Source organism: Paenisporosarcina quisquiliarum, from assembly GCF_027563315.1.
Classification (GTDB): Bacteria; Bacillota; Bacilli; order Bacillales_A; family Planococcaceae; genus Paenisporosarcina; species Paenisporosarcina quisquiliarum.
Genome location: NZ_JAMKBJ010000006.1, coordinates 115,344 through 173,014 on the forward strand (window position 1 = coordinate 115,344; position 57,671 = coordinate 173,014).

Here is a 57,671-nt window from a genome sequence, read left to right on the forward strand (position 1 = left end):
TTCAACCTCTCGCATTTCAGAAACTGGCCGTTCGACTGGACTATGAATTTCTTCCAAAGTAGAAGTTAAACTCAAATAAATGTTTAATACATAATAACTTCCTAATATAAGCAGAAATCCTAAAATTGCAGCAATCCAGAGCCATTTCATATTTTTATTAGCTGAAAACTTCACTTGATATCCTCCAATATGTTCATGTGAAGCTTGTTAGATGGGCAGAGGAATAATTGCTGCTCCATGCTCAACCCTTGTATTTCAAAATATTCACCACTCCTTACATTTAGTACTAAGGGCATACAAAGATGAAATTGGAAAAAGGCGGCCGAATGAATTTTTCGGCTGCCTTTTATGTGTGAAGAGTATTTTATTAAAACTGGCTAATTCTTTTAATGAAGGTTTTCAAACACATATTGTCGAAAGGAGTTCCTAAGCGTTAAAAGGAGGGAACAAGATGAATGAAGAATTTATCTCTGTAAATGATCGTGAAATTATTATTAATACACTATCGCCTCAAGTTAACAGTTTAAGTGTAGATGATACATTGTTAATTGATCATCAAGGACTTTCTATTGAAAACGTTCAAAAGAGTAGCTACAACTTCCTGAGTGACATGCCGCATTCAACCAATAAGCAGTTATTTAAAGTGAAGGTTAAAGGCAGTAATTTAGAAAAATCCTTTCGATTAATAGGAAATAAAGACGAATACTTTTTTGCGATACAAGATCGTTTTCTTCAGTTGCTGGACTTGGATGAAATAGATCGCGACGTTGAGTTATTTTCTCGAATTTCTCCGAAAATAGAAGTGCTCACACACTCAGAAGGAAATAATGCTGTAGAGGCTAAAATTAATAGACGACAGATGAACTACTTAATCAATAATTCGATAGAAGATCGTGAAAAAATTTCAAATCAAGTGAACAGTTTAAGCTCTATGTCTTCTGACAAAAGTTTTTACATTGTATTAAATAAATTTAAAAGTGAACCGAGTCAGCTCGGTCTTTTCAGATTAATTGAGGATGGAGACTCGTTCAGAAAGGAAAAACTAACTGAAAAACCTTTAGAAGATGACAAACCGATTGCGATTATCGTTCATGGATTGGTTTCCAGTATAGGTGCTTCATACTTCAATTTGTTTAATACTCTGCGAAAAGACTATGACGTATTTGGTTTTGAATACCTGACCGTCAATGAAAGAGTAAGGAATAGTGGAATCTTGTTAGCTAACGAGGTCAATGTGTTAAAGAAGAAGTACCCTAAGAAGGAGATATTGATTGTAGCTCATAGCATGGGGGGCTTGGTCAGCCGTTCTGCCTATATCGAACAAAAAGCCTCGATCGATAAAATCATCCTGGCTGGAACGCCGAATAATGGTTCGATTTTGATAAGTGTCCCGATGTTAGCACGAAAATGTCTAATCCTGTATGGCATTCTGAGTAACCTAAAGGGTAAAAACACAATTAAAAGTGAAGACTTCTGGCACTTAGTCAGACCGGGAAAGTTACAAGGTTTCAATGATTTGGCCAATAACTCCGGCTTTATTAGCCAGTTAAACTCAAATGATTTAATCGATTCCAATAAAAAATACTTTGCACTAGCGGGGAAAAACCATGGTCTTCTAAATGACGGGATTGTACATACAGACAATATGGTGACCATCAACGAAATCAAAATACCCCACACGACGAGTGAATGGAATCATTTTACGTACTTTAAGGAATCGGATATAGATATTTACTTAAAACGAGCGATTAATTATTTAAAATAAAAAGTAAACAAAAGCGAAGAGAATGGTTGGTCATTTCCTTCGCTTTTTTTAGTTCTTCCATAAACATGCTTTATCAATAGATTCTAAATACCAGTAATGATTGAAGAGATGTAATTTTGTAAGAGATGTGCTTTCCATAATAGCGGATTTCCAATAATATTAAATTCTGAAAGTTATTGGGGTTTTTTGGGATGAAATCTCGATAGCAGGATCGGACGGCTAACATGTGTGTCAATCGTGCGCTAGCTTTATCTGCAAATTGCTTAATTTCTGCACAAGAGGGATGGTCTAGTGCAAAAGTAATGCGGGGGAAATAGGAGACTGCTACTGAGTAAGATATCATAATAAAAAATAATACATAAATTTTTCTAAACCTAGATAAAGTCGCATGCCGAATTATTGGCAATTTCAGAATGAAGCGAAAAAGAAAAGACTCTTCAAAGAGAGTCTTCGATGTTATTTAGGGTTAATCATTCTCAACAGGGTTCTCTAACTTGACATCAGGAGTTGTGGTCCATTTAGCTTGAAAATTATTCATCCCCATTAGCAGATGTGGCATCTGAATTTGGGTCTGGCAAAGGGTCTGTAGTAGGAGCGGGTTCAGGAACAAGGGGGGAAGGTACCGGAACTTGTACAGATTCGGTTTCTGGTTCCTGTTCATTCTCTACTGGTTCTGATGAATTTTCTCCTTCTGAGGCAGGAGGGATTTCAGGAATCGTTTCAGGAACAGTAGTAACCGCCTGGTCCATTTGAGCGATTGCTTCGTTCATGATTGCATTAATTTGTGCAGTAATTTTCTCTTGTTGTTCAGTTGTATCAATATTCAAATTCTCAATTAACTCATTTGCATACTGACGGAGAGAAGCAATTCGAGCTGACTTTTGGTTTTCCGTAAATGCATCCAGTTCTTTTTTAGCAGAATCCATTTCGTTTTTTAATTCTACTTTCAATTGAGCTATAAGTATTGTTTTTTCATCCGTAATTGCTGCGTCAATTTCTTTTATGGATTCGGATTCTTTATTTTTGAACCAATTAAGCAATAGCGTACTTACATCAGCATCAGCGAATGTCGTCTTCATTCCACTACTAATACCAAGACTCAGTACGAGCGCTGCTAACACGACAAAAATCTTTTTTCTCTTTTGAATCTTTTTATATTTTTCAAGCCTACTCAGCATTTCGTTACCTCCAGTTACAACAATAAGGACCCCGAACTACGAGGTCCTTATTGAGTATTAAATTACTAATTAAATGCCGTCAACCACAGTTTGTAATGCAGCTTTTGCAGCATTCTCTAACTCAAGTGCTTTAGCGTCAATAAGAACTTTTTGAGCAGCTACTAAATCATCACGCTTTTGTGTGATAGTGCCACGAAGTTCCACAATTTTCGCATCAATCGCATCTTTAATTGCTTGAGTAGTTGCAGTTTCATTTGCGTCTAATTGACCTTGAAGATCAGCTTTTGCTTCAGCAATTGCTGTCTGTAGCGCTGTTACTGCTTCAGTCTGTTTGTTTCCTAAATCAGTAATCAAGCTAGCACGTGCTGCATCACCTTGAGAACCAGTAAAACCAGTTAAATCGTTATTTGCATAATTTGTTGCTGCATTTCCAGCTTGTAAAATTAATGTGTCTGCCGCAGTTTCTAAAGCAGCAAATTGACCATTCATATATCCTTCAATTTCAATCTGCATTGAGTTAATTGAATCGATATGTTCTTGCGTTCTATTGTCGATATTAGTACTTGCTAATTCTTTTGCAGCATCACGATCATTGCCAATGCTTGTACCTGCAGCCGCTCTTAAACCTGCATATTCAGTTGCCCATCCATTTAAATTACTTGTTACATGACTTTCAACACCATCAACGATATCCGAACTAGCTGCTCCAAACTGGTTTTCATACCAATTTTCTAGATTATCCCCCGCTGACGAATTAGCAAATGCTACACCTGCACTAGATAGTAGAGCTACTGATACTGTTCCTGCGATTACTTTACCTTTGATTGTTTTTAACATTTGAATGTCCCCTTTGTGGTTGGTTTTTTGTATGAATTCAAGCATTTTGCTAGATTCATTTGAAAGTTATTCATTTAATACATCTTCTAAAATTTCTTCTACGCTTTGTTCGACGTCTTCTTCAATATCCTCATTTGTATTGGCTTTTTTTGCGTACACTTTGAGGTTTCCATCTTTTATTTCCAAAACTGTCTGATTCAAACGATTTTCAGTCTCGATTTGATATCGTTCAATTTCGGAGATTGCTTCACTTGCACGTTTTGTTGTGAAGCTTGTAAGCGAGCTGTCAAAAGTATGTTTGGCTTCACTTACAAAGATTTTAACGTTCGAAAACGTTTTCCATAGACCAGAGCCTGTCGCCGCCCCTAACTTGTCGCTTTCATTTTGAAATGAATGCTCATACCAATTAGAAAGGTTGGCTGCCGGATCGGATTTCGCATACATTGTTCCTGCGCCAAGTAGCACAGAGGATGCAACAATAATTCCAATAATCTTTTTCAATAATTCCTCTCCCTTCCAATTGTTTGACGACTCTTTCAAAACTTGTGAGCAACAATTGGAGCCAATAGATGATGCAAATTTTGTTACGAATAAGCTGAATTGAAAAGTAGATTCATTTTACCTCTCCCTTGGGGTCATTCGACCAGAATAATTTATAGTAAAAGTGAAGAATCACTTTATACTCATAATTAAATTTACATTTATTACTAATATTTTGGATATAAATATCTATACAAATATGAAAAAAATCAAACGATTCGTTTTTATTGATTCGTTTTTCCTACATCCTTAATTTAAATCATAAAAAGTTATTAGTACATAAGAGGTTTTGTAATCTTCTGTCGATTCCATATTTTTCTTTGTATTAAAAAGTCGAAACGAAAAATTGGAAATTAAAGATGGTCTTAAATGTTATCAAAGCAAAAAAGTCCGCTCTAAATTCCCAATAACTCCCACCTGAGACATTCTCTCCAAAAATATATGTATTTATAACCGAATTATGCAGAACTTTTTATTGTTACCCAAAGTTATTCGTTTATGTATATCTCAAGGACAAAGAGTGAGAGCTTTTAATCAATTTGCATGATTAGAACATGGTGAAATTCTGAGGAGATGATTATGCTGAGTGATAACCATAAGACATATCAACGAATTAGAAACTGGTATAGAATTAAATAAAAGAATAAGAAAGGAATGGACTAATTGAAGTTAACTTACGAAATTCTGTCTGATGAGAACATTGAATGTCTTAGAGATGCTTGTAATGAGCTGATGGTCTTTCAAAAATCGAAAGCAACTATCACTCCAGAACTGTTTGATAATATGAATTTTGATACGAGATTGAGGCCCTCAGTAAAAAAAGCAGTACATAATTACACGGTTGTTGTTAAGGACGGCGAACAAATTGTTGGGTATGTTTATTCGAACATTTCTCCAAAAGAAACCTATTCGAATGAATTTGCTACTTTCTTTGATCTCGGAAGCGTTAGTGGAAAGTGTGTAGGTTGTTTGTCGCAGTTTTATATTAAGGAAGAATATAGGCAATACAGTGTTGGGTCCACGCTTTTCAAAATGTCGATGGAGTGGTTAAAGAAGTTTGAGGAAGTGGAAGATGTTTTTATCTTTGTCTCGAATGGGAATGACAACGCACTCGAATTCTATCAACGTAAAGGGTTTACGGTTAGTCATGAGATCTTGGATGGTTTTATCACGGTTTTGAGAAATAAGTAGTGAGTATACTAATTTAATAATAATGGGTTTGGGCAAATGGAGAAAAAACTGGCTGGACTCATAAGTACTTATTTAGATCAATTGGATGAAGTCAATTCTACAAAATATGAATTGATCAAATTGGCAACTCCCAATAACATCTTGATTCAATTCCATCAATGGGCAAATGGAAAACCGGTTATCGCTGCTTATGATGTTTCAAAAATCGGGGACGAGCGCTATTATTTTTTATTCATCGATTGGCACCGCAATGACAATTACTATTTGGTTATCTATGCACATGATAAATCCACCACACTAGCCGAGCTAAATAAAATAATTGAAGAAGATGACGTGAGTTTTCTATCGTGGAAATACAACCCGTTAAAAAGAGACGGTAAAAACGACATCCGAAAATCGTATTATAAGCAAACCTTTGGATCGACGACAATGAACATTCCACTTCCGAATTCAACTAGAGAAATAGAAAATTTTTTGGATCAGGTATTCAAGCTTTGCCACAATCGGGTGAGAGCCGACCGAATTGTAGACATTTATGATTTTCAATAAAAAGGATGGAAAGGAAAGAGCCTGTTGAGATTTTTCAACAGGCTCTTTGCGTAAGTTGCTACTATACTATTCAATCATCGAGTATGAACTCTGTTGTGATTGATTTGTACTTCCGTTCTTCTGTAACACTTTCAAGCCTTGTCCCATGTCTGAAGCCAATACGTAGTTCCGATCGACGAATACTCCCCAGATATTTGATTTGCTTGGAATATAAGCGCCTGTTTCGACTGGAGAAGAAGGGTTTGAAATGTCAACAGCTCTCACTCCACCAGAATAATGCGATAGGTAAAGTGTATTTCCATGTACTTTCGGGTCATGGACTGTTGCACCGCCCGGAATTTTCTCAGTGAAATCCGTTTTGAATGTACTCAGGAGTTTCGGATTTGTTTTATCTTTAATATCATAAATCATCGTGTATCCATAAGCCGATTCAAATCCTTCTCGAACCGGACCAAACACTTCACGTGTCTCAACGAGCACAGTACCGCCTCGAGCAAGATCCATGGAATGTGCAGCTCCTTGAACGGTGTTATTAAAATCAGTTCGCCCTAGATAGACAGGATTTTTTGCATCGCTAATATCGAGGATAATTGTACCTAAATCCCAATAAGAAAGGTAAGCAGTCGTTCCATTGTCATCGGTTTTTACACTATGAGCAAAGGCAGTTCTTTTAACTCCTTCTTCATCTGTCCAGTTGTAGCCATCGTAATTGGCATCATTCACTTCTGGGATATACTCGCGTGGATCAAATTCATAAATAGTTTCAGGGTTCGTTGGATTGCTAACGTCAACGAATGACACGTCCATGTTCTTTCCGTGTGAATAATAGTCCGCATAACAATCAGCCGTCAATACGTAAATATTATTTCCTTGAACTGTTAAGTAAAGTTCATGTGTTCCTCGTGCCGGAGAAGGTGACTCCCAGAACCCAAGTTTCTTCGGATTTTCTGGATTCGTCACATCGTATAAAACGAAACCACCTTTAGTGTCATGATTAAAACGATCGAGTTGCTGAACACTGACTACAGCTAGATCGCCTTTGAAATCAGGTGTGTTGACCGACTTCACAATCACTTTTTCTTGCCAAGTACCTTTAATGCTCGCAAAAGAGGAGACCTCCACTGGGTTGGAAGGATCCTTCATATCAAATACCCTGACACCGCCAGCTCCACCGTTGGCTGAATGAGTGCCAAGATATGCGTACCCTTTATACGCATAAACATCAGCTGTGGAATTTTTGACTCCAGTTTGAATTTCTTTCAAAGGAATAGATGCCACTTCTTTCAGATTCCCTAAGTTTTTACTGCCTTCCAATAACGGTACTGATAATTCAACACCTGCTAAATTTTCTCCTTTTTCTCCAGACCCACCAAGTTCGTCATGGGCATAAACGGTTGTTCCTGTAACAGAAAAAGTCATGATGCCAGCCAACGCAGTATTCTTCCAGAATTTTTTATTCATCCATTTTCCTCCTCGTCATCTCGAATTTACAAACTATAAGTATCTATTGGTACTTGGTTGCCTCACTTTCCTTCGGATATTAAGCTACCCGAAATAGTATATGTATATATTACTGAATATTTGGAATTATTTACATCCGTCTTTTTACTTATTGTAAATATATAACAATATTCCTAACTTAAAACAAAAATAATAAGGTTAACCCGATATTTTTTAAAATAATTTTTAGATGAATCTAAACAAGTTAAATACTAGGTCAAATTACATACTTTTCATTTAACGCTGTACGATAGATTCAAAATTGTTTATATGACTTTGAAAGGGAATATAATGAGTACACAAGTTGATATTAAAGGAGGTCTTGCGATGAAAATCAGAATCGAGTGGAATTACAAAACACCTAAAGGTCTCGAGACTGTCTTCCAATCCGAAGAGTTGCCAATTGCACATGCATTACTGATTGCAGAAGATCTGGAACGGACGAAACGTACCAAAAAGGTAGTATATACTGACGAGCACGACAGTACATGGACGATAAAAGAAATGAAGCAGTATTTGAAAGGGCTTGAAACTGAACCACACAATATCACGGTTTATTTCGACGGTGGGTTTGACGTTGAAACGAGCAGCTCTGGATTAGGTTGTGTCATCTATTATGAGCAGAGTGGAAAGTCATACAGGTTGCGACGGAACGCGCCTTCTTCGGAATTGATTTCGAATAATGAAGCGGAATATGCTGCACTATATTTGTGCCTGCAGGAGCTCGAGCTTCTAAATGTCCATCATCTCCCGGTCAAAATCGTTGGGGATTCACAAGTCGTCATCAACCAGTTGAATGGCGAATGGCCAGCACTCGAATCCAACCTTTCTAGTTGGGCAGACCGGATTGACGATAAGTTGAACGAACTTGGAGTTCAACCTGAATATAAGTTAGTACCTCGTAAATCGAATGCCGAAGCGGATCGTCTGGCAACGCAAGCATTGAATGGAGTCGAGATACTGGCGACTAGTGAGTTGAAGGCGGAGTAGGTTATTGTTAATAGAGAATAAAGAAGCGGACGAAATTAATTTTTCGGCCGCTTTTACTATGAGGATTCTAGATGACAAATTTAATTTGGGTATATTTTGAAAATAACTATTTAATTAAACAAAATATGGGTATAAGATAATAAAGATTTTCTTGTATCTTCAATACCAGGAGACTAGTATGTTATTAGATATTATGACTGTGGAATAGTTTCTTCTATTAAGATAACGAATAGTAAGAAAGGGGAAGAGATATTGAATAAATTTGTTACTGGAATATCCATAACAGGACTGATTTGGTTTTACGGAATCAGCATGGTATCTGCAGAAGAACACGATGAGAAACGAATGCTCGTTGTGTTTGATGAAGAACTGACTGAACAGGAAATGCTCGAGGCGGTCTTGGATGCGGGCGGTGAAATGTCAGAGGCATATGCGGAAGTGGATATGGCGTCTGTTGAAATAACTTCGGAGGAAGTGGCTGAACTTCGAGAAGATTCTTCAGTGCAACTTGTAGAAGAGGATTTCATCATCAAGCTGAGTGCCCAGATGGAAGATTGGGGAATTGCGTCTACACGCGTTCCTTCTGCATGGAATTCTGGTTTTACCGGTAAAGGGATTAAAGTCGCCGTGATCGATTCGGGCATCTCTACTCACAGTGACTTAGAGATAGCAGGTGGCGTTTCCACTGTTAGTTACACTTCTTCCTATAATGATGATGAAGGACACGGAACACATGTCGCTGGCATCATCGGTGCGCGCAATAACAGTTTTGGTGTGAAAGGTGTCGCCTATGAAACCGAACTTTATGCGGTAAAGGCATTTAATCGAGATGGCGAAGCATATCTGTCCGATTTAATTGAGGGAATTGATTGGTCGATTGCAAACGGTATGGACATCATCAACTTAAGCTCAGGGACTCAAACTAGTACCCGTTCTTTCCTTAATGTTGTGAACAAGGCATATGCAAGTGGTCTGTTAATTGTGGCAGCTGCTGGAAATGATGGTGCTCCGGATGGTCTGGATGATACGGTTGATTTTCCCGCTCGCTATGCTTCGGTCATCGGTGTCGGTGCTGTTGACCGTTATTTTGGGCGTGCATCTTTTTCCTCGACGGGACCAGAAGTCGAAGTGGCCGCTCCTGGTGTTGATATTTTAAGTACATACTTAGACAATCAATACGCTTATATGAGCGGAACATCCATGGCGACGCCTTATGTAACGGGACAGCTTGCGTTACTGAAACAAGCTTATCCAGAACTTACTAATGATCAACTCCGTCAAGTACTGACTGACCATACCTTAGATTTGGGTAAGGCAGGTAGAGATCCATTATTCGGTTACGGTTTCATTCAAGCATCATCCTACTTGGACCCTGTTGAACTTGAAAAAGCAAACCCCTTAACGGGCATGATTTTAAGTGAAAATTCTATATCTGGATCACCAGGATTAGTTCGTAATGTCACTGCAACAGCGACTTATACGGATGGTGCAAATCAAAACGTAACAAGTGAAGCTGTATGGACGTCGAGTAACCCTGCAGTAGCTGAAGTGACGAGTGGCAAGGTGGAATTAAAAGGATATGGCACTACGACCGTGACGGTGACCTACAAGGAACAAACAGCTGTCATTGTGGTAGATGTACCGCTTCCTCAACCAGAACCAAATCCTATGGTGAAACTTGAAGCAACCAATACTTCTCTCATCGGTAAGCCAGGAGATATTTTAGATATTACCGTAAAGGCTACTTACAAAAATGGCCAAGTCCAAGATGTAACGGAATTCGCAGATTGGTCTACGGCGAACACTTCAGTGGCAACGGTGATGGGAGGAAAAGTCCAATTCAACGGCTATGGCACTACAACCATAACGGCAACCTATGAAGGGCAATCGACGATGATTGTCATCAATAGTCCGGAACCACAGTCTCAAGCTGCGCCGAAATTCCAGGATGTCACATCCTTCTATTCACCAGCCGTAACTTACTTGGTGCAAAGACAAATTACCCGTGGAGTTTCAACAACGGAATTTGGTGTAACACAGAATATTATTCGTGCGGATGCAGCTATCTGGTTGGCCATGGAACTTGGCTTGAATACAGAAACCGCAAAAGCATCCGGATTTACAGATGTACCTGAGAGAGCGATCGGAGCAGTCAATGCACTGAAGGAAGCGGGGATTGTTGGCGGTAAAACAACTACTAGATTCGGAGCTTACGATACATTGACTCGTGGAGAAGTAGCTATTATCCTGCAACGCGCGTACAAACTATCATCAGACGGAAGCAAATTACCATTTACAGATGTATCTTCGAAATATAGCATTGCCGTAGGAGCTTTAGTGGCAAATGATATCACAGACGGACTCACGCCTACGAAATTTGGTGTTTCATATCCAATAACACGTGGTCAGTTGGCAGTATTTATGTATCGGTTGTCAGAATTGGATAACTGATGTATCAAAAGGCAACACATCGATTAGATGTGTTGTCTTTTTTTGAAGAAAAGAATACTTTTTAGGACAAGGTTTGTTAGATAAAAATTTTTGAATTAAAAACACAGAAAATTCAGCTAATGTAAACTGTTTTACATAATTGAAATCATTTAGATTTTAAACTTATAAGAGAATAATAACTTATTCATCTGGAATGATTCTTTCAATGGAAGGGATGATGTAAAATCTGCCGTCTTTTGTAATAAGTCCTTTTTGCACAAATGAGTTAATCATATTGGCAACTGTGACTCTGCTTGTTCCTACAAGGTCAGCCAATTCTTGTTGAGTAAATTGCATAAAAATCCTTATAGCACCATTTCTTAAAGGTGTTCCAAACTGTTTTGCTAAGTGAAATATTGCATAGCGAATTCTGGTTTCCCCGTCGTAACAAGAAATAAGTAAATTTGATACGGCTAGTGTTTGTGATTTTTTATTTAAAAAGTCAATGCGGTGTTTTAGTAAAGTATGATCCGTATTCATAAGCTCTTCAAATCTTTTCTTTCCAAATTCCACATAGGTCGTTTCGGATGCCGTTATGGCTTCTTCAAAATAGAAACCCCCAAGTTGGGAATCTCCAATGATGGTTCCATTGCACATGATGATCAGTGCCTTTTCTTTACCTTCATGGGATGTATGGAAGAGTCGAACTCGACCCTCTTTAATGATAAAGATGTTTTCGGAACGGTCATTCACTGTATAGATTGTTTGGTCGGTACCGATTGTTTTTTCGATTCCATATTCATACATTTTGGTCCAGTCTTTACAAGGGAATTCAAACCAGGGGGATAATTCTTTAAACACTCTAACACATCCTTCCGACCACCTCATACGTTTATCTTACTTTAGAAAGGTTTGAAAATAAATATGGTAGAAACAGAACAATTTAGAAAGCAGTTCCCGATTTTGAAAAACAAGATACAACTTTCAAGTTGTTCACAAAGTGCGATGCATATTTCTGTGAAAGAAGCTCTCCAACAATATACTGATTCATTGGAACACCAGGGGATGAATTGGATGCAGTGGATGGCTGAGTGTGAAGGAGCACGAGAGCTTTTTGCTCAACAAATTAATGCCAATGTAAATGAAATCGCTATTCTATCAAGTGTGTCACACGCCGCATCTGCAATCGCTACGAGTATAAAGCCTAATGGGCGACGGAATAAAGTGGTTATCACGGATTTTGATTTTCCCACAATTGGTCACGTTTGGCGTTCTGCAGAGGATGAGTTCGAGATATCATTCTTAAGACAGAATGAAAGCGGTTTCAATACATTGAAAGATTACGAGACAGCCCTATCTGATGATTTGTTATTATTCTCTACCTCGCATGTGAATTATTACAATGGCTACAAACAAAATCTCAAGGAAATTTCTTCATGTGTACATAAGAAAGGAGGATACCTATTCGTCGATGCCTATCAATCTTTTGGACAAACTCCAATTGATGTAAAGGACATGGAAATTGATTTCTTAGCAGCAGGAATGCAAAAGTATGGTCTTGGAATACCAGGAATAGCTTTTCTCTATGTAAATGAAAAAATCGCGAATGAACTAACACCAAAAATAACAGGTTGGTTCGGGCAAGTGAATCCGTTTGCCTTTGATGTAAGAGGTAAAGAATATGCTGATGGTGCTAGACGCTTTGATTCAGGTACATTTGCCATGATTAATGGGTATGCAGCCCATGCAGCATTAAAGATTTTAAATGGTCTTGATATGAAACTAGTAGAAAAACATTTGGAAGTATTATCAGACGTTGCGAAACAAGAAATACAAAAGACTGGATTAGAAAGCCGGAGCCAGTTTCAATTAACGGAAAAAGGATCCACAACCGCCGTATTCTTTACCAATGCCAGTGAGGTAGAGCAATCGCTAGCGAAGGAAGGTATTATTCTTTCTGCTAGAAATGATGTCATTCGTATAGCACCGCATTATTACAATACCGAAGAAGACGTGAAAACAGCAATCCAGGCTTTGGCAAAACAATTGAAATAGGTTAGGGGGAAATTCAATTGAACGGAAATAATGCCTTGAAGGAACCGAAAGAATCTTTACAATTTTACGGTGGAGTACCTATGTTACTTGTTCCATTCGCAGTTATGTTTTTAGGAATTCTTTGGCTAGGTATAAGTGGAGCAGCTCTTCCAGAAGCATTCTGGCCAATGATTTTACTAGGTATTTTTGTGGGTTTATTGTTAGCTAAGAATAAAAAAATCTACGTTGAAGCCCTTATAGAAGGTGTCACTTCAAAAATGCTGGCCATTATGCTATTCGCTTGGTTTTTGGCAGGTATTATGGCGAAATTACTTGCAGTTGCGGGTCTTGTTCAAGGACTAATCTGGGGCTTTCTTGAAATGGGTATCTCAATTGCTTGGTTCCCATTAATCGTTTTCTTAATTAGTTCGCTAATCTCTATGTCAACAGGCACTGCAGTAGGTACACTCATTGCCGCTAGTCCAATTTTATTTCCGGTAGGATACCTTCTAGGAGGGGATCCAGTTCTGATAATTGGGGCAATAATTGGTGGAGCTTTCGTAGGAGACAATCTTGCGCCTATTTCAGATACGACAATCGTTTCGGCTTATTCACAAGGAACAACGATTGAAAAAGTTGTGAAAAGTAGGATTCGATATGCTGTTATTGCTGGGGTATTAACACTCATCGCCTACGCTGTTTTTGCCTTTACTGCCGGATCAGGTGAAACAGTTACGCTTACTGAAAAATTGAATCCATTGGGTCTAGTCATGATTGTAGTTCCCATTCTTCTTCTAATCCTTATGTCTAGAGGGAAAGACTTGGTGGAAGGGTTACTGTATGCAAATGTAGTCGGATTAATAATTGCTTTTGCTTTTGGACTTATTACAATATCTGATATTTTACTTATTGACCGAGCTCAATTTATGGCCGGGGGAATCATTATTGATGGTGTAATGAGCATGGTAGGAGTTGCAGTATTTACTATCTTCCTAATGGGTATGATTGGTACGCTGAACCGAGGTCATTTCCTAGACTGGCTAATGGAAAAATCAAGTCAAATTGCAACAACACCAAAACGAGCTGAAATCACTATCGTATTGGTTACACTATTTGTGAATGCCTTAACGACTGCAGGGACACCAACGATGGTTATGCTTGGAGATTTCGTTAGAAGATTAGGTCATAAATTTAAAATTACACCTTGGCGGAGAGGTAATCTATTAGACGCTTGCTCTACATCAATAATCGGGTTCCTTCCTTATTCGGTGGCTGTGTTGATTCCTTTTGCTTTCGTTGGCGGAATGGTTGATATGACAGTTCATCCTAATTTCACCCCAGTGGGAGTAGCGCCGTTCGTATTTTATTGTATTGCTATGGTACTTGTTATGCTGTTTTCGGCATTTACAGGTTACGGACGTGATTATATGACTGACCAAGAACATGCAGTGGAAACCATTGAAATATATGGAGACCAAGAGAATTATTCAGTTGAACCGAAAAGAAAGACAGTAGAAGAGTCTTCATCTTTTAATAATGATGTTAAAAAACACGTTACAGTATAAATGAAAATCAAGTTATAGTAGAAAAACAAGGTGCGAAGTGACAATTCACTTCGCACCTTGTTTTCATTTTCACCTTCAGAATATTCATCCAATGATTTGAATCATCACTAAGTCGAATGGTTGGCCACGTTCCCGAACTGTTAGAAGCATTGATAGGAAAGAATCTCGTTCGGATTCAAAAAATGATATGTCCATCCCCGCCTTCTTCTCCAACGATAGCCAACGATTACTTGTCTGCCAATAAATGTAGGGAAGAACCAAAAACTTCTGCCGTTCCTTAGCCAAACGTACGTGTTGCTAAATAGACAATTTCTGATTCCGCCAGGTCCGACCTGCCATGCGGGGATTGGTGGGGAGAAGCCAGGGGGAGGTGCCATGGGCGGCAAGCCGGCGCCGGGTGGTGGTCCAAATGGAGGTGGCTCAAAATAATCGTTTGAGAAACCTTGTGGAAAGCTTGATGAATCAAATTCATCTCCATTCCGATAATAGGGATTATTCGTCAAATCTCATACCTCATTCCGTGTAATCTACCCTTCAGCATATGTCACTTGGTTAGAATGCAATGGGGAGACACACAGAAGAGATTTTGAATTAAGTGAATTAACAATGCAACAAGCACCCGAATATGAGCATCGGGTGCTTGTTTTATGAGTCTACCATTCTCTTATTTCGGATCGATTTTCGATGCATCGCGAGACTTTAGTCCATGAGAAAGGAAATAAACAAATGCACCACCAAGCATTGCCAAGGTCAATAAAAAGCCTCCTGTTATTATTAAGAAATACGACATATGTACCCGCCTCCTTTGTGGAGTATATGCGGGGACAAGCCATTATTTGATAAACTGGGAAACTATTTTTCCTTTCATAATTGTATTGTTGAGTAGCTGAGCAGACGTTCAGTCTGACTTTTGGCGTACGACGTCTGAAAAAATGACGTTCACGTCTGACTTTTGATGATTCACGTCTGAAAAATGACCAATTTAGTCTGAAAAATACTAGAGATAACATGAACACAACAGAGGACGAGGCGTTATTGTAAAGTATGTAAGCCGTTAGAATTCCTATAAAACTAAAGAAAGCTGCCGAGATTGAATCTTCGGCAGCTTTCTTATTAGGTATGAAATTTGTTTCGAGGAATCTCGTAATCTAGCGTTTATTTTACGCGTGCGAAGCCGAAGCCTGATGCGTAGTCGTCACCAGTTGTTGCGCCGTAACCGCCTTTGATGTCATATGTTTTTGCACGGTTTTGTAAGTTGGCGCGTAATGATGCGTTTGACCAGCTTGGGTTTGATGCCCAAAGTTTTGCAGCAAGACCTGCTGCGTGTGGTGATGCCATTGATGTACCACTGATTGTGTTGTATCCACCGTTGTTCCATGTTGAGTAGATTGCAGCACCTGGAGCTGAGATTTCAACGTCACCTTGTTGAATCACATAATCACCATCAGTTGAAGCATATCCGCGAGAAGAGAAGTCTGCAACGCGGTATGTACCGTTTTGCTGAACGTTTTCTAATGCTGCGACTGCAACAGCGTTAACTAATGCGCCTGGGTAACCGATAGAGCCTTGGCTCGGACCTTCATTTCCTGCAGCTGCCACAACAAGTACACCTTTGTTGTAAGCATACGTAACTGCACTTGAGATTAAGCTGTCATTTCCTGCAGAACCAAGGGACATGTTGATCACTGTTTTTGTACCAGTTGATGTTGCTTGGTCAGCCGCATGACGGATGGCAGCAGCGATATCATCTGAGTAACCCGAGCCGTTATCGCCAAGTACTTTGTATGCCCAAAGGTCAGCTTGAGGAGCTACCCCGTAAATACCTGCACCGTCGTCTCCTCCGTCAGCAAGAGCTGATCCTGCTACGTGAGTACCATGTCCGTGTGCATCGTTACATGCGCCATTGACTAGTGAAGTTGCTTGTGTGAAGTCTTTACATTGTTCCACTGTGTTTTCTAAATCGTAGTGGGCAGTGTAAACGCCTGTATCAAGAACGGCGATGTTAATCCCTGCTCCACCAGATGTTGTTGTTTGGCTACTGTTATTATAGATGGCTTTAATGCCCCATGGTGTTTGGTGTGTTGGATATTCAGCCGCTTGTACTTGGCTTTGTGTTGCACGAACATCCGTATCCAATTTAACTTCTTGAACTTTTGTTAGTTTAAGATTTTTGTTTTTTTGCAGCGCTTCGAATTGTTGTTGTGTCATGTCTGTAGAGAAACCGTTTTCGGTCAGTTCCCAGCGTGCATCGTATTGCTTCATCAGCATATCTTTCTGGTAAAGATTGTTTGACTCTACATAGACACGAAATTTCTCAGCACCATTGTCTGTGTTTTGTGTAGCAGCACTTGCCCCTGCCGTAGGGATTGCCAGACTTGCTGTCAATAAAACGCTCATCAAGATTTTTTTCGACTTGTTCATGTTTGTTTGCTCCTTTTCGTTGGGGAATTTGTTTTTGTTGCTAACTCAAACCTATCACACTAGTTATTATTTGTTTATTGGGAAAATTTCTTCTATTATTTAATTTAAAGTAAAATACTAGTAAATAGGTGATTACATGCAAATTGGCTCATTGATCAAGTATCATCGGACAAAAAAAGAGCTGACTCAAAATCAGCTGGCAATGGGGATTTGCTCCATTCCTCATCTCAGTAAAATCGAAAACAACAGCAAGGAAGCGAACTCTGAGACGATTAGGCTGCTGTTGGAACGGTTAGATGTGGATCTGCAGGACGTTGAGGAAAGTGAACGTACAATTAAAAAATTGCAGAAACAATTGCTGATTCACATTAATTATGTTGAAGGGGAGAAAGCGGACGAGACGTTCAAGGAGCTGGAGTCACATAAAGAAATCATCGGTTTTACCGATTATATTTACTTGTACGAAATGTACAAACTGCGCTACTACTTGTTTAAGAGGGACCTTGAAGCCGCAGAACGACAGATTAAGTGGTTACAAGCGCACCGTCAGAATTTTTCCCAACATGAACAGTATTTACTTTCCTATTTTAATGCGATAGCTTTAATACTACGGGGAAAGTATGGAGAAGCCGATGAAAAGCTTTCCAAGCTCGTCCAAGAAAATGCTGGGTTGAACTTCTTTGAAGGGGAATTATACTATCATCTTGCACTGGTGAAGGGGTATATGGAGCAGGCAGGTCACGCAATTTTGTATGGAAAGAAAGCTCTAAGCTTTTTTACAGAGCAATTCAACTATATGAGGATCCTGCACGTGCAGATGGCACTCGCCATTAATTACTCTCAGTCGAAGATGTATGAGGAAGCGCTGGAAAACTATGAACATTTGTTGCGTAACACGGAATTGTTAAAGCAACAAGACTTGCTACCGCAAGTGCTTCATAATATTGGCGACCTGAAACATCACATGGGTGACTACGCAAGTGCAATGGAAATGTTTAAGAAAAGCGCAGCCCTATTTCCAAAAAATACGGAAAACTATTTGCTTTGTTTGTACAATCTGGCTGTTACGGAGTATAAGCTTGATAGAATGAATGACAGCAAAAGAGACTTTACGTTATTGCATGAGCAGGCCTGTAAGATGAAAATGACCTCATATCAGCTGTACGCCACATTCTATTTGCACTTGCTGGCGGATCAACAGCAAAAGGCCATGACCTTCCTTGAAAACAAAGTGATTCCCTACACAGCGAAGATAGACGAACTGAAAGAAACACATCAAACTTTTTCCCATATTCTAGCCGAGCATTACAAGCGTGAAGGAAAGTACGAAAAAGCCGTGCAATTCATATTATGAGGAGTGTTTTGGATGAAAAAGACGATTCTGTTGGCACTGATTTTGAGTTTGGCTTATTTTGCAAACAGCCATGAAGTAAAAGATGTTAAAATTACGGTGGCTGGTACTGATGAAATTTCGAATACAATTCCTATTCGCCCACCAGTGGGTTGATTTATAGAGGGATGTTAGGGATATGAGAAAATCCTAAAGAAATGAACTTATCTTTCTTATGTATATAAAATTATTGAAACCAGTAGTGGTTAAAGCTACTGGTTTTTTTGTGTCTGGATGCGGAGAGATAGAAAGATTTGAGGAAAAGCCTAGCCAGTTTCTAATATTGAATAATTCTTAACATAGCATTATCCAATATTTGTAGCGTTTAGTAAGTGTAATTTTCGGAAATACTATTATATAAATATAGCAATTTTACTGCTAGAAAAGAAATAGGATGTGTACAGGTTGAAGAAGTTGTCGTTGCTCGTTAATGTCATGTTAATTGGAGTAGGCAGTTATGCTTTGTCTCAAAAAAGCGGAAAAGAATTGGTTAAGGAAGTAGTAAAGCCCCAAGATTTTTCAGCTTATTATTTACAGAAAACTCATTTATACGATTCACTGGATTATGGGAAAGTGGAAAAAATCTTCGTCGGGGACAGTATTACAGATCACGGAGAGTTACAGACGTATTTTCCTGGAGAAGTGGTATTAAATCGAGGGATTGTGGATGATAAAACAAAAGGTGTATTAAACCGTATTGATGAAGTGGTGAAACGCGAGCCGAAAGAAGTTTATATTTTGATCGGCATTAACGATATTGCTGAGAATGTCCCAGTGGATGTGTATGAAAAGAATATGGAAAAAATCATTCAGTCGTTTGATAAAGCATCGACGAAAGTGATTATCCAGTCAATACTTCCAGTTAACAATCAAGATTTCCCAAATAAAATTCCTAACGAAACCGTTGATCAATTCAATGACGTTCTTCAAAAACTAGCGAAGAAACATAGGCTAGAATATGTTAATTTGAATCCTCATTTTAAAGATGCTGATGGACAGTTGATAGAAGAATTAACGGTAGATGGGGTTCATTTGACAGGTAAAGGATACGATTTATGGATTGAGAATTTATAATGTTATGACCAGTGGCGTTGATGCTGCTGGTTTTTTTGATGGGATCAAAAAGGATTTTCATATAGTAAGAAAGAAAATAATAGAGCTGGATTTTCTATTATTTATAAATGTGAGGTTTTGGAATGGATAGTTTTGTGAGGTATTTCATACTGGGAATGTTCTTGTTAGGCCCGATTGCATTACCTATGTTGTTACAGAAATGGAGATGGCTTTGGTTCGTGGTGGCGGGCTATGTGCTATATTTAGCGATTGGTATAAACCTCTATTTCACTGAGGACATTCAAGATTATGGCACAGCTTATGGCATTTTCATCGTACCGTATTTGATGTTCATCACGTTTTTAGGATATGTGATGCAACGTGTTCTGGATAAAAAATTGACCAAAAATATCAGTAAGAAAATGTAAACGGCCAAAGATTTGATCTTCGGCCGTTTTACTATTTGAGAAGATCTTCTTTTTGGGTTTCGTAGTACTCCATAAACTCAATAAACTCGCTTTCAAAGTCGTCGACGGTTTTGCGTTCCAAGTTGCTGCCCGCAGTATCCCTGAATCGTTGAGTCAGCAGTTGCAAGTCTTTAAGGCGATCAATGTCTTGTTGAGTAGCCACATTTCCCCTAGCTTTGCGGTGGACTACATAGAGGACTCGTCGAATGCCATCATCAAAGTCAGACATATGATATGCAGTGGTATCCCAATACGGATAGCCACTCGAAAGATAGCCATACATCAAAAGAAGTTGTTCGCCCAGCTCTTTTTGACTGCCACCTTGTTCATAGGCTTCAATGGTAGTTTTTAGAGTATGGTTTAAAGAACCGTGTTGGAGCACATAAGTTCTAAGTTGATTTTTTTCAAAGTTTGCGCGTTGTTGAACGCTCCACATAAGTGAAATGCCAAGCAGGATGGCAAGTATGATGGTGGCTAGTTTCCAGTTATTCATGGTGATCCCCCCTATTATTTCCATATTACAGGAAATTAAGGTGATGCGAATAGGTACAATGGACATGGCTGTTACATTTTTTGTAAAAGAGTTTTAATTGGAAAGATTGGAGATTTCGTTGGACGAACTGCAACCTTAGTTGGACGATATGAGTTTTTGGTTGGAAAGTGGTCTATTTGAATGATGGGATGAGAATGGGATGGCCGAAGAGTAAATCTTTGGCCATTTCCTATTTGATAAGCTTTTCTTTTTGAGTTTCGTAGTACTCCATAAATTCAATAAACTCAGTTTCATAGTCGTCGACGGTTTTGCGTTCGACATTGTCGAGTGCGGTTTTTTGGAATTTATTGATTAGTTGATGCAATATTTTAAGGCGATCTATATCTTCTTCTGTCGCTTGGTTGCCTCTTGCTTTGCGGTGGACTTCGTAGAGAACAAGGTTAGTGTCATAGTCGAAGTCAAAGCTATGAAAGGCTACGGTTTCGCCCGCTGGATTAATGTTAACGACAAATCCTGACAACCAATGGAGACGTTCTCCTAGCTCTTTTTGACTTCCGCCTTGTTCGTAACTTTCAATCGCATCCTTTAGTGCGTATTCAAGCTGGGCATGTTCGAGTGCATATGCTTTAAGTTGTGTTTTTTCAGAATTGGCGCGTTGTTGAACGCTCCACATAAGTGAAATGCCAAGCAGGATGGCAAGTATGATGGTGGCAAGTTTCCAGTTATTCATGGTGATTCCTCCTATTATTTCCATATTACAGGAAATTAAGGTGATGCGAATAGGTACAATGATATAACTATTGCATTTTAGTTGGAAAAGAGAGAAGAAGTGACGTTTTTCACTAAAAGAAAAGGTTGCCATGTATAGCACCAATCAGTGTTTGAACAGCTTTGGAATCCCCCGTCCGCAGTTGCGTGATGGGTAATTTAAGTTAAAGAAGATTTCGTTGGACGAAATAAGAATTTCGTTGGATGATATTGAGATTTCGTTGGACAGAATGACATTTTCGTTGGACGAAGGGCAATTTTAGTTGGAAATGATACAAGAAGCGCAGATGACTAGGTTCCCAAGCTTCTTTTGCACTAACAGAAAAGGCTATCGAGCGAAGCGAATAGCCCTAGCCAGTCTTCGCTTGACGGTTATCATGTGGTTGAGCGGAAGCTTCGTTGGACGTTTCTTGAGTTTCGTTGGACACTTTGGCGTTTTCGTTGGAAAAGTTAAGAAATTCGTTGGACAAATAGCGATTTTCGTTGGAAATGGGAGAAGTAGACTCTTCAAAATAAAGAAGGAGGCGGCTGAAATTGTATCTTCAGCCGCACATTTTGAGAAAAGAAGTGACGATTCTCTAGTAAACTAAAAAGTTATTGAAATCTTCTATGTTTTCTGACAAAATGAAATGAATGAAGATTCATTGCGATGGGGGATGGGACGATGTATGCGACTTTAGGGAGTATTTTCGATCAGACGGTGAGCAATTTTCCAAACCGTGAGGCGCTTGTAGATTTGAAGCGGGGACAGCGTTGGACGTATGGGGAGTGGCGTGACGAGGTGCATCGTTTGGCGAATGCGTTGACTTCGGCAGGGGTTGGGAAAGGTGACCGAGTGTCGACATTTTTGTTCAATACGAGTGAGCTTGCGACTACTTTGTTTGCGTGCGCCAAGATTGGGGCGATATTTAATCCGATTAATTTCCGGTTGAAGTCGGAGGAAGTGGCATATATTTTAAATGATGCCGAGCCAAAAGTTGTGATGTTTGAAGAGGCTTTGAAGGATCAAGTGTCGGCAATCCAGTCACAGTTTCCCGCGATTCAATTCTGGTTTATTAATGAAGAGACACCCGAATATGCGAAAAACTACTATGCGGAAGTCAGTAGTGCGCAGTCAACACCTCCGACAGTGGAAGTTAGTGAAATGGATACGTATGCCATCATGTATACGAGTGGGACGACGGGACGACCGAAAGGCGTGATTCATCGACACCGGGATATGGCGGAGCAAAGTCTGATTTGCACGGCTGTGCTGAAGTATACGAAAAATGATGTGGGGCTTGTGACGGCGCCGATGTTCCATTGTGCGGAGCTGCATTGCTGTGTGATTCCGCGTGTTCAGGCAGGTGCGAAGAGTGTGATTATGCATCAATTCCATCCTCAGGTGGCGCTTGATACGGTTGAGAAAGAAAAAGTGACCGTGATGTTTGCCGTTCCAACAATGTGGAGCATGATGGCGGACCTGGATGGCGCAGCGTCTAAAGTCGGAACATTGCAACGCGGGCTGTATGGTGCTGCACCGATGGCTCCTGTTCTTGTTAAGAGAGTGAAGGATGTTTTGGGAATTGATTTAATTCAGGCGTATGGTCAGACGGAGATGGGGCCGGCGATTACGTTTCTTGCGGAAGATGAGCAGCTGACGAAAGTGGGCTCTGCCGGAAAACCCGCATACAATCATGAAATCCGTATTGTTCAGCCGAATGAGGATGGACCTTCGGAGCCGGATGCAATTTTGAAACCGGGTCAAGTAGGCGAAATCATTGTGAAAGGTCCTTGCATGATGGCTGGTTATTTCAATCGCGAGGATGCGACCGAAAAGGCGCTATATAAAGGCTGGTACCATTCGAGTGATTTAGGTTACATGGATGAGGATGGCTATTTGTATGTGGCGGACCGTGTGGACGACATGATCATCAGTGGTGGCGAAAATATATATCCTCGTGAAGTGGAGGATGTATTGCATGAACATGAATCGGTGCAGGATGTAGCCGTCCTCGGGATTCCGGATGAGAAGTGGGGAGAAACTGTATTGGCGTTTATCGTTACGAATGATTCGTCTCTTACTGCAGATGAACTTGAACGGTTCTGTAAAGGGAACGACAAATTGGCCGGCTATAAACGACCAAGACATTATCAATTTGTAAATGAACTGCCGCGTAATGCGAGTGGGAAAATACAGAAGTTCCTGTTACGTGAACAGCGCGTTGAAAGTGGAAATCCTGTGTAATGTTTAGATTGGCGTTAACGGGAAGGAATAACAGTTAGGGGAATTCTGTGAAAAGTAAAGCAGTGACGATAATTGTAGGGATTCTAATGAGTATGAGTATGCTGTTTGTTGGTTTTTTTGCGCTAGATCGAGTGGCTAAAAAAGAAGAGACGGTGAAAGTTCAAGGGAACTTGATTAATGAGTCACCGGAAGTTGAACAGCCTGAAAAACCAGTCCAGCTTGAAAGCCTACCTGGTGCTGAAAAAGAGGCGACTAAATGGAACGCGACACTGCCGGACTTTATTGAGCGATACCCTGAGTTTGGGATGAATGCTTCTCAGATATTAAAAGATGAGTCGAATTCAAATGATGATGTTACGACTTTTGTATATGCGTTTAACACTAAGGTGAAAATCAGTCTGGTCTATACGGTTAATAACGATAGTGAAGAAATCACTGAAATGAGGCTAATCTGTCACGATACCGGTCCGGATAGTGCGGCCATTTTCCATACGATGAGCATGTTCATCAGTTATGTTGATGATGAAATTCCGGTAGATAGTGCGGGAGAATTTTTAGGGGAGTATGTTTACAAAAATCAGGCATCAGGCGAATATGAATACGAGTTGAACGGAAAAAAATATGAATATGTTTTGAATCGTGAACAGTTTATTCATACGCTGATGTTTAGATTCACCGGTCCATCATAAACTAAAGAAACCCAGTAGCTGCAGTAGCTACTGGGTATTTTTTATGAGGATTTGAGAAAGGTAAAAGCAGTCTGATTCGTATTCATAAATTTACAGAAAATTAAATATTGATTTTGGAATCGCTTTCATTTATACTTTCACTAAACCGATTTACTAAACCGATTTAGTAAACTTATAGAATTTTCAATGGAAGGGGGAATTGGATGAAGAAAGTGACAATGTCAGATGTGGCATCTCATGCAGGAGTTTCAAAAAGTACCGTTTCCCAGTATATAAATAAACGCTATGACTTTATGTCTGAAGTGACAAAAGATCGAATTGAAGCTTCGATCAAAGAACTCGGGTACCGTCCAAATATTGTGGCGCGAAGCCTTAAGCAAAAGTCGACGTATACGATTGGCGTGATTGTCTCAAATATTTTACATGCATTTTCTACACAGGTCATCCGGTCGATTGAGGATACGTGTCATGCGGCAGATTTTCATGTAATCGTTTGTAACGCAGACGACAATCCAGTAAAAGAAAAGCGTTATATCCAAATGCTCCGTGATAAACAAGTGGATGGGTTAATTGTTTTTCCAACAGGTGAAAATCGCGAATTGTATGAAGAAATGGTCCAGACGAATTACCCTGTCGTCTTTGTCGACAGAAAAATGGAGGGCTTGCCGATATTATCGGTGCTTTTAGAAAATAGCCAGGCAATGAATATGGCTGTGAATCATTTGATTGAAAATGGACATCGAAAGATTGCTCTCTTAACGAATTCCATCAATTTTGTGCTGCCTCGTCAGGAACGTGTGAATGCTTTTCGAGCATTGGCAAAACTTCACGACTTGCCGATTAATGATCGCTATATTGTCAGCAAGGAATTAAATCAGCTCCAATCAAGTCTTCTTGAGCTGATTCAACAGGAAGACGTCGATGCAGTGATTGCTGGAAATGACTTGGTGCTGTATGAAGTTTTGAATTATGTAAAGGAACACCAGTTAAAATTGCCAGATGCTTTTGCCCTAGTGAGCATTGATGATGTTTCATTTGGTGCCTTATACAGTCCACCATTAACCGCTGTGGCCCAGCCGGCTGCTGAAATGGGGAAAAAAGCGGGTGAACTTTTGCTTGCGAAAATCAAGGGCGAAGAACCGCAAGAGCAAATGACCTACTTGTTTGAACCTATTTTCATTGAGCGTAAGTCATGTGGAGAAGGGGCGGAAAAATGACCGTTATTCAACTGGCACTCGATCGATTGACCAAAGAACAGTGTTTTGAACTTGCAGAAAAAACCAGTCCATATATAGATTGGATTGAAGTAGGTACAGGTGTTATCAAGGAATATGGAGTAGAAATTCTACGCGAGATGAAAGATCGATTCCCTGATAAAACGATTGTGGCCGATATGAAAACGTGCGATGCAGGGAAGCACGAAGCCCTACAGGCATTTGAAAATGGAGCGGACGTTACCACGGTGATGGGATTTGTGGCGGATGCGACGATTCAGGATATGTTGGACGTTGCTAAGGCGAAACAAAAACAAGTGATGATTGATTTGCTTGGCATAACAGATTCTTCTCGAATCGAAGCTCTTCGAAATCTAGGAGCGGATTTGCTTAACATTCATATTGCCATAGACCTTCAGAAAGAAGTGAGCTGGAGCGGACACCATTTTAAAATAGTAAAGACAGTACCTGACGCAAGACTAGCGGTATCAGGCGGAATCAAGTTGGAAAATGTGTCGTTCTTGATGAAACAAAAGCCTGCCGTATTGATTGTTGGAAGTGCCATAACAGGTGCCGAAAACCCAGCAGCTGCAGCTAAAGCCTTGAGAGAAGGAGTGGATGCATTTGAAGCAAATCATTGAAACGGTTGCAGAAGAAGTATCTTCCGTAATGGCCAATGTGAACGAGGAAGAAGCTCGTCACTTGTCGGCTTGCCTGCTTTCAGCAAAGCGAATTTTCGTTTTCGGTGAAGGACGTTCAGGCTTAATGGCGAAAGCCTTTGCGATGCGTCTCATGCACGGCGGATTCACAGTGTATGTCGTAGGTGAAACGACGACGCCAAGCATTGGACAAGGGGATCTGCTCGTACTTGTATCAGGTTCTGGCTCATCTTCCATGATGGATGCACTTGTCCGAACCGCAAGAAAAGCTGGCGCTGATATTGGATTAGTCACAACAAACCGGGACGCAGAGATTGCAAAAGAAAGCGCTTCCGTCGTCATTGTCCCTGCTGCGACTAAACATCGCAAGGAAACTGAACCTTCTACTATTCAGCCACTTGGGAATCAGTTTGATCAAACAGTTCATTTGTTGCTTGATGCCATCATCATTTTCACGTTGCATCAATCAAAAAAACACCATTCTTTTGAAGACATGAAACAAACACATACAAATCTTGAATAACAAAGGGGAAATTCAGATGAAAAAATCATTGTTCACAGCAGCAGCTTTAACACTTGGACTTTCAGCAGTACTTGCAGGATGCGGAGACAGCGCAACAAATGGCTCGGGCGAAGGCGAAACACTTAAAATTCTTGCGGCCCACAATCAAACATCACCTGATAACCCGTACCAAACAGGTCTTTTGAAATTTGAAGAAGTGTTGGAAGCAGAGTCAGATGGCAGCATTGACGTGGAAGTGCACGCAGGAACACTTGGGACAGAAGAGTCGGAACTAGTTGAGAAACTGAAACTTGGCGCAGCGGATGTCATCGTGGTATCGCCAGGATTTATGACGCAAACTGGCGTAAAAGAAGTGGATCTTTTGGCTTTACCATACCTATTTGAAAGCTATGATCACTGGGAATCGGTGGTTGATGGGGATGTTGGCGAGCAGATGGCTGATTTAATCAACGAAAAATCAAACAATGATTTCAAACTAGTAGGCTACTGGTCTGCAGGTGTTCGTCACTACTATGGTAAAAAACCAATTGAATCGATGAAGGATTTAAAAGGAATGTCTATTCGTACACAAACTTCTGGGGTAGTTTCTGATTTCTGGACACAGGCTGGAGCAGTACCGACCTCTGTTGCATGGGGCGAATTATATCAAGCTCTTCAACAAAATGTTGTGGATTCATCTGAAAACGCTTATCCATATTTCGTTCAACAAAACCACCACAAAACAGATAACGGGAAGTTTGTTTCTGAAACAGCACATGATTATACAACGCGTCTACTACTTGTGAACGGCAAGAAATTCGATGAAATGACAGACGAACAAAAAGATGCATTGATGGCGGCAGCGGAAGCTTCAGTTGAAGCAGAACGTGAAGCAGTCTATGCGCAGGAAGAAGAATACAAACAAAAAGCGATTGATGAAGGTGCTACTGTGAACGAAATCGATACTGCAGAATTCATTGAAATCGCATTGCCAATCCAAGAGAAATTAGCTAAAGACATTGGCGCAGAAGAAATGCTGGAATCTATTAACAGCCAACGGAAATAATTTTGAAAGAGGGAGAGATCCCTCTTTTCTTGGGAGTGTAGAGTTATATGATCAAATGGCTTGAAAAAATCCAAATGACAGCGGGCGTACTTTTCCTTAGTGTCTTTTTTATTACCATACTAGTACAAATTGCGACTCGCTATCTCGGCATTTCTGTGATTTGGACAGAAGAGGTCGCAAACTATTCCTTTATCTGGGCAATCTTCATGGGAGCTGCGGTGATGGTTAATCGCAAAGAACATTTCAACTTTGATTTTTTAGCAACGAAATTGACGGGGAAAAAACGTGCTGGTCTGCACGTCATTATTGATGCGATTGTTCTGACTTTTGCACTGTTCCTGACGTTTTATGGGTATCAGGCGGTATCGACTTTCTGGGCTTATAACTGGGTGTCATTGCCTGCAATGAAGATGGGCTATATCTGGCTGGCTATTCCCATTATGGGGGGAACGATGGCGATCTATTCGGCCAACCATATTATTAAACACGTTGCGGTTCTAAGAGGGAAGGTGAGCGCATGACAGGTCTAGTATTAGTAGTAATGTTTTTGGTGCTCATGTTGATTGGTGTCCCAATTGCATTCGTTATCGGAATTGTTGCTTTAACGGGTATCATGTCCGTGCCGAACATTCCTGAAGTAACGATGCCAATGAAAATGCTTAACGGGATTGATTCATTCGTCTTGTTAGCTGTGCCCTTATTTATATTGGCAGCTAATTTAATGAATCACGGGAAAGTGTCACAAAAGCTTATTGACTTGTCCTTGACGATGGTCGGCCATATTCGTGGCGGACTGGCTCAAGCGAATATATTAGTATCGATGATGTTCGCTGGAGTTTCGGGTGCAGCACAGGCTGATACGGCGGGTGTCGGTAAAATTCTCATTCCAAATATGAAGAAACGTGGCTATGACACGGAAACGGCTGTAGCTGTTACCGCCGCTTCTTCTACCATTGGCGTAATCATTCCGCCAAGTATTCCGATGATTATATTCGCTGGCCTGACGAATGTGTCAGTTGGCGCATTATTCTTAGCGGGTATCATTCCTGGCATTTTGGTCGGCATCAGCATGATGGTCTTCGTCTATTTCCTGGCGAAGAAACGCGGATTTGAAAAAGCGGAAAGAGCAAAGTTTGCAACGTTTGTTAAATTGTTTGGAGAATCTTTACCCGCATTGTTTACGCCAGTCATTATCATAGGCGGAATCATTACAGGGTTATTCACAGCAACTGAAGCAGCAGCAATCGCTTCACTATATACGTTCATCATTGGTGTGTTTGTATATAAAACTATCAAGTTCACAGATTTGCCTAAGATTTTAGTAGATACATTGGCACTTAGCTCTTTATCTATTTTTGCATTGGCAGCAGCAAGTGCACTTGGAGAATTATTAAGCTATTTCCGCGTGTCTACGATGGCACAGGAATTCTTTATGAATAATGTAGGCAGTGAATGGTTATTTATCTTGATTGTCATCTTATTCTTCCTTTTCATTGGCACGTTTATGGATGCCATTCCGGCAATGATCCTGTTTGTTCCGATTATTTTACCGACTTCACTGACATTTGGTATTGATCCGGTACATCTTGGGTTAATTATTGTCATTACACTGGCAATAGGTCTCATTACACCACCTTATGGGTTGTGTCTATTGCTGGCCGCTAAAATCGGTAACTTAAGCATTGAGCGATCGGTTGTGGCCGTAGTGCCATATTTACTCATTATTCTCGCAGTCCTCCTAGTAGTGGCTTATATACCTGCCATCTCGTTGTGGATTCCGAGCATGATGGGGCAATAAAGGAGTTAATTAGAAATGAAACGTAATGTAATGATTGCAGAAGGAACATTGATGTTTGTGAAAGTGGAGCTTCCTGAAGGGTTTCAGGGAGAGCTGGATCAACATGTTGAAGAACAAATCAGTTATATCGAAGCAGGAAAAGTGGAGTTTACAGTGGCAGGGGAAATGCGTTTGCTCGTGGCTGGCGATGCCCTGTATATTCCGTCTGATGTGCCGCATTTCGTGAAAGTGCTTGAAGACTGTACAATTCTTGACGTATTCACGCCAATTCGCGCGTCACACTTAGAAAAATAGGTTGTAGGAAGAAGTGGTAAATATGGACATCGTAACAATTGGAGATGGCATGATTACTTTTGATCCCTCCACAAAAGGACCATTACGGTTTGTTAATTCGTTCGAACGTAAAATTGGAGGCGCTGAGCTCAACGTGATGCTCGGTTGTGCAAGGTTAGGACTGGAAGCAGGTTGGATCAGCCGTCTCGGCAAGGATGAATTCGGTCGCCATATCGTGAATACCGTTCGCGGGGAAGGCGTTGATGTAAAAGAAGTCCAACTGGTCCCAGGGTATGCGACGTCCTTGAATTTCAAGGAAGTACAAGAATCTGGTGAAGGTCGAACATTTTACTACCGCATTCCATCACCGACCGAAACGTTGACACCCGAGACGCTTCCATTTGATTACATAAGCCGTGCAAAAGTGATCCATTTAACCGGTGTATTTTGTGCGATTCTAGAGAAAAACCGCGCGATTACACTAAAAGCGTTGCAGTGGGCGAAAGAAAATGACATCATCGTGTCATTTGATCCAAATATCCGCCTACGCCTTTGGTCAGCGGAGGAAGCACGGGAGACAATACTGACTTACTTGCCTTATGTCGATCATTTATTAACATCTCGTGAAGAACTGGAATTGCTGTTCGAAACGAAGGATGAAAACATACTGTTGGAGAAGCTTTCTGCCTATCAGTTTGAATCTGTCGTTATGAAAGACGGCGAAAATGGTGCGTTTGCTTTAATGTCTGGCGCATGGAAACATGTGCCGGGTATCAAGGTAGGAAAAGTGGTAGATACAGTCGGAGCAGGAGACGGTTTTGATAGTGGCTACTTGTATGGTTTATTGAAAGGCTGGCCAATGGAGGAACGTCTGTCTTTCGCCAACGCAATCGGTGCTATGGTGGTGCAGGTACACGGTGACAATGAAGGTCTTCCTTATCTTGAAGATGTGGAACATTTCCTTGGCCAACGTGAATTAATTGTAAGGTAGGTGTCAGACGTGCTGAATCATTTAAAAGACAATCCGCTCGTTCCCGTACTGCGAAAAATTTCGTATGAGGATGCACCTTCAATCATACTCGCGTTGGTGGACGGCGGTATTCGCAGTGTTGAAATCACGATGGAAACCGAGCGGGCTGAAGAAATTATTCGAGAGAGTGTAGAGATGTTCGGAGATCGAATCATGGTTGGAGCTGGAACCGTGTTATCAATTGAAGATTGTGACCGGGCAATCGATGCAGGTGCGCAATTCCTCGTGGCTCCGGTTCTGCAAGAGGATGTAGTAAAACACGCAATATCTCGTGGAGTTCCCATGATTCCAGGCGTATTTACTCCGAGTGAAATGCTGCGTGCCATAGATTTGGGTGCAACCGCAGTTAAATTGTTCCCAGCCTCTTCTTTAGGACCAGGATTCGTCAAAGACGTGAAAGGGCCTCTCGCACATATCCCCATTATGGTGACAGGTGGCATTGATGCAAGTAATGCCCGTGTTTACTTAGACGCAGGTGCTATTGCTGTCGGAGCGGGTAGCGCATTGCTTGATAAAACGGTTCTGTCAAATCGGGACTGGGAAGCCCTGCGTGAATTGGCGAGAACATGGACCTCAGCACTTCAGTGACAAATGCATAAAATAACGAAATCCAGTAGCCATAACAGCTGCTGGATTTTTTTGTGAGCTATTAAAAATACCACATGTACTAGCTCATGTGGTGTAAGGGGGAAACGCGATTCTATTGTTCGATTTTATCAATGTAAAGACTTGGAATGGTGATGTCTCCACCCCATTGTGGATTCGTATGTTAACAAACCATCTGATGTTCCCATTACGGTAATTAAGTCGTCTTCTAAGATACGAGAATCTACTATTTGAGCTTATTTCATTATTTATGTGTAAAAATAATACATTCACAAATTAGTTCTTAACCTATGGATGTTTTTGAAAATGAATCTTCAGCCGCTTGTCCCCACAAAAAGTTTTAGTGTAGAGTAATCTTTGGAAAAGTTTGGGTCGAGCAATAACGTACTATCGCATTGCGTTCCTCCATGGAATCAATGATAAAGGAGCAAGAGCATGACAGGAAAGACACACATCATAGGCGGTTTGGCAGCAAGTCTTGCGTATGCACAATTTACAACTTACGATCCCGTATTGTTGGTAGGGGCAGGGGTGGTCGGAGCATTGATTCCGGACATATGCCACGGCGGCAGTAAAATCGGACGAACATTTCCGTTGATCTCAAAGTTAATTAATGTGATTTTCGGACATCGTTCTTTCACACACAGTTTATTATTTTTATTTATTGTTTCACTTTTATTGAAGTCATTTGTAACGAATGAAGCGGTAACAGAAGGAATTTTGGTTGGGATGGTGAGTCATTTAGTATTGGACATGATGACCCGAAATGGCATCAAGTTGCTGTTCCCATTTAAAATTCGAGTACGTTTCCCGCTCACAACGAGAACAGGTGGCACAGTGGAGTCGCTCGTACTGGCTGCACTTTCCGTGTTGTCCGTGTATTTTGGATATGAGGCGTTTGGGGTTTATTTGCAATAGTTGATGAGGAGAGAAGTGACTTGACTGAGTCACTTCTCTTATATTTTTGTGAGGAAGTGATTTTGTGCAACCTGGAATGGCATTCTGTCTACCAGGAAGTCGATTCTGTCTACCTGTACTCGCAATCTGTCTACCTGGACTCGAATATTGTCTACCTGGAGTCACGGTCACTTACCCGATTCGCTCCAACAGTAAAGATTGCAAAGTGGAGCGTGCAATCCCACTCGATTTTAAACAATATCTAGGTATATCGAATGAGTTTGGAAGGATATTCCCATTTACCTTAATAATCCCTATATAATAAAGATGGAAGTATTAGGAGAATGTGGGATTTCACAATCGTTCACCGAAGTTTATTTACAAATAACTTAATAAACGATGGGGGTTTTAAAGTTGAAGAATTGGAAAATGAAAATCGCTTTATCAGCTTTGTCTTTGTCACTTGTCCTGCCATTAAGTGCTGGGGCAGCCGGAACGTTTTCGGACGTTGGACCACGATTTGAAGATGAAATAAATTATTTGGCACAACGCAATGTGGCAAAAGGTTATAGCAATGGCACATTTGGAGTAAATGCATCGGTCACAAGAGGAGAAGCTGTGGTGATGATTGTTCGTGAACTTGGCGTTCGATACGATGGCGCAGTGGATCCTGGCTTTACTGATTTTAAAAAAGGTGACGGCTTTTATACGGAAGTGGCTGAAGCCGTTGAACAAGGTGTGATCCAAGGGAAAGTAGCCAAGGATGGTTCACGCTATTTCGATCCAAATGGTTCGTTGACGCGAGCGGAAATGGCTATTATATTAGCACGTGCGTATGATATCCCGCTGGATCGTCAAGACATTCCTTTCAAGGACGTTTCGTCAACTACGACCGGAAAGAAAGAAATCAGTGCAATGGCCAATGGCGGAATCACGTTTGGTTACGAAGATGGAACCTTTAATCCTTATAAAGCAATCACTCGACAAGAGTTTGCGGCTTTCTTGGCACGAACAGTAAATAAGGAATTTAATCCGATGCGCATGCAGTTTGTTCAGTACGATCCAGAAACTTTACAAAGAATAAAAACAACTTGGCTGACAGAGCAACAACTGGAAGCGATGGAAACAGAAATGATTGAGTTGATTAACAATGCCCGTAAGAAAAAGGGGTATGAACCAATCCTTATAAATGAGCGGTTACAGGAAATGGCTGGGTTGAAAATTAGAGCGATGGCCAAATATCCATCTGACGAGAGAGCCATGGACATATATAAATTTTATGAAGATAAATATGGAGAGAAACTAAACGGAGATTATAGTGAGCGTTATGCAAATGGCTCAGTGGAATCTGCATTACAACGAATCTTGTCCCAGGCAATGAATGAACCTTATTTGTATGACGCAAGTCGTAAAGAAATGGGTGTAGGGGTTGCACAAGAAATGGACGGTTCATTCACGTGGGTTATCTCTCTAGTATCTAGGTAAAATATAAGAAAAAGGATTCCATTTTGGAGTCCTTTTTTTGTTTATCCTCAATAATGATATAAAACACAAATACATAGCAAAATCATCTGTAAAAACTTTGAAACTATTGTCAAAAAATAGTTCCAATGCCATAAGTAAATTGTTTAATATACCATTATAATAAATTGAATTTGTAATTTGAGAGGAAGTTGAAAGTGCTGAAGAGTTTAAGAGCCGGACTGGCTTTGTTGATGGTAGGTCTGATGATGTTGTCATCTACCAATAGTGTTTCTGCTGCTAGTTTTAGTGATGTTTCAAGTTTTAAAGAAGAAATTGAGTATTTAACAGATGCCGGTATAATTAATGGTTTCCCAGATGGCACGTATCGCCCGTCTTCACCGATCTTGCGTGTACAAGCGGTCATGATGATTATGCGCGACTTGGGGATGCCAAAGGAAACACCGAAAGATCCTGGTTTTGTGGATATTAAGCCAGCTGACCGCGGGTATGCCGAGGTGGCAGCTGCTGTTGAGTTAGGTATTATTTCTGGGAAAGAAGGCAATCGTTTTGATCCGCAAGGGAAATTGACTCGTGCGGAAATGGCGAAGATTCTGGTAAATGCATATGAGCTTGGCAGTATTTATCCAAAAGGTTTCAAGGATGTTCCGACGCAATACTGGGCTTACCCGTTTATATCGTCCTTAGCGGCAAACAATGTAACAGTTGGTTATCCTGACGGTACATTTAAACCGGGTGTAACGATTGATCGTGCACAGTTTGCAGCATTTATGGCACGTATTTTAAATCCAGAGTTCAAACCGTATTCACCATCAGTGGCAGATACGTATTTGGAAGATGCATGGGATATGCTTGCAACAGACGTTATCAAGCATCCGACTGAACCAATTGTATATATCATCGATGGAAATGATAATACATTGAACTCAATTAACACGGACACGTATGAAAGTTTGACAGTAGAATTACCATACCCAGCTGAAAAGCTTGCGTATGCAAATGGTAAGATTTATGTGACGCAAGTGAAGAAACCACATAGTTTTTACACGTTTGATGAGGATCAACAAGGTGCATTTGGCGTATTCGATGCAAAAACATTGGATGGCTTAAAGCTGATTCATATCGAGCTTGACCCGTTTGATATTGAGGCGGATGACAATGGAGTGGTTTATATTTCAAGTGGTTCAGGACAATGGACACGCATTGAAAGTTATAATGGCGAAACTGGTGCGATTTTATCATCCCAGCAAATTCGTAACCAATCGTATATCGATATGACTCCTAAACAAGACAAAATTTATGCAATCGATACCGATTCTTCACCGAGAGATATCGCGGCGTTTGCAATTGTTGATGGCAAGCTTCAACCTGAAAAAGATTCTCCTTATCATGGAGACTACGATCTTAGTAAACATTTGGAAGTTTCTCCAGATGGCCGCTATTTAATGAATGGTCTTGGTGGGATTTTCCGTGCGAGCGTCAATACTTCGGCTGATATGACGTATGTTGGCAAATTGGATCGTCCATTTACAGCTGCGGCTTATGATTTAACATACGGCGAGCTATATACAGCAAATGGCAAGAACCTCATTAGTGTTTATGATTATGAAACGTTTGAATCGGTTTATCAAATGACTTCATACGGTGCAATTGATTATATGTTCTTTGATGCGAAAAGTGATTCGCTACTAATTTTAACAAAAGTGAAAATCGGCGATTCAACGAAAACGTACTTAGGATTTGAAAAAATCTACTTTGCAACTGAAGCTGTTACTCAATAAGTAAAATAAGCGGAAATCCAGCAAATCTTTTTGCTGGATTTTTTCTTTTCATAAAAAATTTGAATAAAAAGAAGCAAGTGGGGTATTAAAAGGAAGAAGAAAAATTTTGTAACACGTTTTTTTACTATTAAAGAGCTGAGGGTGAACTGGATGAAAAAGATGAATCGTGGAATCGTAACAGCATTATCTGCCATTGGCGTTGCGCAAGGATTAAAGGTTTTTACACATAAGAGAAATACAGGTGAATGGGATTGGCGACCGTTGTTTCAGACGGGTGGTATGCCAAGTTCACATTCAGCCGGCGTAGCGGCACTTGCTTCTTACGTTGCGGCAAATAAAGGGACACGCCATACTGAAACAGCGTTAGCAGTCGTTTTTGGCTTTATCGTTATGTATGATGCGCAAGGAATTCGTCGTCATACAGGCGAGATCGCCCAACTCGTAAACAATTTAGAAGATGAATTAGTCGCGTTTTCTGGCGATTTCCCAAGTTTCCAGTATACGGAACGTGAAGGCGAGCTAAAAGAATTGCTTGGCCATCAACCAATTGAAGTACTTGGCGGTGCATTATTCGGCGTTGCTTACGGTCTCATTGCTGCTAAGCTCGAGAACGATGAACGTCGTAGAAAACGTAAATATGGACATCGATTGGAAGGTTCAGACCGCGTATCCTGGGATTGAGTTTAATTTAATAGCATGTAAAGGCAGCCGAAAAAATTTGGCTGCCTTTTTTATATGGTCGATTTTCATATTGGCATTGCGTCGGAATTTTCTTTTTCAAGAGAGAAAGTAAATTAGGAGATAATTGGATAGTTGCTCCCAAATCCTAAAAGTTGCTCCCAAATCTCAAAAGTTGCTCCTATTTTTGAAAAGTTGCTCCAAAACTTCAGGAAGGTCAATACATTTTCATTCAACATCCGAAAGTTGAGTTATTTATAAGTCCCTTCAAGTTTTTTTACGAAATCCCCCATCGAATGGTACGGTGCAATGCCTTGTCTTTTCAATTCATATGGAGAGTCTTTTAATTTTACATTTCCCGTTACGGTTGTGAATGCTAATCGCATGCCCGCATCTTGGGCAGCTTGAATGGTGATTTGATTGTAGTGACCAAAAGGATAGGCAAGATATTTAGTTCTGACAATGTCATTTGAAAAAGCTTTTCCGAGTTGGGCACTGCCGTTCTGAATATCTTGTAAGATTGCTTCATATGATTCCGTTGTGAACATGCCAGACTTCGCCCCTGACTTGTAAAGATGCATGTCATTGGAATGGTGTTGGTAGTCGTAGACATCGACAGTTGCCTTGATTTCTTTTAGTCCAACATATTGCAAATCGCTCGCGATCCAATACTTTGCGGATTGCCTGATCTTCCCTGTGATGACGAAGGAAGTCGCCCGAAAATTCATATCTTTTAATAGAGGATAAGCTAAATCCACAGTAGAGGTTATCCCATCATCAAATGTAATGGCTACGACTTTTTCTGGCATATTATTTTGTAAGCTCAACCAGTCGTCTAATTGCTGCATCGAAATGGTCTTCCACTTATTATCCTTCAAATAGCGCATTTGTTCTTCAAATTGCATGTATTCAATCGTCATATTATTGTTGGCATGATCGGACAGTGCCTTATCCCACATCAAGTGATGATACATCAAGACGGGAATTCCGTTGTCAACGTTCGTATTCGATTTGTGAATGTACCCTTTCGTTCCGCCAAAATTAAACTCGTAATACCCCTTGTCCTCTTTGATGACAGGGATTCGTACACTAGGATTCACATAGCCAAGAAAAGCTGATTTACTTTTTGGATGAGATAATACAATCTGTCTTGATTTAGGTATTGCAGTAAATTCCCCTTTTTCTAAAACGAGATTTTTAGGAGACTCCACTTTTTCGGCATAATTTTTATCCACATATACAAAACCATTTCCAAATGCAACGTGATAAGATGTTTCGTCCTCTGATACTAATTGATATGTTCGACCCTTCATAAAAGTCGCAAAACCAATCCGTTCATCATTAAGATGCACAAAACCGCCTACATTGGAAAAAGGTTTAATGGCATAGGTAGATGTTTCTTCAGCTTCTGTATGAGAAGAAAAGAAAATAAGTGTAAATAAGACTACAAAAACAAAAGAATACTTCTTAAAATTGATATAGATGATGTCCAAACTCCTAGTTGAATGATTTTATTTTAGTATAATAGTAATGTGTTGAGAAATATATAATTTATGGAAAAAAAGTAAATTAAATCACAATTTATATTTTGAATTAATTGATAGTATGCTAGGACATTGGAAATTATAATGAAAATAAAAAGTATTATTGGGGGAAGTAACTTGCTTAAACTACAGGAGATTAATAAAGATAATTGGATTGATGTCATTCTGATGTGCAGTGGGGAAGATCAGCAGAACCGCATTTTTGAAAAAACGATTGCTTCTAATTGTCTATCTATTGCGCAAGCAAGTATTGATGATCAATGGATTACGAGAGCTATTTATGATGAAGATCAATTGATTGGGTTTACTATGTATGGGCATTCCGATGAGTTAGAGGGTTATGAACTTTGCCGGTTGATGATTAACTATCATTTTCAAGGAAAGGGGTATGGGAAAACGGCACTGGAATTGATTGTGGAAGAAATGAAAAAACAAACCACAGATTCGGAAATTCTTGTGTGTTTCCAGCCTGATAACGAACATGCGAAAAAGCTTTATGAACGTTTTGGTTTTAAGGACACTGGGAGAACTATTAAAGGGAATGTGGATGAATTGGTTTATTCATTCACTTTCGACCGATAATAAGTAGAATGGGCGGCCTAAATTTTTCTTTGAAAAACTAACTTAAACTTAGGATGTTACTTAAAAGATTAATACAGAAATAATGAAATCTATTTCATTAACAGTCATGAACAATTCTTGATGTTTCGATTAAAGGGGAGGGGGTAGAGAATTAGTAAATGTCAGGAGGAGATTCTGAATGGTCCAAGTTAAAAATACGTATTATGTTGATGTAATGGCGGAGAGTGTTCTGCTCGAGCCGTTGGAGAGCACGAGTTTTGTGATTCACGCAACTGAGCATGAGGCTGAGGCGCTACGACAGGCATTTGCGGTAAAGGATGAAACGGATATGGAAACGTATGTTGACGCTCACATACCGTTTATTGATTATCGCCACGATCCAGGCAATGCGCACCATGATGCGGTTCAACGTGTCATTTATTCGATTATTTACAAGTTAGGTAATGATGAAGCAAGAAGACATATTGAAGAGATGGGGATTCTGACGGTACGCAAGTCGGATAATCCGAGTGATTATCAGCCTCATCGTTGAGAGAATGTTAATGGTTATTAAATGCAGATGTTCGAATCCAGCAACTCTTAGTTGTTGGGTTCTTTTTTTATGGCGAACGTGGGGAAGCGGCTGAAATTATATCTTCAGCCGCCTGTTTTAGTGCATGAAGGAGATGTTTCTTTTAGTTACAGTTGGGGTTTTAGATTAATGTACTACTTCTTTTAATTCTGAGATGTCGACTTCAGAACGTTCTTCGAGTGAGCGACGTAGATGGACAGTTGCGAGTTTGCCATCTTCATGAACTTGGTCAATCCAGACGGAGACTCCGTTATAAGTGACGTCGATTTCTTTTGGCGAGTTGACGATTTGTTTGATGCGGTTCAGTTCCAATTGTATTCCTCCTTGATGAAAAATTGCTTATTCAGTTTGAATTAGTTTGAGTTTGAATGCCGGTTATCATGTGAGGTTTTGAAAAAAATTAAAAATGATTTTTTTAGGGACACGAAAGACTCGTTGGGATTATAATGTGTAAAGACTTCGTATTTTTTAGGGGATTTGGTTGCATGTTAAATAAAATCAATAAAATGCTTGTAAAAATAATGGCGTTTTTCATTCCAGTTTGTTTAGTGATTGGAGTGTTACTGTCCGAATGGTTATATAATTTATCAGGATTGATTCCTTGGATATTTGCTTTCATGACGTTTGCAGGCAGTTTAAATTCTAGTTTTACTTCGATGAAACAAGCATTGCTCTCGCCATTACCGTTAGTAATTGCCCTATTATTTTTACATGTGTTGATGCCGCTTTGGGCGTTAGGAATAGGGCATTTGGTGTTTCATGATGATATGTTCACGATTACTGGCTTGGTTCTGGCAATGGCTATTCCGACTGGTATTTCGAGTGTTGTGTGGGTTGCCATTTACAAAGGAAATATCGCGTTGTCATTGTCGATTATTTTGATAGATACGATGTTGTCACCGTTGATTGTGCCATTAACAATGTCGTTGTTGGTCGGTGGAAATGTTGAGATGGATGTTTTCAGTATGTCCCAAGGATTAATTATGATGATCGTGATCCCATCGATTGTCGGGATGATGCTGAATCAACTGATGAAAGGAAGAAGGGTGCAATTGCTCAGTGAGCAGCTCTCACCTATTTCAAAAATTGGCATGGGTCTAGTGGTGATGTTAAATGGGGCGGTAGTTGCGCCTTATTTGCTGAACGTAAGTGGGAAGTTGATTGTTATTGCCATCGTCGTGTTTTTCATTGCGTGTAGTGGGTATTTATTATCCTTTTATTGTGGAAAGTTGTTCAAACAGGATAAAGAAACAGTGATTGCGTTACTATTCAATGGTGGCATGCGAAATATTAGTGCGGGCGCAGTCTTGGCTATTTCCTATTTTCCGGCAGCTGTCGCAGTGCCAGTGGTAATGGGGATGCTTTTTCAACAGACATTGGCTTCGGTTTTTGGTGAATGGATTAATCGGCACTACAGGAAAATTGATGAGGTGTATTGAGATATCAAATAGATCATTTGCAGCAAAAAATTTAATTAGATTAATGTGTAAATTAACATGTTAAAAGATGTAATTGAAGAAGGAATTGTTATATAATTAATAATATAATAATTAGTATTTTCTGGAATAGAATATCGTTACTCGCATTTGGAAGCGGCTACTGAGCATGTGGTTGAGTGGGAGGTAGTTTTATAGCTTTAAAAGGATGGCCGTTTACGAACGGCCATTTTTTTATGGAAAAAATACTAGGAACTTACAAAATTGCTGGAATATATAGACTTTTATCCCTATGATGAATTATGATAAAAGTCTATACATGATTGGGGTGAGTGAGTATCTCTAAGCGGATTAAATGGCGAATCTTAATATCGACAATTGTACTGTTACTGTTTTTAATCAGCTTGCTCAATTCCGAAGCTGTTCCTTTATGGCAACTCGTTGCACTCCCAATATACATGTTTTTTGGATGGTTGATTGGATTACAGGTCGATAAGTATTTGCATTCAAAGCGAGAACATGATTCAACCAAAAGTGTGTTGAATGACTATACATACGCATTAGATTCTTCGTTTGATGCGATTGGAATCATGAGTGAAGAAGGATACCATGAATTTGTCAATGAAGAATTGGGTAGGTTGTACGGGTATCAGAAAGAAGATTTAATATCAACACATTGGGAAAGACTTTTTACGGTGGAGTCTATTAAACACATCCATGAAAATCTTTTTGCTGAAATTAAGAAAAATGGATACGTTAGATCTGAGGCTACTGGGGTCAAGAGTGATAGTTCTACATTTCCACTGGAAATCACCATGTCCTTATTAAATGAAACTCAGAAAATACTGGTGATCATTCGTGATATTACGAAGAAAAAGCTATATGAAGAAATGAGGAAATATAAAGCTGAACATAACGATTTAACCCATCTTCCAAATCGCCGGAAGTTGAATAATGATTTCGAAACGTTTGCCGATAAATCTCTGGAGACTTCGGTATTATTCATTGACCTGGACCGTTTTAAAATTGCTAATGATACGTTGGGACGTGAAGTAGGAGACCAACTATTGATTGAAGTAGCAGAACGCTTAAATTTCTTCAGTAATAAGACGACCAAAGTGTATCATTTGGGTGGGGACGAATTTGTCGTCGTAATACTTAAAGGTGATAGGGAATTTATTCAAAACATCGCTGTGGACATTGGGGAATACATAAAAGAACCTTTCTACATAAAAGGAAATGAGATTTTTGTGACGGCGAGTATCGGCATCAGCTGCAGTCCTAAACATACAGAAGATATGAATGAGTTAATTAAGATGGCAGACACCGCGATGTATTACGCAAAATTGGATGGAAAAAATACATACAAATGGTTCAATACGACTTTAAAAAAGCAACTTGAAAGAAGAACTCAGATTGAAAATGAACTTAGAAAAGCGATTCGAAATGAAGAACTGTATGTGGTGTATCAGCCAAAATTCAATCTACATACTTCCCAACTTGCGGGAATTGAAGCGTTAATAAGATGGGACAATCCAACTCTCGGCTTGGTACCACCGATGGAATTTATTCCAATTGCTGAAGATACTGGCCTGATTAATGAAATAGGCAACTGGATTATCAACGATGTTTTATCTCAGATGAGGAAATGGCAGGATAAAGGGCATTCTGTGGTAAAAGTATCAGTGAATGTATCACAGCGTCAATTCAGAGATTTTCATTTCATTCCTTTTATCGAGTCATGTTTATCTTCTTATAATATTGAATCTAAATATCTGGAAATTGAAGTGACGGAAAGTGTAATTGAAAATATTGAATTGGTCATGTCAAAAATCAATGAATTGAAAGCGATGGGAGTCGGAATTTCAATTGATGATTTCGGTACAGGTTTTTCTTCGCTGAGCATGCTGAAGAATTTGCCTTTTGATACATTAAAAATTGACCAATCGTTTATACGGGATTTAATCGATAACAGTAAGGACATCTCCCTTGTGAAGACGATTATTTCAATAGGAAAAACGTTTAATCTTACTGTTGTGGCAGAAGGAATTGAGACAGAAGAACACCTCCATCTTCTGGACGAGTTGGATTGTCCAATGGGCCAAGGATACTTTTTCAGTAAACCTATTCGACCCGAGCAACTCGAAACAGAATTTTTTAATGTATCACAAAAGATTTAGGAACACTTCCAGTGCATGATGCTGGGAGTGTTTTTATTTTTTAGTGTAGCGAGGTAACCTTATGCAATATTTGGAAGATGTAACATTCGTCATCGAACAATTACCATTCCTTCACACTGGCTTAATAGTTGAGTGTTTTACTAATAGGGTATTAATAATACCAAGGAGGGTAAACATCTTATGAAAAAAACAGTTACGATTGGTCTTTCAATGGCTATACTTGCAACGTCTGCAATGACAGGTTTTGCACAGAATCAGAATGATATCAAATCTAGTAACAAACATTATTTGAACCAAGAAAGTAATCAAATTAAAAGTGTTGAATTCAGCTCGATGAAAGCCCCAAGCACAATTGAAGATATGGTTAAGACGTATAGTGAATCAACAATAAAAGTCACGTATAAAAATGGGAAAGTTAAAGAAACGCCTTTAGATTATCAATCTCTCTTCTTATCAAAAGATAAAATTGTCGACAATAATGGCGAAATGATCCCTGCAGGGACGCCTATTGACGCAAAAGGAAATCCAATTGTCGACAACAGTGTGCCAGATCAACCATCTTACTTTGTGTCCGATGCTCCTGACTCGAACAGTATGATTAAAATCGGTGGGAAAATGTATATTATTTCTCATTATGAATATGATTCAGTGGATAACGCTGGAAATTCGATTTCTGGCCTGCCAGCATCCATGACTTTAACGCAAGTAGATCAAAACAAAAAAACAGGTGAATTAACAGTAAATCATGCGAAAAAGATTGATTTTGAAAATGTAAATGGACTTTGGACGCCTTGTAATGGTTCAACGACTGATTGGGGAACTCACCTTGGTTCTGAGGAGTATGAACCGGATGCGCGTTCATTCGAAAACCCTAATTCAAGTTCATACAAAGCTGTAACTAACTTTGCCAATTACTATTTCGGTGATAAATCCAAAGCGAATCCTTATTTTTATGGATGGACTCCTGAAATTTCGATTGATAATCAAGGAGAAACTTCTGTAGTGAAACATTATAGTACAGGCAGATTCTCTCATGAAGTCATGCAATTGCTACCAGATAATAAAACGGCAATATTCGGTGATGACGGTGGAAATACGATGATGTTCATGTATGTGGCAGACAAGGCGAAGGATTTATCTGCAGGAACTCTATACGCTGCGAAATTCGATCAGACGAGTGCTGAAAATGGTGGAGCGGGAGATCTTGAGTGGATCAAACTTGGTCATGCAACTGATGACGAAGTAAAAGCTATCATTGATAAAGGAACTAAATTCAGTGATATTTTTGAAACTGCAGACAGTCCGACAGAAGGATTTACGGCCATTAAAACACAGGCAAGCAAAAATGTGGAATATCTTAAAATTAAACCTGGCATGGAGAAAGCTGCAGCATTTATGGAGTCACGCAGATATGGAGCGATGTTAGGAGCAACTTCTGAGTTTAACAAGATGGAAGGAATTGCAGTTAACAAAAAAGATAATAAAGCGTATATCGCCATGTCTTATCAAAACGGAAGTATGCTGAAAGAACCTGGTAGCGTTAAGGATGATATCCAGCTTCCTGAGCGAAAATCTGGGGCAACATGGCAAATTGATTTAGACGAAAATAAAAAAGATACCAACGGAAGCGGCATTGACAGTGAATTTGTACCAGCCAAAATGAATGCAATGATCATCGGGGAAGATTTAAAATCACCTGATGCTTATGGCAATACAGCTGCACAAGATAAAGTAGCTAATCCAGACAACTTGGATTTCTCAGATGATCTAAATACGCTTTTCATCGGTGAAGATAGCAGTATGCACACGAACAATTTCGTCTGGGCATATGATATTCAAACACAAAAACTATCAAGAATCTTATCAGTACCTGTTGGCGCAGAAGCAACTGGTCTACGTGCTGTCGACAATGCAAAGAATTCTCGCTATATTCTAAGCAACTTCCAGCATCCGGGAGAAGACCTTGAAGAGAAGGACATCACAGCAGTCGATAAAGGTAAGCTCGAGGAAGCGATGAAAGAAGCAATTGGTATTCAAGAAACAGGAGGAGTAGGTTACATTTCAGGTTTGCCTTCTAAAAATTATGGGAAATAGGAAATCAACCTATATGTTAATGTGCGGCGTATTTTAATTAGGTCCGAGAAAATTTCTTACTCTTAATAGCTGCATTTACATGAAATCACTTAGACTTTGCTTCAATGACCCCAAAATAGAGTTTTTCATTGGCAATTTCGGCATGAAAAACTATGCCCATGGTTCTTAGTTGTAATAATCGGGCTTCACGTAGGAAAAATTGGCGTTGACGTAGGAATTATCGAGGGTGACGTAGGAAAAATCGTTGATCACGTTGTAAACACATCTTTTGGCAAGACCTCAAGAATAATTTATAAATGGAATTCAGCAGAGTGATTTGCTGAATTCCATTTTTTTTATGAATCATAAACCTCAATCCACACAAAAAGCAACCTAGGTAGTTAGGTTGCTTTTGTGTGTTCAGCTTTAATTTTATGCATCCGTTTCTATAAATGAAATTACCTTGTTAATTTTACTTCTTTTACACCATTGGCTGGAATCGTCACTTGCATTTCAATCAACTGTTTCGTTCCATATAATTTGTTTTCAACAATCTGCCCATTCGTTCCTTTGTAATTTCCAGGCTTCATATAAAATGGGATATTTACCGTGATTTCTTTATTTAAGCGGTTAGTTATGGTTGCTGTTTGTGTGACTTGTGTTCCATCATTCGGCAGTGCAAATTTATGTTCAAATGAAACTACTCCTGCTGTTGTGTTTCCATTTTGATAGACTGGCATTGAACGATCTGGTCCTTCATAGATATAAGAATTAAAATCAGCCTTGTCTACCTCTTTTTGGAATACGCGATATCCTACCCAAGGCATCGCTGAAAGTTCAATGGATGCTGTTGTAGAGTATAAAATACCGTCTTGATTCGTGATATTGTCAATATGAGTATGACCATGAAGTGAGATATTCACCTTGTTCTGTTTCATAATATCAATCAAATCAAGTGCACCCTCGCCATGCCATTGCTGATCATACTTTAATCCGAGCTTTTCGCCTTTTACCAACGTCGTCAGATTTTGTGGATTGTGTTGTGTGTCGTATTCTTTCCAGTATTCTCCCACTTCTGGATCGCTTGATGGCCAGATATCTTTGTCACGCCAAATTGGGTTGTGATGTGAAAATAATCCTCTTACTTGATTTTCGGAAGCGGTTTGTCCGTTTTTCGCTAAGTCTTGTTTTATCCAGTTCAACTGCTCATCCCGGATTTGTCCACCCCACGTTGGAACAGAAAGTGAGCCATGTCCTTGTCGATCAAATTTATGCCAGTCGAAAGAATTATAACCAATCATATGCGCGTAAGAACCGTAATCGAATGAAAAGTACTGGGGTCCAAAATATTGTTCCCAGTATTTTGCTCCATCAGCAAGTGTGGCGTCTTGTGCGTAAAAATCATGATTCCCTGGAACGATATAAACGGGTACGTTTAATTTTTTTAACATGCGATAAGTTTCTTCATACTCGTAAATATATTCTTGTGGATTCAATTGGCCGAACATTAAATCACCTGTCATCACAACAAAGTCAGGTTTCAGCAAGTTTACTTGATTGATTGTTTTTTGTAAGTATAGCCAGCGTTTGGACTCGTCGGGATTCCACATGCCTGCTTCTGTTGCGTTAGCTGGGTCATTTATATTTCTTGGTGAACCAACATGAATATCGGTTAAGTGTATAAATTTGAAATCTTTTTTAAACTCATTGATTACCTTTACGGAGTTAGGTTCCTCGTCCGTTACACGAGTTCCATTTGCGGTATAGGAAATTTCCAAATCATATAAATTTTCTGCAATGTCATCTGGAATGGAAACTGTCACATTATAGATGGAAGAACTTTCTTTCCAATGAGAAGAGCCTTTTTCCACTTGTGTGACTGGCAATGAAAATTCACCTTCAACACCAGAGTTTTGTGTTTGATTAATTTTCACGTCCCACCCGGCTGACTCTTTACCCTTCGTATCAACTTGTACGGTTAGACTTGTCCCATTCTTTTTGATTGCTGGAGTAGCTAGTAATGGATAAATAATATTTTCTACTTTTGGATCAATTGCGATATTTGGTACCTGATCTAAAAAATGAGTTGATTTTCCGAAACCGCCATCTTGCAAATCTACACTTGATACCGCATTTACATAAGCAACTGGAACGGCTAAGGAAACAATCGTTAACAGTGGTAAAACTTTTTTATTCCATTTCATTTGTCTCACTCCTTTTTTCGTACTGCATTAAGTTTAGCAAGCTACTATTAAGGGACCATTACTTGCATTTAAATGCTTTGTATAGATTATTTCTAAAGTGTGTCATTATTTTGGAAAGCGTGTGGATGATGGCGGCTGAAACTACACCTTTCGCCGGTTTGTTGTGGATGAAAGGAGTTTATACTTCCGTTTACAAAGATAGACGTAGCGCTTATGCACTTTATAAATATGAAAATTATCGTAACCGAAAATTTTGAAGTTGATAAAATAGATAGTTAGTTGTTATATATTGTTAGAATTAATGGTATTATTAACCTATTATAGGTAGAGTGGTAGAGGAGTATTTGAGTAGATGAACAATGAAATCCTAGTACGGAATCATGTCAAAGTCTTCGGTGAAGGGACAAAAACGATTATTTTTGCACATGGTTTCGGGTGTGACCAGTCCGTGTGGCGTGATGTAGCGCCAGCATTTTCTAAAGATTATCGTGTCGTCCTGTTTGATTATGTGGGTTCAGGCAACAGTGATAAAGAGGCTTATTCGATAGAGCGATACGAATCATTGCGCGGATATTCGCAAGATATCATCGACATTTGTGATGCGATGGACTTAAAGAACATTGCATTCGTAGGCCATTCAGTAAGTGGGATGATTGGTGCGTTGGCGAGCATTGAGAGACCTGATCTAATGGAGCAGATGATTATGATCGGCCCCTCACCTTATTATTTAAATGAACCTGGATATTCGGGTGGATTTGATAAAACGGATGTTGACGCTCTACTTGATATGATGGAAATCAATTTTCGCGAATGGGCTAAGTATTTGGCACCAGTGGCGATGGGTGAAGCTGCCGAGCCGGACATGACAAAGAGTTTTGAAAATACGTTGTGCTCAAACGATCCAAACATTGCGCGAAAGTTTGCTGAAGTAACGTTTACTTCAGACTCCCGGGATGTACTTGGTGAAGTGAAGACACCAACGCTGATTTTACAAACGCAATACGATGCAATCGCTCCTGTGGAAGTTGGCCAATATATACATGCAAAAATTCCGTCTAGTGAGCTTGTACTGATGGAAGCGACGGGTCACAATCCACATATCAGTTATCCTGAAGAGACTGTTGCTTGCATAAGTGCGTATTTGAAGAAGTGAAGGGAGACGTTGTAATGGAAGAACAGTTAAATTTGGCACCTTGTGGTTATTTAGTGATGAATCAGAGCTTTCATGTGTTAGAGATGAATCAAACATTACAAGATATGCTTGGTGTAGAAGATTCGCCTGTTCATTTACACGACATTTTGACGACACCTTCTCGAATCTATTTTCAAACCTATTTTGCACCTTCCATTACAATACACGGGAAGTAAATGAAATGTATTTGACGTTGAAAGGGAAAGAACATCAAATTCCGGTATTAATGAATGCAGTGAAACAACAAGAAAGATATGTATGTGTAATGGTACAGATGAAAGTGCGAGATGAATATGAAAACGAGCTTTTGATGGCAAGACGAAGAGCCGAGAGAATTCTTCACGATACGGATGAAGCCAATAAAAAATTACAAGAGTTACTGAAAGAAGTAGAAGAAAAACAACAGGAGTTGTTGGATTTGAATAAGGATTTGCAGGATCTTGCGTTAACGGACCCGTTGACAGGTTTGAAGAATCGACGGTACTTACAAGATAAAATCATGGAATTTATAGAGTTGGCGAAGAGTTCGGAAAATGAAATGTTTTCACTTTTGCTGATTGATGTGGACCATTTCAAGGAAGTAAATGATACGCATGGTCATCCGATGGGGGATGCTGTGCTGAGAGAGTTGTCATGGAAGCTATTAAGGGAAACAAGGGACCATGATATTGTCGCTCGAGTCGGCGGAGAAGAGTTTATGATTTTGTTGCCAAACAGGAACGAAGAAAGTGCACGAGTGATTGCCGAGCGGATTCGCCTAAATGTCGATCATGGACCATGGGCTCAAAAGAGAGTTACAGTCAGTATTGGCGTCACATCTTACAAGTTTGGAGACACCCCAAGTTCTTTATATGCCAAAGCGGACCAAGCGCTTTATATATCCAAAAATGCTGGACGTAATCGTGTGTCTGTTAGCTGAATTTGAAAACCCACTAGAATTGGAATCTAGTGGGTTTTTGTGTGCATAAAAAGTATTTCATTTTTTGTATGATATGTCTTCCAGAAAACCTGCAATGCGTCTTAACTTTTCTTCCATCCCGCTCAAACTTTTATCGGTGATGGGGGGATGGTGGGCTAAAGTATGTAAGGAATCGCTGATATGGTGCAGTTCAGTTTCAATTCCCTGAAGCACGGTAATTAATGAAGTGATATTTTCTTCATTCATTCATAAGTCCCTCCTTGTAAATTGTGACGTTTCAATTATTTTATTATTTTGTCGAGCTCTTAAGAACACTCTTCCTTTTTATGCAAGTTAAAAGGGTTTACAAAAAGGGGGAGGAAGGGTAGAAAAAGGACAAGGAATGATTGATCAAGAGGAGGAAACACGGATGAATAAACGAGTAGTTGGAATATATAATAGCGAAGAAGCTGTTATGCTGGAAATCGATAAATTGAAATCGCTTGGTCACAATGAAAGTTCGATTTTTGTGCTGGCACAGGATTATACACGCGCATCAGCAATTGCACAGCAAACAGGAGTACAACTCGAGGATATTCCTGAAGAAGGCAATATGGAACCACAAGGCACAGGCATATTCAGTAAAGTATTTTTTGCATTGGATTATGATACGCAGCATTCTGGCGTCGCGTCAGTGTTAAAGTCTGCTGGTGTAACTGAAGATGAAGTCGGTCTTTACGTACGGAAAATTGAACAGGGGGATATGGTAGTTTTAGCGAATGAAAATGCACCACATCAGCCTTATTCGGATGAAAGTGATGCGGGCTATGCGAATGAGGAACAATCCATGCAGTATTATGAAACTGCAATGACTGGGGAAAACGGTCACATCTCTTCCCATTCAGGAAGCAGAAGGTTTGCGGATCATGACCAAACAAGTCATATGTATGAACAGAATCAACAGCAATCATTAGACCCGATTCAAGATGAACTAGTACCAGGCCGTAAGACGGCATCTCATGGTGCAGTTACCAGTTTTTCTCCCCTTAAGAAAGATGAAGTCTATGTCGAACATATTTATTTTGATAGTTTTACAGCGCCAATTGAGACCGATGATGAAGAGTTAATTCGTGTGCCAATTATTGAAGAACGTGTAAAAGTCATAAAAGAAAAAGTAGTAACAGGCGAAATCGTTGTCCGAAGAAGAACGATGTAAGCTGACTAGATAACCTTCTGGCACTTCCGCCAGAAGGTTATTTTTTTTGTGTTATCTGGAATTCGCGAGCTGATGTCTAGAATTCATTACAACTTATCTGCATTTATGCAAAAAACCCCATTCAGATAGCTGCGGTCCGTTTTGAAAAAATATTGTGGCAATTTATTTCTGAGAGGAAATAATTCTTAGTTTATGTTCCAGTAATAAGGATAGAATATCTCGAAGCTTTGTAAGACTGGAGAAATCAAAGATGGTTTGTGCGAGTACATTTATGATGGCTAGAAGTAGGAAAAACCATACGGTTCCTAAAATAACGATGTCCAAATATTCAAGCGTAATTGACCGAGATAAAAGAATACCGCCTAAAAAAGTCAACACCGGAAATAAATAGATTTGTATGGATGTGCTCATGCGTGTTCCGAATGATTTTTTTCTGGAAACATTTTCGATTTCATTTCGAACAATTTCTTCAAGTATCAGAATGTTATCCAGATCCGTTAATGATAATTGAAGTTTATATTCGAGAATATGTATCCAGATTGCAACTTCTTCATCATAATTTTTTTTGAATTTATGGATGGCGTTATTCTGTAAAATATCATGCTTCAGATACGAATCAAATAGGGTGTAAACTAAATACCCCGTAAAAATGGTAACAGCAGATAAAACGTAATAGTTGGTTACAAACAAAAAGAGACAGATGAACAATGAGGCTGGCATACTGGCAATAATTAGCCGGTTTTTCCAACTGGTCACTTTAATATACCTAAAAATCATCGTCAATTTTTTAAGTGGATCATTAAATATGTTGTTGTAGCTTTCATAAACGGTGAACATTACTTTATTCATTAAGATTCCCTCCAATCTCTTTCTATATATATGGAACAAGAGTGGGGAAATATAGGCACTTGGGATTATTACTACTCTTTATATAAATTTTATTACTACGATGACTACACTTTTTTCAAACAAATTCCTGCAATTTCAGACAAAAATCTTTATGATCAAATAAAATATATTACCACCTTGTATGATTTTTTGAAAAAGGAACATTCTATATGCAACAAGGAGGTGAGCAACATGGCAAACAACAATTCAAGTAACAAATTATCAGTACCAGGTGCAAAACAAGCTTTGGATCAAATGAAGTATGAAATTGCACAAGAATTTGGTGTACAACTAGGCGAAAACGCTACATCGCGTGCTAACGGTTCCGTTGGCGGAGAAATCACTAAGCGATTAGTAGCACAAGCCCAACAACAATTAAGAGGTAATCAAAATTCATAAAAAATGGGTCGGCAGATTATTCTGCCGGCTTTTATTTGTTTCATACGAATAACAAGAGCTCTTTGTGGTCAACCTTCATACTAACGAAAGTAGGTTTCCCTTATTTTCACTTTCAATTAGTTTTGTTGATGAAAGGATGTGCAGATTTTGTTTCTTGCACCACTGCTCCTGTTTTTCTGGATTGTCACTATTTTAGTGGCGGGCTGCACGGCAGATGCACAAGCTTTTTTGTACGAGCAGGCCATCAGTTTTCATTTAGATTTATCACCGAATCTTAAAGACTTGCTTATTACACATGACATTCATCTACATAAGGAGTTCTATATTATCCAAAAAGTTGGTCACATATCTGCTTTTGGATTATTGTACTTTTTACTACTTGCCACAATAAAAAGACTAGGACATGCTTTTATTTTGTGCAGTCTCTTTGCATTTTCTACCGAAATCTTACAGCTGTTTTTCCACCGTAATGGGCGACTTTTTGATGTGGGAGTAGATTTAATTGGAATTCTCATTGCATTTTTTATATGTAAATCATTAATCAAAAACTCGAATTCAAAAGAAGTTTACGGAGTATCGGGATAAAATGAGCATGTATTTAATTCGATTACCGAAAATTACGAATCATAAAAATAATCTGTTTTCAATGTTTTTTTGAAGTGATACTATGTAAATGTGACAAATTAGTGAATTATTAATTTTGCTCCACAAACCGACATTTTTTTACAAAAGCAATTAGTTATGATGTTTCTTGAGCGTAAATGCTCCACAAAATTCAGACAAAAAATACCATATATAATTAAATGGAGGAAAGGAATAATCATGACAAATTTACACCTGAAAGTGCTTTTGCTTGGGCAAATCAATATTAAGAGGAGAGTTATGTATTATAAAGCAAAGCATTTTGGTTTTACGCATTCAAGTGTAGTCGCATGCAGCCAAGAGCTTGATACATTGTTGAATAAATACCAAGGAATTTAATGGATTGATCATTGCATACACTAAAAAAGGAATCTAAAAGCCACACGCTTTTTAAAGATTCTTTTTTTATATTTTAAAAACATAACTTTCGCAGAGATGGACAATTTATAAATTGAATATCCTAAACTTAAAGTGTTAGATCGAAGGAATTGGTGCAGGCGTGACTTTGCCGAGACGAAGCATAGGCCAAAAAATATTTTTACAACGTGGACATCGATTTTTCCTACGTCAACGTCGATAATTACAACCAAGGGTCTGGCTTCTTCTCGTAGCCTTGGATCGACAACTTAAAACCGATCAATTTAGACGATATATATTAAATTTGAGCTAAAAATAGTTACTAGACATATTTCCTGTTCACACATATTTTTTAAGTCATCTATCAACTTACCCAAGTTTAGTAGATTTACTTGAATACGATAAATACAGGATACATTCATGAAAATCTGATTCGCTAGCGGCATGTATGTTTATCTTTTAGGCGAGGATTATATCATCTACAGAGTAAAGCGGGAGATGGAGGCCTTGTTACAATTAAGGAGAATGGAAATAAATGAATAAAAATCATCAAAGTGAGCAATATGATTTGCTATTGAAAGATTGGAAATCAATATTTGTAAATTTGGTAACTGAAATGACAGTAATTTCAGAGGCTGTTCGATTCGCTTGCTTGAATCAATGGCTAATTGGAGATGAACGGAATGGCTGATTTCCCAATCGTCTTAGTGGACGATTTTCAGGGTGCAACGGATTCTATCAAGATCCAAGCAGCAATAAATTTTGCTGAAACGAATAATCAAAAGGTTGTAGTAAGTGGAAATAGAACGTATACCTTGAATGCGCCAATTGTGATTAAGAAAGGTGTCGAGTTGCAAGCAAGTCGTGCAACACACTATACCGTACAAGGCAATTTCCGGGTGTTTGAACTTCAGCAAAATGCTTCATTGGTAGGTGGTTTCATTACAATAAATAGTTCGAGTTACAATTCTGACGTTATTTTTTTGGATGGAAAATACCAATATGAAAAAACGCGTGTGAAGGATTTGTATTTGACGAATTGGTCCGGAAAAAATGGAGGAACGGCAATCAAGCTATATGCAGGTGCAAACGGCAGCAAAATTCAATATATCAATTTCGAAAATATATCCATTTCGAGGTTTTCGAAAGGAATATTTTTGCAAGCAGTGAAACCCGCGACTGGTGAAGCGTGGGTCAATGCCAATCGGTTCGATAAAATTACTATCGATGGATGTACAGATATGATTGTACTGGACTCCTCAAAGCAGCCACCAAATGAATGCTCAGGCAATGTCTTTACCAATCTTCAAATCCAACCTTCCAGTAACACCAACAAGCTGTTTACGATTACTGGAACAGAAAATCAATTTGAAGGAATGTCATGGGATTTGCATTTCATCAAACATACCAATCCTGTTGTCGAGTTTAAAGCGGCCAGTGCCGGCAATCAGTTCCGAATCTTACTTCCATACAATCGAATCGTCAACAATGGAGATCATAACAATAGTATAGGGAGAGATATCATCCCGTTAACTACAAGTGATCCGAAGAACCCAACGATTGGGCAAATATGGTTAAGGGTGGATTTATAATGACCACACCCATCACGTACCAGAAAATCCAAACAGCTAAAGGGATTCTTCGGGTTCCTATTTACAAGGTTAGTGATGTAAAAGATTCATCTTTACGGATTTACACTGGCAAAGGAATCGGCTGTTATGACCTAGTTTCACCCTCAAATGTTACTCCCTTGCGCGTCATGACTGCCAAAGGAATACGAGGAATTCGCACCATTTAATGGAGCCCCTCGATTTACAGAATAAATAGTTTGGGCCAAACCAGCAACATCATTCGTTGCTGGTTTCTTTTGTGAAATGAAAATTTCTGATCTAATGAAATTTATGGTACGCTTGTCTCAAAAAATAATGGGGGAAATGAAATGACTAAAGAAACGAACTGGTGGAAGAAAAGTGTTGTGTATCAAGTGTATCCGCGCAGTTTTTATGATTCAAATGGAGATGGAATCGGTGATTTACAGGGCATCATTTCAAAATTGGATTATTTGGCGGAGCTTGGTGTAGACGTGATTTGGCTAAGTCCGGTTTATGATTCGCCGAATGATGACAATGGTTATGATATTAGGGATTATCAAAACATCATGGATGAATTCGGCACAATGGCGGATTTTGATGAGTTGTTGGAAGCTGCAAAGGAACGAAATCTCAAAATCATTATGGATTTGGTCGTCAATCATACATCAGATGAACATGCATGGTTTGTTGAGTCAAAGTCGAGTGTGGACAATCCTAAACGAGATTATTACATTTGGGCACCAGGGAAAAACGGTCAGCCGCCGAACAATTGGGGATCGGTGTTTGGAGGTTCCGCTTGGCAATGGAATGAGGAAACACAGGACTATTATCTTCATCTGTTTTCAAAAAAACAGCCTGATTTAAATTGGGAACATGAAGAATTGAGACAGTCGGTATATGACATGATGCGTTTTTGGCTTGATAAAGGAATTGGCGGATTCCGCATGGATGTCATCAATTTCATTTCAAAAGTTCCAGGCTTGCCTGATGGCGATAAAAAAGAAGACCAAGCATTCGGAGATGGAAGTCCATACTTCATGAATGGTCCTAAAATACATGACTTCTTACACGAGATGAATCAGGAAGTGCTTTCGCATTATGACGTCCTGACAGTTGGAGAAATGCCGGGTGCGTCACCGAAGGAAGCCATCGATTACACGAATCCTGAAAATAAAGAAGTGAACATGATTTTCACGTTCGAACATATGGATTTGGATAGCGGACAAAATGGAAAATGGGATTTAAAACAACTGGATTTGATAGACCTAAAAGAAAATCTTGAAAAGTGGCAAACGTCTCTTCAAGGCAAGGGATGGAACAGTCTATATTGGAACAATCATGACCAGCCTCGAATTGTTTCGCGTTTCGGGGACGATGGGGAATATCGCGTGCAGTCGGCAAAAATGCTTGGGACTTGTTTACATATGATGCAAGGGACACCTTATATTTATCAAGGTGAAGAAATCGGCATGACGAATGTGGCGTTTGAAACGATTGATCAATATAAGGACCTTGAAACGTTAAATATGTATAATGAAAAAATCGAACAAGGTGTCGATCATAATACAATTATGCAATCTATTTATACAAAAGGTCGCGACAATGCCCGTACCCCGATGCAGTGGTCATCCGAAAAAAATGGTGGTTTTACAACGGGAACTCCTTGGATTGAAGTGAATCCGAAGTACACTGAAATAAATGTGGAAAACGATTTACAAAGTGAACAATCGATTTTTGCGCATTATCAGCAGTTAATCAGTTTGAGGAAACAGTTGGATGTCATCACAAACGGAGACTTTAATTTACTATTCAAAGATCATCCGCAACTATTTGCTTACGAACGTAAAACTGAAGCAGAAAGCCTTCTCGTGTTATGTAATTTCAGTAAGAAAGAAATACTTCTGGAAAAAGATGTGGTGAAAAACTATTCAACTAATAGTAAGGTCATTGTCCGGAATTATTCATCCGTTGAATTGTTAAATGACTTTGTTTTGCGACCTTATGAGGCGTTGGTCTTTTATTCTTCAAAGTCGGAATGAATAGAGCAAAAAATCTAATATAGACGAATCTTTAAAATCATGTATGATAAAAAAGATAACTTCATCATTTAATAGAATTTAACTTAATGGAGGTCAAGAGTAAATGGTAGTCCTTGGTGTGGATATTGGGGGGACGAAAATTCGTTTTGGCGTTGTCGATTCGACTGGACAAGTGATTGAAGATCATGTTGTTCCAACTCAGATTCCTCTGTATCCTTATTTAGAAGAAAAAATCGTTGAATTTTTACAGAACCATCCGCAAATTGAGGCGATTGGAATCGGTACGAGAGGAATGGTTGATGCCGAACAAGGTGTCATCACTTTCGAAACTGAAACATTGCCTGGGTGGCAAGGCACAGAAGTGAAAGCGCTTTTACAGAAAGCGACGGGACTTCGTGTCGAGGTTAATAATGATGCGAACTGTGCGGGTCTTGCTGAAAATCGACTGGGAGCTGCGAAAGGTTTCCGACGTACGGTTTGTTTAACGGTAGGTACTGGTCTTGGTGGTGGATTTGTCATCGATGGTCACATTATGAACGGAGCTCACGGCGGTGCCGGGGAAGTCGGTCATATGATTTTATATCCGAATGGTCACGTTTGTGCATGTGGTCGCCCTGGATGCAGCGAACAATATGTTTCAGGAACAGCGCTTCGACGCTTTATTTCTGAACAGAACATTGTCGACGAAAATAATGAACTCGTATCCCCGAACCGAATGTTCGAATTGGCTCAAGAAGGTCATGTGAAAGCACTGACCCTTACGAAACAATTCACGGGTGATTTAGCCGTTGTCATCAGTTCACTCCAAGCTGTTCTTGATATGGATTGCGTCGTAATTGGCGGAGGTGTATCTGAATCGGCTGATGGCTGGTGGTCCTACTTGCTGGAGGCACTTGAACCGTTGTTGCTGAAGCCATTGGAAGTAAAAAGAGCGAAGTTTGGCAATGAAGCAGGAATGCTTGGTGCAGCTTTACTTGTATGGACAGAAGAAAATTAAGCAAAGGACGTGGATAGATTGGCAAAATTAGTGTTAGAAAATATATCTAAGATTTATGATAACAACGTCACTGCGGTCTCGAATTTCGACCTACAAGTGGAAGAACAAGAATTTATTGTTTTTGTTGGTCCATCTGGTTGTGGAAAGTCGACAACATTACGCATGATTGCTGGTCTTGAAGATATTTCAAAAGGCGATTTTTATATCGATGGCAAACGTATGAATGATGTGCCACCAAAAGAACGTGATATCGCAATGGTATTCCAAAACTATGCGCTATACCCTCATATGACAGTATTTGAAAATATGGCATTCGGCCTGAAATTACGTAAGTTTCCAAAAGCTGAAATTGCAGAACGAGTTAAAAATGCTGCTGAAATTCTAGGTTTGGAACCTTATTTAGATCGTAAACCAAAAGCACTTTCAGGTGGTCAACGTCAACGTGTGGCTTTAGGTCGTGCGATTGTCCGTGACGCTAATCTTTTCTTAATGGATGAGCCATTATCCAATCTTGATTCGAAATTGCGTGTTCAAATGCGTGCTGAAATCGCCAAATTACATTTACGTCTGAAAACGACAACGATTTATGTAACACATGACCAAACGGAAGCTATGACAATGGCATCACGTATCGTCATCATGAAAGATGGACTTGTTCAGCAAATCGGTACGCCGAAAGAAGTATATGACAAGCCGGATAATGTTTTCGTCGGAGGATTCATCGGTTCGCCTTCAATGAACTTCATCAACGGGAAAGTTGTTAATGGACAATTTGTAATTGGAAAAAC

The 57,671-nt window shown here is 39.5% G+C and carries 59 protein-coding genes (2 of these 59 cut by a window edge); 44 read left to right on the forward strand and 15 right to left on the reverse strand.

Annotated elements, in window-relative coordinates:
• Positions 1-150: the beginning of an LCP family glycopolymer transferase gene (locus M9R32_RS08850; protein WP_269926467.1), read on the reverse strand. Its footprint begins 753 nt before the window's first position; 150 of the gene's 903 nt are visible here — the first part of the coding sequence; its start codon is at positions 148-150; its stop codon lies beyond the left edge, outside the window.
• A gap of 301 nt (positions 151-451) precedes the next feature.
• Between M9R32_RS08850 and M9R32_RS08855 the strand changes: the two genes are divergently transcribed.
• Complete coding sequence (locus M9R32_RS08855) at positions 452-1,765, forward strand: esterase/lipase family protein (protein ID WP_269926376.1); 1,314 nt, start codon at positions 452-454, stop codon at positions 1,763-1,765.
• A 530-nt stretch (positions 1,766-2,295) separates the two neighbouring features.
• Here the strand turns inward: M9R32_RS08855 and M9R32_RS08860 are convergent.
• The 3 genes from M9R32_RS08860 to M9R32_RS08870 all read right to left on the reverse strand — a co-directional run bounded on the left by M9R32_RS08860 (position 2,296) and on the right by M9R32_RS08870 (position 4,281).
• Positions 2,296-2,943, reverse strand: coding sequence for a hypothetical protein (locus tag M9R32_RS08860; protein WP_269926377.1), 648 nt, complete (start codon positions 2,941-2,943; stop codon positions 2,296-2,298).
• 69 nt (positions 2,944-3,012) lie between these two features.
• Positions 3,013-3,780: a hypothetical protein gene (locus M9R32_RS08865; RefSeq protein ID WP_269926378.1), complete on the reverse strand. Its 768-nt coding sequence runs from the start codon at positions 3,778-3,780 to the stop codon at positions 3,013-3,015.
• Positions 3,781-3,846: 66 nt separating this feature from the next.
• Positions 3,847-4,281 carry a hypothetical protein gene (locus M9R32_RS08870; RefSeq protein ID WP_269926379.1) on the reverse strand — a complete coding sequence of 145 codons (435 nt, stop codon included), beginning with the start codon at positions 4,279-4,281 and terminating at the stop codon, positions 3,847-3,849.
• 702 nt (positions 4,282-4,983) lie between these two features.
• Here M9R32_RS08870 and M9R32_RS08875 point away from each other — a divergent pair.
• Together M9R32_RS08875 and M9R32_RS08880 are read left to right on the forward strand one after the other, a co-directional pair.
• Positions 4,984-5,511, forward strand: a complete 528-nt coding sequence (locus M9R32_RS08875) for a GNAT family N-acetyltransferase (protein WP_269926380.1) — start codon at positions 4,984-4,986, stop codon at positions 5,509-5,511.
• Positions 5,512-5,547: 36 nt separating this feature from the next.
• Entirely contained in the window at positions 5,548-6,060 is a 513-nt protein-coding gene (locus tag M9R32_RS08880) for a hypothetical protein (protein WP_269926381.1), read from the forward strand.
• Between the two features lie 66 nt (positions 6,061-6,126).
• Here M9R32_RS08880 and M9R32_RS08885 read toward each other — a convergent pair whose 3' ends face one another.
• Entirely contained in the window at positions 6,127-7,521 is a 1,395-nt protein-coding gene (locus M9R32_RS08885; protein WP_269926382.1) for an LVIVD repeat-containing protein, read from the reverse strand.
• Between the two features lie 366 nt (positions 7,522-7,887).
• On the opposite strand from M9R32_RS08885, the gene M9R32_RS08890 reads away from it, so the two are divergent.
• Entirely contained in the window at positions 7,888-8,550 is a 663-nt protein-coding gene (locus tag M9R32_RS08890) for a ribonuclease H family protein (protein WP_269926383.1), read from the forward strand.
• Between the two features lie 252 nt (positions 8,551-8,802).
• The gene (locus M9R32_RS08895; RefSeq protein WP_269926384.1) at positions 8,803-11,001 is read left to right on the forward strand and encodes a S8 family peptidase; all 2,199 of its coding nucleotides are present in this window, start codon (positions 8,803-8,805) and stop codon (positions 10,999-11,001) included.
• 180 nt (positions 11,002-11,181) lie between these two features.
• Here the strand turns inward: M9R32_RS08895 and M9R32_RS08900 are convergent, their stop codons facing one another.
• Positions 11,182-11,841 (reverse strand): Crp/Fnr family transcriptional regulator, encoded by a 660-nt coding sequence (locus M9R32_RS08900; RefSeq protein WP_269926385.1) that lies wholly within the window; start codon positions 11,839-11,841, stop codon positions 11,182-11,184.
• A 102-nt stretch (positions 11,842-11,943) separates the two neighbouring features.
• On the opposite strand from M9R32_RS08900, the gene M9R32_RS08905 reads away from it, so the two are divergent.
• Both M9R32_RS08905 and M9R32_RS08910 read left to right on the forward strand, forming a co-directional pair.
• Positions 11,944-13,035: an aminotransferase class V-fold PLP-dependent enzyme gene (locus tag M9R32_RS08905; RefSeq protein WP_269926386.1), complete on the forward strand. Its 1,092-nt coding sequence runs from the start codon at positions 11,944-11,946 to the stop codon at positions 13,033-13,035.
• Between the two features lie 17 nt (positions 13,036-13,052).
• On the forward strand, positions 13,053-14,579 hold the full coding sequence (locus M9R32_RS08910; RefSeq protein ID WP_269926387.1) for a Na+/H+ antiporter NhaC family protein: 1,527 nt from the start codon (positions 13,053-13,055) through the stop codon (positions 14,577-14,579).
• A gap of 664 nt (positions 14,580-15,243) precedes the next feature.
• Here M9R32_RS08910 and M9R32_RS08915 read toward each other — a convergent pair.
• Complete coding sequence (locus M9R32_RS08915) at positions 15,244-15,369, reverse strand: hypothetical protein (protein ID WP_269926388.1); 126 nt, start codon at positions 15,367-15,369, stop codon at positions 15,244-15,246.
• A gap of 365 nt (positions 15,370-15,734) precedes the next feature.
• On the reverse strand, positions 15,735-17,000 hold the full coding sequence (locus M9R32_RS08920; RefSeq protein ID WP_269926389.1) for a S8 family peptidase: 1,266 nt from the start codon (positions 16,998-17,000) through the stop codon (positions 15,735-15,737).
• Between the two features lie 136 nt (positions 17,001-17,136).
• On the opposite strand from M9R32_RS08920, the gene M9R32_RS08925 reads away from it, so the two are divergent.
• The 4 genes from M9R32_RS08925 to M9R32_RS08940 all read left to right on the forward strand — a co-directional run bounded on the left by M9R32_RS08925 (position 17,137) and on the right by M9R32_RS08940 (position 19,871).
• Positions 17,137-18,354, forward strand: a complete 1,218-nt coding sequence (locus tag M9R32_RS08925) for a helix-turn-helix domain-containing protein (RefSeq protein ID WP_269926390.1) — start codon at positions 17,137-17,139, stop codon at positions 18,352-18,354.
• Positions 18,355-18,366: 12 nt separating this feature from the next.
• Complete coding sequence (locus M9R32_RS08930) at positions 18,367-18,507, forward strand: hypothetical protein (protein ID WP_269926391.1); 141 nt, start codon at positions 18,367-18,369, stop codon at positions 18,505-18,507.
• Between the two features lie 288 nt (positions 18,508-18,795).
• Positions 18,796-19,464, forward strand: coding sequence for a GDSL-type esterase/lipase family protein (locus tag M9R32_RS08935; protein WP_269926392.1), 669 nt, complete (start codon positions 18,796-18,798; stop codon positions 19,462-19,464).
• 122 nt (positions 19,465-19,586) lie between these two features.
• Positions 19,587-19,871: a hypothetical protein gene (locus tag M9R32_RS08940; protein ID WP_269926393.1), complete on the forward strand. Its 285-nt coding sequence runs from the start codon at positions 19,587-19,589 to the stop codon at positions 19,869-19,871.
• Positions 19,872-19,902: 31 nt separating this feature from the next.
• On the opposite strand, the gene M9R32_RS08945 is transcribed toward M9R32_RS08940, so the two are convergent.
• Both M9R32_RS08945 and M9R32_RS08950 read right to left on the reverse strand, forming a co-directional pair.
• Positions 19,903-20,403 (reverse strand): hypothetical protein, encoded by a 501-nt coding sequence (locus M9R32_RS08945; protein ID WP_269926394.1) that lies wholly within the window; start codon positions 20,401-20,403, stop codon positions 19,903-19,905.
• Positions 20,404-20,632: 229 nt separating this feature from the next.
• Positions 20,633-21,133 (reverse strand): hypothetical protein, encoded by a 501-nt coding sequence (locus tag M9R32_RS08950; RefSeq protein ID WP_269926395.1) that lies wholly within the window; start codon positions 21,131-21,133, stop codon positions 20,633-20,635.
• A 702-nt stretch (positions 21,134-21,835) separates the two neighbouring features.
• Here M9R32_RS08950 and M9R32_RS08955 point away from each other — a divergent pair.
• The 15 genes from M9R32_RS08955 to M9R32_RS09025 all read left to right on the forward strand — a co-directional run bounded on the left by M9R32_RS08955 (position 21,836) and on the right by M9R32_RS09025 (position 36,076).
• Positions 21,836-23,398, forward strand: coding sequence for a fatty acid--CoA ligase (locus M9R32_RS08955; protein WP_269926396.1), 1,563 nt, complete (start codon positions 21,836-21,838; stop codon positions 23,396-23,398).
• 47 nt (positions 23,399-23,445) lie between these two features.
• Positions 23,446-24,087 carry a hypothetical protein gene (locus M9R32_RS08960; protein WP_269926397.1) on the forward strand — a complete coding sequence of 214 codons (642 nt, stop codon included), beginning with the start codon at positions 23,446-23,448 and terminating at the stop codon, positions 24,085-24,087.
• A 203-nt stretch (positions 24,088-24,290) separates the two neighbouring features.
• Positions 24,291-25,304, forward strand: a complete 1,014-nt coding sequence (locus tag M9R32_RS08965; RefSeq protein WP_269926398.1) for a LacI family DNA-binding transcriptional regulator — start codon at positions 24,291-24,293, stop codon at positions 25,302-25,304.
• Positions 25,301-25,942 carry a 3-hexulose-6-phosphate synthase gene (gene hxlA / locus M9R32_RS08970; protein ID WP_269926399.1) on the forward strand — a complete coding sequence of 214 codons (642 nt, stop codon included), beginning with the start codon at positions 25,301-25,303 and terminating at the stop codon, positions 25,940-25,942. Before M9R32_RS08965 ends, hxlA begins: the two co-directional genes overlap by 4 nt.
• Complete coding sequence (gene hxlB, locus M9R32_RS08975; RefSeq protein WP_269926400.1) at positions 25,920-26,483, forward strand: 6-phospho-3-hexuloisomerase; 564 nt, start codon at positions 25,920-25,922, stop codon at positions 26,481-26,483. The genes hxlA and hxlB overlap by 23 nt, the downstream gene beginning before the upstream one ends.
• Positions 26,484-26,499: 16 nt before the next feature.
• Complete coding sequence (locus M9R32_RS08980) at positions 26,500-27,528, forward strand: TRAP transporter substrate-binding protein (RefSeq protein ID WP_269926401.1); 1,029 nt, start codon at positions 26,500-26,502, stop codon at positions 27,526-27,528.
• Between the two features lie 47 nt (positions 27,529-27,575).
• Positions 27,576-28,049: a TRAP transporter small permease gene (locus tag M9R32_RS08985; protein ID WP_269926402.1), complete on the forward strand. Its 474-nt coding sequence runs from the start codon at positions 27,576-27,578 to the stop codon at positions 28,047-28,049.
• Positions 28,046-29,326, forward strand: coding sequence for a TRAP transporter large permease (locus M9R32_RS08990; RefSeq protein ID WP_269926403.1), 1,281 nt, complete (start codon positions 28,046-28,048; stop codon positions 29,324-29,326). Before M9R32_RS08985 ends, M9R32_RS08990 begins: the two co-directional genes overlap by 4 nt.
• Positions 29,327-29,341: 15 nt before the next feature.
• A complete protein-coding gene (locus M9R32_RS08995; RefSeq protein ID WP_269926404.1) occupies positions 29,342-29,620 on the forward strand; it encodes a cupin domain-containing protein in 279 nt (92 codons plus the stop codon).
• Positions 29,621-29,642: 22 nt separating this feature from the next.
• On the forward strand, positions 29,643-30,590 hold the full coding sequence (locus tag M9R32_RS09000) for a sugar kinase (RefSeq protein ID WP_269926405.1): 948 nt from the start codon (positions 29,643-29,645) through the stop codon (positions 30,588-30,590).
• A gap of 9 nt (positions 30,591-30,599) precedes the next feature.
• Entirely contained in the window at positions 30,600-31,217 is a 618-nt protein-coding gene (locus M9R32_RS09005; RefSeq protein WP_269926406.1) for a bifunctional 4-hydroxy-2-oxoglutarate aldolase/2-dehydro-3-deoxy-phosphogluconate aldolase, read from the forward strand.
• A 453-nt stretch (positions 31,218-31,670) separates the two neighbouring features.
• Complete coding sequence (locus M9R32_RS09010) at positions 31,671-32,153, forward strand: metal-dependent hydrolase (RefSeq protein WP_269926407.1); 483 nt, start codon at positions 31,671-31,673, stop codon at positions 32,151-32,153.
• A 393-nt stretch (positions 32,154-32,546) separates the two neighbouring features.
• The gene (locus M9R32_RS09015) at positions 32,547-33,617 is read left to right on the forward strand and encodes a CAP and S-layer homology domain-containing protein (protein WP_269926408.1); all 1,071 of its coding nucleotides are present in this window, start codon (positions 32,547-32,549) and stop codon (positions 33,615-33,617) included.
• 194 nt (positions 33,618-33,811) lie between these two features.
• Positions 33,812-35,395, forward strand: a complete 1,584-nt coding sequence (locus tag M9R32_RS09020) for an S-layer homology domain-containing protein (RefSeq protein WP_269926409.1) — start codon at positions 33,812-33,814, stop codon at positions 35,393-35,395.
• 150 nt (positions 35,396-35,545) lie between these two features.
• Positions 35,546-36,076, forward strand: a complete 531-nt coding sequence (locus M9R32_RS09025) for a divergent PAP2 family protein (protein WP_269926410.1) — start codon at positions 35,546-35,548, stop codon at positions 36,074-36,076.
• A 248-nt stretch (positions 36,077-36,324) separates the two neighbouring features.
• On the opposite strand, the gene M9R32_RS09030 is transcribed toward M9R32_RS09025, so the two are convergent.
• Complete coding sequence (locus M9R32_RS09030) at positions 36,325-37,566, reverse strand: polysaccharide deacetylase family protein (protein WP_269926411.1); 1,242 nt, start codon at positions 37,564-37,566, stop codon at positions 36,325-36,327.
• 168 nt (positions 37,567-37,734) lie between these two features.
• Here M9R32_RS09030 and M9R32_RS09035 point away from each other — a divergent pair, with 168 nt between their 5' ends.
• On the forward strand, positions 37,735-38,199 hold the full coding sequence (locus tag M9R32_RS09035; RefSeq protein ID WP_269926412.1) for a GNAT family N-acetyltransferase: 465 nt from the start codon (positions 37,735-37,737) through the stop codon (positions 38,197-38,199).
• Between the two features lie 178 nt (positions 38,200-38,377).
• Positions 38,378-38,731, forward strand: a complete 354-nt coding sequence (locus tag M9R32_RS09040; RefSeq protein WP_269926413.1) for a hydrolase — start codon at positions 38,378-38,380, stop codon at positions 38,729-38,731.
• Between the two features lie 165 nt (positions 38,732-38,896).
• On the opposite strand, the gene M9R32_RS09045 is transcribed toward M9R32_RS09040, so the two are convergent.
• Positions 38,897-39,082, reverse strand: coding sequence for an H-type small acid-soluble spore protein (locus M9R32_RS09045; protein ID WP_269926414.1), 186 nt, complete (start codon positions 39,080-39,082; stop codon positions 38,897-38,899).
• Positions 39,083-39,255: 173 nt separating this feature from the next.
• On the opposite strand from M9R32_RS09045, the gene M9R32_RS09050 reads away from it, so the two are divergent.
• From M9R32_RS09050 to M9R32_RS09060, 3 genes are all read left to right on the forward strand, one after another.
• A complete protein-coding gene (locus M9R32_RS09050; RefSeq protein ID WP_269926415.1) occupies positions 39,256-40,209 on the forward strand; it encodes a bile acid:sodium symporter family protein in 954 nt (317 codons plus the stop codon).
• A gap of 329 nt (positions 40,210-40,538) precedes the next feature.
• A complete protein-coding gene (locus M9R32_RS09055) occupies positions 40,539-42,386 on the forward strand; it encodes a sensor domain-containing protein (protein ID WP_269926416.1) in 1,848 nt (615 codons plus the stop codon).
• Between the two features lie 180 nt (positions 42,387-42,566).
• Complete coding sequence (locus tag M9R32_RS09060; protein WP_269926417.1) at positions 42,567-44,480, forward strand: PhoX family protein; 1,914 nt, start codon at positions 42,567-42,569, stop codon at positions 44,478-44,480.
• A 437-nt stretch (positions 44,481-44,917) separates the two neighbouring features.
• Here the strand turns inward: M9R32_RS09060 and M9R32_RS09065 are convergent, their stop codons facing one another.
• A complete protein-coding gene (locus M9R32_RS09065; protein WP_269926418.1) occupies positions 44,918-46,663 on the reverse strand; it encodes a metallophosphoesterase family protein in 1,746 nt (581 codons plus the stop codon).
• Between the two features lie 352 nt (positions 46,664-47,015).
• Between M9R32_RS09065 and M9R32_RS09070 the strand changes: the two genes are divergently transcribed.
• From M9R32_RS09070 to M9R32_RS09080, 3 genes are read left to right on the forward strand one after another with little or no spacing between them, the layout of a single operon-like run.
• Positions 47,016-47,816, forward strand: coding sequence for an alpha/beta fold hydrolase (locus tag M9R32_RS09070; protein ID WP_269926419.1), 801 nt, complete (start codon positions 47,016-47,018; stop codon positions 47,814-47,816).
• A 14-nt stretch (positions 47,817-47,830) separates the two neighbouring features.
• Complete coding sequence (locus M9R32_RS09075; protein ID WP_269926420.1) at positions 47,831-48,031, forward strand: hypothetical protein; 201 nt, start codon at positions 47,831-47,833, stop codon at positions 48,029-48,031.
• A gap of 5 nt (positions 48,032-48,036) precedes the next feature.
• Positions 48,037-48,774, forward strand: coding sequence for a GGDEF domain-containing protein (locus tag M9R32_RS09080; protein WP_269926421.1), 738 nt, complete (start codon positions 48,037-48,039; stop codon positions 48,772-48,774).
• 57 nt (positions 48,775-48,831) lie between these two features.
• On the opposite strand, the gene M9R32_RS09085 is transcribed toward M9R32_RS09080, so the two are convergent.
• A complete protein-coding gene (locus M9R32_RS09085) occupies positions 48,832-49,020 on the reverse strand; it encodes a hypothetical protein (RefSeq protein WP_269926422.1) in 189 nt (62 codons plus the stop codon).
• A gap of 163 nt (positions 49,021-49,183) precedes the next feature.
• On the opposite strand from M9R32_RS09085, the gene M9R32_RS09090 reads away from it, so the two are divergent.
• Entirely contained in the window at positions 49,184-49,969 is a 786-nt protein-coding gene (locus M9R32_RS09090) for a general stress protein (protein WP_269926423.1), read from the forward strand.
• Between the two features lie 162 nt (positions 49,970-50,131).
• On the opposite strand, the gene M9R32_RS09095 is transcribed toward M9R32_RS09090, so the two are convergent.
• The gene (locus M9R32_RS09095) at positions 50,132-50,818 is read right to left on the reverse strand and encodes a hypothetical protein (protein WP_269926424.1); all 687 of its coding nucleotides are present in this window, start codon (positions 50,816-50,818) and stop codon (positions 50,132-50,134) included.
• Between the two features lie 231 nt (positions 50,819-51,049).
• Here M9R32_RS09095 and M9R32_RS09100 point away from each other — a divergent pair, with 231 nt between their 5' ends.
• The 9 genes from M9R32_RS09100 to M9R32_RS09140 form a co-directional block, all read left to right on the forward strand.
• Positions 51,050-51,256, forward strand: coding sequence for an alpha/beta-type small acid-soluble spore protein (locus M9R32_RS09100; protein WP_016428168.1), 207 nt, complete (start codon positions 51,050-51,052; stop codon positions 51,254-51,256).
• Positions 51,257-51,403: 147 nt separating this feature from the next.
• On the forward strand, positions 51,404-51,841 hold the full coding sequence (locus M9R32_RS09105) for a VanZ family protein (RefSeq protein WP_269926425.1): 438 nt from the start codon (positions 51,404-51,406) through the stop codon (positions 51,839-51,841).
• Positions 51,842-52,078: 237 nt separating this feature from the next.
• Positions 52,079-52,237: an aspartyl-phosphate phosphatase Spo0E family protein gene (locus M9R32_RS09110; RefSeq protein WP_269926426.1), complete on the forward strand. Its 159-nt coding sequence runs from the start codon at positions 52,079-52,081 to the stop codon at positions 52,235-52,237.
• 553 nt (positions 52,238-52,790) lie between these two features.
• Positions 52,791-52,946, forward strand: a complete 156-nt coding sequence (locus tag M9R32_RS09115; RefSeq protein ID WP_269926427.1) for a hypothetical protein — start codon at positions 52,791-52,793, stop codon at positions 52,944-52,946.
• Positions 52,939-53,847 (forward strand): hypothetical protein, encoded by a 909-nt coding sequence (locus M9R32_RS09120; protein ID WP_269926428.1) that lies wholly within the window; start codon positions 52,939-52,941, stop codon positions 53,845-53,847. The genes M9R32_RS09115 and M9R32_RS09120 overlap by 8 nt, the downstream gene beginning before the upstream one ends.
• Entirely contained in the window at positions 53,847-54,053 is a 207-nt protein-coding gene (locus M9R32_RS09125; protein WP_269926429.1) for a hypothetical protein, read from the forward strand. Before M9R32_RS09120 ends, M9R32_RS09125 begins: the two co-directional genes overlap by 1 nt.
• Before the next feature lie 141 nt (positions 54,054-54,194).
• Positions 54,195-55,886: a glycoside hydrolase family 13 protein gene (locus tag M9R32_RS09130; protein WP_269926430.1), complete on the forward strand. Its 1,692-nt coding sequence runs from the start codon at positions 54,195-54,197 to the stop codon at positions 55,884-55,886.
• 103 nt (positions 55,887-55,989) lie between these two features.
• The gene (locus M9R32_RS09135; RefSeq protein WP_269926431.1) at positions 55,990-56,883 is read left to right on the forward strand and encodes an ROK family protein; all 894 of its coding nucleotides are present in this window, start codon (positions 55,990-55,992) and stop codon (positions 56,881-56,883) included.
• An 18-nt stretch (positions 56,884-56,901) separates the two neighbouring features.
• On the forward strand, positions 56,902-57,671 hold the 5' portion of the coding sequence (locus tag M9R32_RS09140; RefSeq protein WP_269926432.1) for an ABC transporter ATP-binding protein. 316 nt of this gene lie beyond the right edge of the window; only the first 770 of its 1,086 coding nucleotides appear in the window; its start codon is at positions 56,902-56,904; its stop codon lies off the right edge, out of view.

Excerpts from the sequence above, each read along its gene's own strand:
- M9R32_RS08855 (WP_269926376.1), top strand. The coding sequence starts at position 452 with ATGAATGAAGAATTTATCTCTGTAAATGATCGTGAAATTATTATTAAT.
- M9R32_RS08860 (WP_269926377.1), bottom strand. The coding sequence starts at position 2,943 with ATGCTGAGTAGGCTTGAAAAATATAAAAAGATTCAAAAGAGAAAAAAG.
- M9R32_RS08865 (WP_269926378.1), bottom strand. The coding sequence starts at position 3,780 with ATGTTAAAAACAATCAAAGGTAAAGTAATCGCAGGAACAGTATCAGTA.
- M9R32_RS08880 (WP_269926381.1), top strand. The coding sequence starts at position 5,548 with ATGGAGAAAAAACTGGCTGGACTCATAAGTACTTATTTAGATCAATTG.
- M9R32_RS08885 (WP_269926382.1), bottom strand. The coding sequence starts at position 7,521 with ATGAATAAAAAATTCTGGAAGAATACTGCGTTGGCTGGCATCATGACT.
- M9R32_RS08890 (WP_269926383.1), top strand. The coding sequence starts at position 7,888 with ATGAAAATCAGAATCGAGTGGAATTACAAAACACCTAAAGGTCTCGAG.
- M9R32_RS08915 (WP_269926388.1), bottom strand. The coding sequence starts at position 15,369 with ATGTCGTATTTCTTAATAATAACAGGAGGCTTTTTATTGACCTTGGCA.
- M9R32_RS08920 (WP_269926389.1), bottom strand. The coding sequence starts at position 17,000 with ATGAACAAGTCGAAAAAAATCTTGATGAGCGTTTTATTGACAGCAAGT.
- M9R32_RS08925 (WP_269926390.1), top strand. The coding sequence starts at position 17,137 with ATGCAAATTGGCTCATTGATCAAGTATCATCGGACAAAAAAAGAGCTG.
- M9R32_RS08930 (WP_269926391.1), top strand. The coding sequence starts at position 18,367 with ATGAAAAAGACGATTCTGTTGGCACTGATTTTGAGTTTGGCTTATTTT.
- M9R32_RS08940 (WP_269926393.1), top strand. The coding sequence starts at position 19,587 with ATGGATAGTTTTGTGAGGTATTTCATACTGGGAATGTTCTTGTTAGGC.
- M9R32_RS08945 (WP_269926394.1), bottom strand. The coding sequence starts at position 20,403 with ATGAATAACTGGAAACTAGCCACCATCATACTTGCCATCCTGCTTGGC.
- M9R32_RS08950 (WP_269926395.1), bottom strand. The coding sequence starts at position 21,133 with ATGAATAACTGGAAACTTGCCACCATCATACTTGCCATCCTGCTTGGC.
- M9R32_RS08955 (WP_269926396.1), top strand. The coding sequence starts at position 21,836 with ATGTATGCGACTTTAGGGAGTATTTTCGATCAGACGGTGAGCAATTTT.
- M9R32_RS08965 (WP_269926398.1), top strand. The coding sequence starts at position 24,291 with ATGAAGAAAGTGACAATGTCAGATGTGGCATCTCATGCAGGAGTTTCA.
- hxlA (WP_269926399.1), top strand. The coding sequence starts at position 25,301 with ATGACCGTTATTCAACTGGCACTCGATCGATTGACCAAAGAACAGTGT.
- hxlB (WP_269926400.1), top strand. The coding sequence starts at position 25,920 with ATGCATTTGAAGCAAATCATTGAAACGGTTGCAGAAGAAGTATCTTCC.
- M9R32_RS08980 (WP_269926401.1), top strand. The coding sequence starts at position 26,500 with ATGAAAAAATCATTGTTCACAGCAGCAGCTTTAACACTTGGACTTTCA.
- M9R32_RS08985 (WP_269926402.1), top strand. The coding sequence starts at position 27,576 with ATGATCAAATGGCTTGAAAAAATCCAAATGACAGCGGGCGTACTTTTC.
- M9R32_RS08990 (WP_269926403.1), top strand. The coding sequence starts at position 28,046 with ATGACAGGTCTAGTATTAGTAGTAATGTTTTTGGTGCTCATGTTGATT.
- M9R32_RS08995 (WP_269926404.1), top strand. The coding sequence starts at position 29,342 with ATGAAACGTAATGTAATGATTGCAGAAGGAACATTGATGTTTGTGAAA.
- M9R32_RS09000 (WP_269926405.1), top strand. The coding sequence starts at position 29,643 with ATGGACATCGTAACAATTGGAGATGGCATGATTACTTTTGATCCCTCC.
- M9R32_RS09010 (WP_269926407.1), top strand. The coding sequence starts at position 31,671 with ATGACAGGAAAGACACACATCATAGGCGGTTTGGCAGCAAGTCTTGCG.
- M9R32_RS09025 (WP_269926410.1), top strand. The coding sequence starts at position 35,546 with ATGAAAAAGATGAATCGTGGAATCGTAACAGCATTATCTGCCATTGGC.
- M9R32_RS09040 (WP_269926413.1), top strand. The coding sequence starts at position 38,378 with ATGGTCCAAGTTAAAAATACGTATTATGTTGATGTAATGGCGGAGAGT.
- M9R32_RS09050 (WP_269926415.1), top strand. The coding sequence starts at position 39,256 with ATGTTAAATAAAATCAATAAAATGCTTGTAAAAATAATGGCGTTTTTC.
- M9R32_RS09060 (WP_269926417.1), top strand. The coding sequence starts at position 42,567 with ATGAAAAAAACAGTTACGATTGGTCTTTCAATGGCTATACTTGCAACG.
- M9R32_RS09065 (WP_269926418.1), bottom strand. The coding sequence starts at position 46,663 with ATGAAATGGAATAAAAAAGTTTTACCACTGTTAACGATTGTTTCCTTA.
- M9R32_RS09070 (WP_269926419.1), top strand. The coding sequence starts at position 47,016 with ATGAACAATGAAATCCTAGTACGGAATCATGTCAAAGTCTTCGGTGAA.
- M9R32_RS09075 (WP_269926420.1), top strand. The coding sequence starts at position 47,831 with ATGGAAGAACAGTTAAATTTGGCACCTTGTGGTTATTTAGTGATGAAT.
- M9R32_RS09080 (WP_269926421.1), top strand. The coding sequence starts at position 48,037 with ATGTATTTGACGTTGAAAGGGAAAGAACATCAAATTCCGGTATTAATG.
- M9R32_RS09085 (WP_269926422.1), bottom strand. The coding sequence starts at position 49,020 with ATGAATGAAGAAAATATCACTTCATTAATTACCGTGCTTCAGGGAATT.
- M9R32_RS09090 (WP_269926423.1), top strand. The coding sequence starts at position 49,184 with ATGAATAAACGAGTAGTTGGAATATATAATAGCGAAGAAGCTGTTATG.
- M9R32_RS09095 (WP_269926424.1), bottom strand. The coding sequence starts at position 50,818 with ATGAATAAAGTAATGTTCACCGTTTATGAAAGCTACAACAACATATTT.
- M9R32_RS09100 (WP_016428168.1), top strand. The coding sequence starts at position 51,050 with ATGGCAAACAACAATTCAAGTAACAAATTATCAGTACCAGGTGCAAAA.
- M9R32_RS09110 (WP_269926426.1), top strand. The coding sequence starts at position 52,079 with ATGACAAATTTACACCTGAAAGTGCTTTTGCTTGGGCAAATCAATATT.
- M9R32_RS09115 (WP_269926427.1), top strand. The coding sequence starts at position 52,791 with ATGAATAAAAATCATCAAAGTGAGCAATATGATTTGCTATTGAAAGAT.
- M9R32_RS09120 (WP_269926428.1), top strand. The coding sequence starts at position 52,939 with ATGGCTGATTTCCCAATCGTCTTAGTGGACGATTTTCAGGGTGCAACG.
- M9R32_RS09125 (WP_269926429.1), top strand. The coding sequence starts at position 53,847 with ATGACCACACCCATCACGTACCAGAAAATCCAAACAGCTAAAGGGATT.
- M9R32_RS09130 (WP_269926430.1), top strand. The coding sequence starts at position 54,195 with ATGACTAAAGAAACGAACTGGTGGAAGAAAAGTGTTGTGTATCAAGTG.
- M9R32_RS09135 (WP_269926431.1), top strand. The coding sequence starts at position 55,990 with ATGGTAGTCCTTGGTGTGGATATTGGGGGGACGAAAATTCGTTTTGGC.